The sequence below is a fragment of the Novosphingobium sp. BL-S-33 genome, from assembly GCF_056857025.1.
The window spans coordinates 3193941-3250145 of sequence record NZ_CM166474.1 but is presented as its reverse complement, the minus strand read 5'-3'; the positions used below and the strand labels follow the sequence as shown (position 1 = coordinate 3250145).

At 61.6% G+C, this 56205-nt stretch carries 55 protein-coding genes and 2 pseudogenes (2 of these 57 running past the window's edge); 32 read left to right on the top strand and 25 right to left on the bottom strand.

Features of this window, described 5'->3' with window-relative positions; all coding sequences use genetic code 11:
• The 5 genes and pseudogenes from AC1VVM_RS15130 to AC1VVM_RS15110 form a co-directional block, all read right to left on the bottom strand.
• Positions 1-384: the 5' portion of a GntR family transcriptional regulator gene (locus AC1VVM_RS15130; RefSeq protein ID WP_482955379.1), read on the bottom strand. The gene continues 228 nt to the left of window position 1, outside the view; 384 of the gene's 612 nt are visible here — the first part of the coding sequence; it begins with the start codon at positions 382-384; the stop codon falls past the left edge of the window.
• Positions 381-1256 (bottom strand): phytanoyl-CoA dioxygenase family protein, encoded by an 876-nt coding sequence (locus AC1VVM_RS15125; protein WP_482955378.1) that lies wholly within the window; start codon positions 1254-1256, stop codon positions 381-383. Before AC1VVM_RS15125 ends, AC1VVM_RS15130 begins: the two co-directional genes overlap by 4 nt.
• Positions 1257-1269: 13 nt before the next feature.
• Positions 1270-1785, bottom strand: coding sequence for an acyl-homoserine-lactone synthase (locus AC1VVM_RS15120; RefSeq protein ID WP_482955377.1), 516 nt, complete (start codon positions 1783-1785; stop codon positions 1270-1272).
• A gap of 149 nt (positions 1786-1934) precedes the next feature.
• Positions 1935-2255: a response regulator transcription factor gene (locus tag AC1VVM_RS15115; protein ID WP_482956361.1), complete on the bottom strand. Its 321-nt coding sequence runs from the start codon at positions 2253-2255 to the stop codon at positions 1935-1937.
• A 3-nt stretch (positions 2256-2258) separates the two neighbouring features.
• Positions 2259-2588 (bottom strand): annotated as a pseudogene (locus AC1VVM_RS15110) (autoinducer binding domain-containing protein); the annotation flags it as partial.
• Between the two features lie 353 nt (positions 2589-2941).
• Here AC1VVM_RS15110 and AC1VVM_RS15105 point away from each other — a divergent pair.
• Positions 2942-3187, top strand: a complete 246-nt coding sequence (locus tag AC1VVM_RS15105) for a transcriptional regulator domain-containing protein (protein ID WP_482955376.1) — start codon at positions 2942-2944, stop codon at positions 3185-3187.
• 55 nt (positions 3188-3242) lie between these two features.
• Complete coding sequence (locus tag AC1VVM_RS15100) at positions 3243-3716, top strand: DNA -binding domain-containing protein (protein ID WP_482955375.1); 474 nt, start codon at positions 3243-3245, stop codon at positions 3714-3716.
• A gap of 66 nt (positions 3717-3782) precedes the next feature.
• Here AC1VVM_RS15100 and AC1VVM_RS15095 read toward each other — a convergent pair whose 3' ends face one another.
• The 3 genes from AC1VVM_RS15095 to AC1VVM_RS15085 form a co-directional block, all read right to left on the bottom strand.
• The gene (locus AC1VVM_RS15095; protein ID WP_482955374.1) at positions 3783-3956 is read right to left on the bottom strand and encodes a hypothetical protein; all 174 of its coding nucleotides are present in this window, start codon (positions 3954-3956) and stop codon (positions 3783-3785) included.
• 46 nt (positions 3957-4002) lie between these two features.
• Positions 4003-4374 carry a hypothetical protein gene (locus AC1VVM_RS15090; RefSeq protein ID WP_482955373.1) on the bottom strand — a complete coding sequence of 124 codons (372 nt, stop codon included), beginning with the start codon at positions 4372-4374 and terminating at the stop codon, positions 4003-4005.
• A gap of 311 nt (positions 4375-4685) precedes the next feature.
• Entirely contained in the window at positions 4686-5222 is a 537-nt protein-coding gene (locus tag AC1VVM_RS15085; protein WP_482955372.1) for a Ros/MucR family transcriptional regulator, read from the bottom strand.
• 502 nt (positions 5223-5724) lie between these two features.
• On the opposite strand from AC1VVM_RS15085, the gene AC1VVM_RS15080 reads away from it, so the two are divergent.
• The 3 genes from AC1VVM_RS15080 to AC1VVM_RS15070 all read left to right on the top strand — a co-directional run bounded on the left by AC1VVM_RS15080 (position 5725) and on the right by AC1VVM_RS15070 (position 7623).
• Entirely contained in the window at positions 5725-6360 is a 636-nt protein-coding gene (locus tag AC1VVM_RS15080) for a carboxymuconolactone decarboxylase family protein (protein WP_482905841.1), read from the top strand.
• Between the two features lie 171 nt (positions 6361-6531).
• Positions 6532-7296, top strand: a complete 765-nt coding sequence (locus AC1VVM_RS15075; protein WP_482955371.1) for an SDR family NAD(P)-dependent oxidoreductase — start codon at positions 6532-6534, stop codon at positions 7294-7296.
• Between the two features lie 93 nt (positions 7297-7389).
• Positions 7390-7623 (top strand): hypothetical protein, encoded by a 234-nt coding sequence (locus AC1VVM_RS15070; RefSeq protein WP_482955370.1) that lies wholly within the window; start codon positions 7390-7392, stop codon positions 7621-7623.
• Between the two features lie 63 nt (positions 7624-7686).
• On the opposite strand, the gene AC1VVM_RS15065 is transcribed toward AC1VVM_RS15070, so the two are convergent.
• The 5 genes from AC1VVM_RS15065 to AC1VVM_RS15045 all read right to left on the bottom strand — a co-directional run bounded on the left by AC1VVM_RS15065 (position 7687) and on the right by AC1VVM_RS15045 (position 11941).
• A complete protein-coding gene (locus AC1VVM_RS15065; protein WP_482955369.1) occupies positions 7687-8280 on the bottom strand; it encodes a hypothetical protein in 594 nt (197 codons plus the stop codon).
• A 26-nt stretch (positions 8281-8306) separates the two neighbouring features.
• The gene (locus tag AC1VVM_RS15060) at positions 8307-9203 is read right to left on the bottom strand and encodes a lysozyme inhibitor LprI family protein (RefSeq protein ID WP_482955368.1); all 897 of its coding nucleotides are present in this window, start codon (positions 9201-9203) and stop codon (positions 8307-8309) included.
• Positions 9204-9728: 525 nt separating this feature from the next.
• A complete protein-coding gene (locus AC1VVM_RS15055) occupies positions 9729-11099 on the bottom strand; it encodes a TIR domain-containing protein (protein WP_482955367.1) in 1371 nt (456 codons plus the stop codon).
• Between the two features lie 341 nt (positions 11100-11440).
• Positions 11441-11698 carry a hypothetical protein gene (locus AC1VVM_RS15050; RefSeq protein ID WP_482955366.1) on the bottom strand — a complete coding sequence of 86 codons (258 nt, stop codon included), beginning with the start codon at positions 11696-11698 and terminating at the stop codon, positions 11441-11443.
• 60 nt (positions 11699-11758) lie between these two features.
• Positions 11759-11941 (bottom strand): hypothetical protein, encoded by a 183-nt coding sequence (locus AC1VVM_RS15045; RefSeq protein ID WP_132392689.1) that lies wholly within the window; start codon positions 11939-11941, stop codon positions 11759-11761.
• A 923-nt stretch (positions 11942-12864) separates the two neighbouring features.
• Between AC1VVM_RS15045 and AC1VVM_RS15040 the strand changes: the two are divergent.
• The 4 genes and pseudogenes from AC1VVM_RS15040 to AC1VVM_RS15025 all read left to right on the top strand — a co-directional run.
• Positions 12865-13743, top strand: a pseudogene (locus tag AC1VVM_RS15040) (ArdC family protein); the annotation flags it as partial.
• A gap of 218 nt (positions 13744-13961) precedes the next feature.
• On the top strand, positions 13962-14366 hold the full coding sequence (locus tag AC1VVM_RS15035; protein ID WP_482955365.1) for a DUF2958 domain-containing protein: 405 nt from the start codon (positions 13962-13964) through the stop codon (positions 14364-14366).
• A gap of 118 nt (positions 14367-14484) precedes the next feature.
• Positions 14485-16461, top strand: coding sequence for a ParB/RepB/Spo0J family partition protein (locus tag AC1VVM_RS15030; RefSeq protein ID WP_482955364.1), 1977 nt, complete (start codon positions 14485-14487; stop codon positions 16459-16461).
• 467 nt (positions 16462-16928) lie between these two features.
• Positions 16929-17138: a hypothetical protein gene (locus AC1VVM_RS15025; protein WP_482955363.1), complete on the top strand. Its 210-nt coding sequence runs from the start codon at positions 16929-16931 to the stop codon at positions 17136-17138.
• Between the two features lie 317 nt (positions 17139-17455).
• On the opposite strand, the gene AC1VVM_RS15020 is transcribed toward AC1VVM_RS15025, so the two are convergent.
• Both AC1VVM_RS15020 and AC1VVM_RS15015 read right to left on the bottom strand, forming a co-directional pair.
• Positions 17456-17686 (bottom strand): hypothetical protein, encoded by a 231-nt coding sequence (locus AC1VVM_RS15020; RefSeq protein ID WP_482955362.1) that lies wholly within the window; start codon positions 17684-17686, stop codon positions 17456-17458.
• A 556-nt stretch (positions 17687-18242) separates the two neighbouring features.
• A complete protein-coding gene (locus AC1VVM_RS15015) occupies positions 18243-18470 on the bottom strand; it encodes a hypothetical protein (RefSeq protein ID WP_482955361.1) in 228 nt (75 codons plus the stop codon).
• Between the two features lie 701 nt (positions 18471-19171).
• Between AC1VVM_RS15015 and AC1VVM_RS15010 the strand changes: the two genes are divergently transcribed.
• The 7 genes from AC1VVM_RS15010 to AC1VVM_RS14980 all read left to right on the top strand — a co-directional run bounded on the left by AC1VVM_RS15010 (position 19172) and on the right by AC1VVM_RS14980 (position 24883).
• Positions 19172-19492: a DUF736 domain-containing protein gene (locus AC1VVM_RS15010; protein ID WP_482955360.1), complete on the top strand. Its 321-nt coding sequence runs from the start codon at positions 19172-19174 to the stop codon at positions 19490-19492.
• A 203-nt stretch (positions 19493-19695) separates the two neighbouring features.
• On the top strand, positions 19696-19971 hold the full coding sequence (locus AC1VVM_RS15005) for a helix-turn-helix domain-containing protein (protein WP_482955359.1): 276 nt from the start codon (positions 19696-19698) through the stop codon (positions 19969-19971).
• Positions 19964-20536 carry a S26 family signal peptidase gene (locus AC1VVM_RS15000; protein ID WP_482955358.1) on the top strand — a complete coding sequence of 191 codons (573 nt, stop codon included), beginning with the start codon at positions 19964-19966 and terminating at the stop codon, positions 20534-20536. The genes AC1VVM_RS15005 and AC1VVM_RS15000 overlap by 8 nt, the downstream gene beginning before the upstream one ends.
• Before the next feature lie 101 nt (positions 20537-20637).
• Positions 20638-21309, top strand: coding sequence for a lytic transglycosylase domain-containing protein (locus AC1VVM_RS14995; protein ID WP_482955357.1), 672 nt, complete (start codon positions 20638-20640; stop codon positions 21307-21309).
• A gap of 54 nt (positions 21310-21363) precedes the next feature.
• The gene (locus AC1VVM_RS14990) at positions 21364-22011 is read left to right on the top strand and encodes a hypothetical protein (RefSeq protein ID WP_482955356.1); all 648 of its coding nucleotides are present in this window, start codon (positions 21364-21366) and stop codon (positions 22009-22011) included.
• Positions 22012-22238: 227 nt separating this feature from the next.
• On the top strand, positions 22239-24380 hold the full coding sequence (gene rlxS / locus AC1VVM_RS14985; protein ID WP_482955355.1) for a relaxase/mobilization nuclease RlxS: 2142 nt from the start codon (positions 22239-22241) through the stop codon (positions 24378-24380).
• Between the two features lie 185 nt (positions 24381-24565).
• A complete protein-coding gene (locus AC1VVM_RS14980) occupies positions 24566-24883 on the top strand; it encodes a hypothetical protein (protein WP_482955354.1) in 318 nt (105 codons plus the stop codon).
• A gap of 321 nt (positions 24884-25204) precedes the next feature.
• Here the strand turns inward: AC1VVM_RS14980 and AC1VVM_RS14975 are convergent, their stop codons facing one another.
• Both AC1VVM_RS14975 and AC1VVM_RS14970 read right to left on the bottom strand, forming a co-directional pair.
• Positions 25205-25702, bottom strand: a complete 498-nt coding sequence (locus AC1VVM_RS14975) for a hypothetical protein (RefSeq protein ID WP_482955353.1) — start codon at positions 25700-25702, stop codon at positions 25205-25207.
• 59 nt (positions 25703-25761) lie between these two features.
• The gene (locus AC1VVM_RS14970; RefSeq protein ID WP_482955352.1) at positions 25762-26505 is read right to left on the bottom strand and encodes a DCL family protein; all 744 of its coding nucleotides are present in this window, start codon (positions 26503-26505) and stop codon (positions 25762-25764) included.
• 116 nt (positions 26506-26621) lie between these two features.
• Here AC1VVM_RS14970 and AC1VVM_RS14965 point away from each other — a divergent pair, with 116 nt between their 5' ends.
• The 15 genes from AC1VVM_RS14965 (at position 26622) to AC1VVM_RS14895 (ending at position 43920) form a co-directional block, all read left to right on the top strand.
• Positions 26622-28250, top strand: coding sequence for a HamA C-terminal domain-containing protein (locus tag AC1VVM_RS14965; protein ID WP_482955351.1), 1629 nt, complete (start codon positions 26622-26624; stop codon positions 28248-28250).
• A gap of 50 nt (positions 28251-28300) precedes the next feature.
• Positions 28301-30412 (top strand): DEAD/DEAH box helicase, encoded by a 2112-nt coding sequence (locus tag AC1VVM_RS14960; protein WP_482955350.1) that lies wholly within the window; start codon positions 28301-28303, stop codon positions 30410-30412.
• Positions 30413-31008: 596 nt separating this feature from the next.
• Complete coding sequence (locus tag AC1VVM_RS14955) at positions 31009-31941, top strand: HEPN domain-containing protein (RefSeq protein ID WP_482955349.1); 933 nt, start codon at positions 31009-31011, stop codon at positions 31939-31941.
• 116 nt (positions 31942-32057) lie between these two features.
• Positions 32058-34082, top strand: a complete 2025-nt coding sequence (locus AC1VVM_RS14950; RefSeq protein WP_482955348.1) for a conjugal transfer protein TraG — start codon at positions 32058-32060, stop codon at positions 34080-34082.
• An 8-nt stretch (positions 34083-34090) separates the two neighbouring features.
• Positions 34091-34492, top strand: a complete 402-nt coding sequence (locus tag AC1VVM_RS14945; protein WP_482955347.1) for a CopG family transcriptional regulator — start codon at positions 34091-34093, stop codon at positions 34490-34492.
• Complete coding sequence (trbB, locus tag AC1VVM_RS14940; RefSeq protein WP_482955346.1) at positions 34489-35502, top strand: P-type conjugative transfer ATPase TrbB; 1014 nt, start codon at positions 34489-34491, stop codon at positions 35500-35502. The genes AC1VVM_RS14945 and trbB overlap by 4 nt, the downstream gene beginning before the upstream one ends.
• The gene (locus AC1VVM_RS14935) at positions 35502-35831 is read left to right on the top strand and encodes a TrbC/VirB2 family type IV secretion system protein (protein WP_132391926.1); all 330 of its coding nucleotides are present in this window, start codon (positions 35502-35504) and stop codon (positions 35829-35831) included. The genes trbB and AC1VVM_RS14935 overlap by 1 nt, the downstream gene beginning before the upstream one ends.
• Positions 35832-35887: 56 nt before the next feature.
• Entirely contained in the window at positions 35888-36088 is a 201-nt protein-coding gene (locus tag AC1VVM_RS14930) for a VirB3 family type IV secretion system protein (RefSeq protein WP_231635456.1), read from the top strand.
• On the top strand, positions 36082-38529 hold the full coding sequence (gene trbE / locus AC1VVM_RS14925; protein WP_482955345.1) for a conjugal transfer protein TrbE: 2448 nt from the start codon (positions 36082-36084) through the stop codon (positions 38527-38529). Before AC1VVM_RS14930 ends, trbE begins: the two co-directional genes overlap by 7 nt.
• Positions 38530-38555: 26 nt before the next feature.
• Positions 38556-39305: a P-type conjugative transfer protein TrbJ gene (gene trbJ, locus AC1VVM_RS14920; protein ID WP_482955344.1), complete on the top strand. Its 750-nt coding sequence runs from the start codon at positions 38556-38558 to the stop codon at positions 39303-39305.
• Between the two features lie 166 nt (positions 39306-39471).
• Positions 39472-40785, top strand: a complete 1314-nt coding sequence (trbL, locus tag AC1VVM_RS14915; RefSeq protein WP_482955343.1) for a P-type conjugative transfer protein TrbL — start codon at positions 39472-39474, stop codon at positions 40783-40785.
• Positions 40786-40788: 3 nt separating this feature from the next.
• The gene (trbF, locus tag AC1VVM_RS14910; protein ID WP_482955342.1) at positions 40789-41565 is read left to right on the top strand and encodes a conjugal transfer protein TrbF; all 777 of its coding nucleotides are present in this window, start codon (positions 40789-40791) and stop codon (positions 41563-41565) included.
• A complete protein-coding gene (trbG, locus tag AC1VVM_RS14905; RefSeq protein WP_482955341.1) occupies positions 41562-42419 on the top strand; it encodes a P-type conjugative transfer protein TrbG in 858 nt (285 codons plus the stop codon). The genes trbF and trbG overlap by 4 nt, the downstream gene beginning before the upstream one ends.
• Positions 42416-43714 (top strand): TraB/TrbI/VirB10 family type IV secretion system protein, encoded by a 1299-nt coding sequence (locus AC1VVM_RS14900; RefSeq protein WP_482955340.1) that lies wholly within the window; start codon positions 42416-42418, stop codon positions 43712-43714. The genes trbG and AC1VVM_RS14900 overlap by 4 nt, the downstream gene beginning before the upstream one ends.
• Positions 43711-43920 (top strand): DUF2274 domain-containing protein, encoded by a 210-nt coding sequence (locus AC1VVM_RS14895; protein WP_482955339.1) that lies wholly within the window; start codon positions 43711-43713, stop codon positions 43918-43920. Before AC1VVM_RS14900 ends, AC1VVM_RS14895 begins: the two co-directional genes overlap by 4 nt.
• Positions 43921-44367: 447 nt before the next feature.
• Here the strand turns inward: AC1VVM_RS14895 and AC1VVM_RS14890 are convergent, their stop codons facing one another.
• The 4 genes from AC1VVM_RS14890 to AC1VVM_RS14875 form a co-directional block, all read right to left on the bottom strand.
• Positions 44368-44565: a hypothetical protein gene (locus AC1VVM_RS14890; RefSeq protein ID WP_482955338.1), complete on the bottom strand. Its 198-nt coding sequence runs from the start codon at positions 44563-44565 to the stop codon at positions 44368-44370.
• 290 nt (positions 44566-44855) lie between these two features.
• Positions 44856-45488: a hypothetical protein gene (locus tag AC1VVM_RS14885; RefSeq protein ID WP_482955337.1), complete on the bottom strand. Its 633-nt coding sequence runs from the start codon at positions 45486-45488 to the stop codon at positions 44856-44858.
• A gap of 540 nt (positions 45489-46028) precedes the next feature.
• Entirely contained in the window at positions 46029-47252 is a 1224-nt protein-coding gene (locus AC1VVM_RS14880; RefSeq protein ID WP_482955336.1) for a class I SAM-dependent methyltransferase, read from the bottom strand.
• A gap of 145 nt (positions 47253-47397) precedes the next feature.
• Positions 47398-48954 (bottom strand): arylsulfatase, encoded by a 1557-nt coding sequence (locus AC1VVM_RS14875; RefSeq protein ID WP_482955335.1) that lies wholly within the window; start codon positions 48952-48954, stop codon positions 47398-47400.
• A gap of 292 nt (positions 48955-49246) precedes the next feature.
• Here AC1VVM_RS14875 and AC1VVM_RS14870 point away from each other — a divergent pair, with 292 nt between their 5' ends.
• Positions 49247-49891, top strand: coding sequence for a response regulator (locus tag AC1VVM_RS14870; RefSeq protein WP_482955334.1), 645 nt, complete (start codon positions 49247-49249; stop codon positions 49889-49891).
• A 930-nt stretch (positions 49892-50821) separates the two neighbouring features.
• Here AC1VVM_RS14870 and AC1VVM_RS14865 read toward each other — a convergent pair.
• The 4 genes from AC1VVM_RS14865 to AC1VVM_RS14850 form a co-directional block, all read right to left on the bottom strand.
• Positions 50822-51631: a hypothetical protein gene (locus AC1VVM_RS14865; protein ID WP_482955333.1), complete on the bottom strand. Its 810-nt coding sequence runs from the start codon at positions 51629-51631 to the stop codon at positions 50822-50824.
• A gap of 153 nt (positions 51632-51784) precedes the next feature.
• On the bottom strand, positions 51785-52156 hold the full coding sequence (locus AC1VVM_RS14860; protein WP_482955332.1) for a DUF1622 domain-containing protein: 372 nt from the start codon (positions 52154-52156) through the stop codon (positions 51785-51787).
• Positions 52157-52423: 267 nt separating this feature from the next.
• The gene (locus AC1VVM_RS14855) at positions 52424-55777 is read right to left on the bottom strand and encodes an error-prone DNA polymerase (RefSeq protein WP_482955331.1); all 3354 of its coding nucleotides are present in this window, start codon (positions 55775-55777) and stop codon (positions 52424-52426) included.
• Positions 55774-56205 carry the 3' end of a DUF6504 family protein gene (locus AC1VVM_RS14850; protein WP_482955330.1) on the bottom strand. 1110 nt of this gene lie beyond the right edge of the window, so only the last 432 of its 1542 coding nucleotides appear in the window; the start codon falls outside the window, past its right edge — the gene reads right to left on this strand; its stop codon occupies positions 55774-55776. Before AC1VVM_RS14850 ends, AC1VVM_RS14855 begins: the two co-directional genes overlap by 4 nt.

Genomic DNA, 56205 nt, shown 5'->3' with positions numbered 1-56205 from the left:
CGAGTTGTTCGAACTGTAGACGAGGTCCGTGAGAAGGTTTGCCACGCGATCCGGATAGTCTTCGCCCCGCCCGAGCCTGGCCGGATCGCGTCCCGCGAGGGTTCCGGATCGCAGCGAAAGACCGATGAGCGTGCGCGACCAGGAATAGAGATCGCGCAACGCCGGCTCATCAAGGGTGATAACGAAGAAGCCGCCTGGGACCAATGTTTCCACCATGCCCTCGCCGACAAGGCGATTGAGCGCCTCGCGAACCGGTGTGGCGCTGGCTTCCAGATCCTTGGCGATCGCCTTGGGGTCGAGGCGGAAACCGGGCCGCATATCGCGGCGGGTTATGAGAAACCGGATGTGCTCGTAGATCCGGTCCGATGTCGCGCCTGCGTTCATGACACACCTCCCTGCACGGCGATGCGATTGTCGATCAGCGCTTGCTGATCGGGCCGGAGCGCGTCGATTGCGGCGAGCGGCCGACCGGGATCGTAGTCCTCATCCAGCAGGATCGAGGGACACTGGCCTTCGTAGTTGCCGAGGTTGGGCCGGTGCTGACGGTAGCCCACCAATGCGGCAAGTTCGGGATCGAACCTGCGAGCGATGCCGGGTGGATAGGCAAGCCACTGGGCCTCATAAGGTTTGAGCCAGCCGAGCGAATAGCCAACGACAATACCCCGGCGGACCTCGCCGGTCTTGTTGCTGCCCGCCCCGTGCAGGGTCGAGCCCAGGAACAGCAGCGCGGCGCCGGGCGGGATCTCGACGGCGACCGGTTGCCCGCTCGGCTCCGGCTCGAGCGCGGCTGCGCCGTGGCTTTGGGGCCAGACGAGTGTCGCGCCGTTCTCGGCGGTGAACGGGGTGAGGGGCCACATCACATTGACGAGATATTCGGCGCTGCCCTTGGGCGCGGCCCACATGTCCTGGTCGCGGTGCGGCAATTGTGCGGGGGCGCCCCCATGGACCGCAATTGCCTGCGCGGTGTTGAGCTGGATGCAGTCGCACCAGGGAAGCAGGATTTGTTCGACGATCGCGACGATGAGCGCGTGCCGGACCAGCGTTTCGGCGTGCGGAGAATGCGCGAGCAGGCGGCCGAAACGTTTGGTCGTCGCGCCATAGAACCCGCCCTTGCAGAACGGCGTGCGATGAAAACGGGGGGCGATGTCGTCATCGAGCGCCGCGATCGTTTCCGCCGGGAGGGCGCTTTCGATGATGCAATAGCCGTTTTGCTTGAGCTCGGCGGCGCGCTGCGCGACTTGGGTGAAGAGATCCATCTTCGGTTTCCCTTCAATTAGCGCTGCGGTCAGAGCCGCGGTGGTGGGTGGTGATGCCGGCGGCCGCGAGTTTTTCGGGCGTGTCGCGATCGATTGCGATGTGGATCGCCGCAAGCATTTCGTTGCCGCTGAGACGCGGCGGTCCGAGCGGTCGGCAGTCCCAACCGAATTGCAGAACCTGCCTGAACCAGCCTTCCGAGGCTATCGCTGTATAGGCAGTGATGCCGTTGACGAGGGCGTGATCGACAAGCGCGCAGATCAGCGCGTCGCGCGCTTCGCGCCGGTCGCCCGCGCTGAGGCGGCGATCCAGGCAGAACCGCGTGATCTCCTTGATAGTGGGCCCGCGCGGTACGCCATCCTCGCAAAACTCGGCGTAGAAGCTGTCGAGAATATGCGGCTGTGTGGTCGGGAGGCGAGGATCACGTAGCGGGCGGAGGGATTGTCGAAGTGGTCGAGTTCGTATTTGCCGGCAAGGACCGGCAGATCCCACTTGAGCAGGTCGATGAAAACCGATTTTCGCGCGGCCCACATGGCGCGCAATGCCTCGTCCGGGGCTTCGCGGTTTTCGTAGCTTTGAACATTGAGCATGAGGATGACTCCTTGGCCGTGACGCTGGGCTGTCACGTACCAAGGTTCATCCCGAACACCGCTTCGGCGCCATACCCGGAAAGGGGTATGTTACCGCCGCAGGATATCGGTGAAAGTCAGATTTCCATCGAACAGTGCCCGGATCACCGCCAATGTCCGCTTGTTCACGCCGTACTGCCGGCAAAGGTTCTTGACGTGGAGCTTCACCGTCTCAGGGCTGCGATCGAGGTAGCGTGCTATCTCCCGGTCGTTCATGCCCCAGGCAACCAGTACGAGAATTTCGCGCTGCCGGTCGGTAAGCTTTGCGGCCCCCGATCTGGCGGTGGCGCCCCGGCCGAGCCACAATCCTCGCGCGGCATCGAAGGCAAACTGGGCGACCGACTGCGCGATGGGCAGTACCAATTCGTTCATCGGAACGGATCTCGAATTCACGAAAGAGAGCGACCCGCGGGATTCTCCGGGAACATAGCCCGGGACCGTGAACCCGTGAACGATCCCCTCCTCGCGCGCCTTTCTCATGACCAGCTTGTCGCCATCCGTCATCGGGATCATCGCCGGGATGCGGTCCCAGCGAAATCCGAGATTGGTAACATGGCTTGCCCGGTGAACCGGATCATTAAGCCCGAGGCCATGGCGATCGTAGAATTCGGCCCACTGGTCGGGGTAATTGTGCAGCCGGAAGCGCTGTCCCTCCGGATCGAAGAACCCTCCGTGATGCGAAAGCGCGTATCGCTGGAAGCCCATTTCCTCTGTCGCTTCGCTGAGGGCTTCGGTCAGATCGTCGATATTGCGGACTGTTTCGAAGATGCTCACGAGGTGCATCATCAAAGCCATCATTCTTGTGCCCAAGGTTCGACATTACGATCTTCGGCGGCGTCACTTGTCACCGTTGTTCCGGCGATCGCCCTTCCTGTTCGTTGGGTGCAGGCTAGCGGTTTCTCAGGCCGCCATCCGGCAGGTGTTGTCGCAAAAGCGTCATATCACCCAGCCGGCGCCCTCGGATATTCACCTAAAGGGGCATTATGTCCGTATTTCGATGAAAATTTGTTAATTCAAATCTTTCCTAGAGTGGTTAATTCGTCAAAGAAACTTTCAAAATGAGATCGAAAGGACTCCCTAATGGGGAGGATCCTTCAGACTATCTCTATTTAAAGAATGCCGATCGTACCGGTCTGATGTGGGAATGGCTCCGCAGGGATCCAGAGTACCGCGCCTGGTACGTCCAGGCCTCGGCTGCGACGCGCGGACCGATGCCGAGCGCCTTGAAATGGGGGCTTCACTTTCGCCGAAGCGCCGGACCGGGATTGTCTCTCGGCCCGGATAATCTGGCATGCGAATCGTGATCCTTCGACGCTCTCTGTCGAAGCCGAGCCCGGACCTGCCGACGACCCAGCGTGCTTGCACATCGACCGGATCCAGCCCTGGCTGACCACTGTCGGGGCGGCCTCGGGCACGGAGCATGCCGTCCTTTCCGACGGTTCCCATCACATCCGGCTGGATGTGGTCTCAGGCACACTCAGCGGAGAGGTCGCCGTCCGGTTGCGTTTCTGTTTTGACGGTATGGGGGTGGCGGAGGCAGGCGTCTTGCCTCTGCAGCGGCTGCTTGCACTGCATCGCCACCGGCGGTTCGGGAAGGAACTCTATCCGCGCGATCCGGCGGTCGCGCGTGGCAGTCTGCTGCTGCGCGTGCACGACGCTCTGTCTGGCGGCGTCAGTCAGCGCGAGCTTGCCTGCTTGCTGGTCGGTGCCGACAGCGTCGAGCGCGACTGGAACGATCCGTCCGATTCGCTGCGTTCCCGCATTCGCCGCCTTGCCCGGCAGGCCGGGGCAATGGCGCTCGGCGGATACAAGGAACTCCTGCTTCGCCGTTAGGCACGAAGGGCCGTTTCAGCTGGCGCGGAATGAGGCACAGGGCGCGCGTCCGGCGGTAGGCAGACCTCAGCCGACTTTATCGGCGAGTTCGGCAAGGCGGGCCGCTGCAAGCGCACCGATCATGTAGGGGCCGTCGTCACGTTTGCCCGCGCGGATCTCGCGCAGGAACCTTCGGTTATCGAGGCCGCGGTTCTCAAGCTCGCTGGCAACGGCGTCGCGGATCTGTTTGATGCTGTCCATATGCTCCATCCTTGACGGGAACATATATAGAACATGAGGCGGTGGATCAAGGCCGGCGGGGCGGCCGTCCGCGTCTCTTTGCAGGCGGCATGAGCATCATGTCGAGCAGCTCGATCTTGCGGAGGGTGGGCAGCGGATCATTCGAGATCGTCATTTTCTCACCGCCGCCCAGGAAGATGTCCTCCCAATGGGCCATGCGAGTGATGAATTCTCGCCGCAGCTGTTCGCCGAGCTCACGCCGCGACTCGCTGGTTCCATACTGCGTACTGAGCACGGCGTATTTGGCAGCATAATCGGCAGCGATCTTGATGATGTCGCAGGTCTCGAGGTGAATGCCGTGGTCGCTCAAATCGGTCTGTGCCTTCTCGGCAGCCTGAACGATCTGTTCGCGTGCGAGAGTGTGAGGCGATTTTGCCATGCCGCGATAATCCCACCGATCGGGTCCGTGCATGAGCTGACAAATGACGCTGCCTTTTGGGACTCTCATGTCCTCAATGACCCGGCCGCGCAGGGCCGAGCCATCCTGTCGAAGAGTCGAGGGTCTCAGACTTTGTCCGGGTCTACGGGGGCCCGAATCACATCAGCATCATACTGATTTAATGTGAAAAGATTGCCGGATGAGCTCCGAATAAGGCTCTGTTTACAGCGCAGCACATAGGCACACGCCGGCAATTTTGTTCGCGTACGGGAGCGGGGGATCGAGCGCTCCCGTACGGTGCGGCCGGTTATTTACTCGGCCGCAATCCCAAGCTTCTTGCGCGGGGCCGCTTTCGCCTTTGCCGGCGTCTTCTTCGCGCTTTCCGGTTTGGCCGTTGCTGCGGGAAGGGCGGTGGGGTTCAATCCTTCCGGCTCGGGAGCCATCACGGCTGCAGGTTCAGGGGCGAGTTCTGCGGCCACCGGAGCGACTTTTTGCGCCTTGGCCTTGACGGCGACTTTGCTGCCCTTCTTGCGGCCGAGACCAATCGTCTTGGCAAGCTCGCGGCGCCGCTCGGCATAATCTGCCGCGACTGTCGGGTAGCTGGCCGGCAGGTTCCAGCGGCGGCGGTATTCCTCAACCGTCAGCTGGTGGTCGGTGGTGAGGTGCCGTTTGATCGTCTTGAACTTCGATCCGCATTCCAGGCAGACGATCCCGTCCGGTTTTACCGAAGCGCGGATCGAAACGGCCGGTTCACGCGGCGCTTCCACAGCGGGCTCGGGCGTCTTGCCGAGACTGGCGAGCGATCCGTAGACCGTCTCGATCAATTGCGTGAGCTGATCCGACGGCACAGAATTGTTTCTGACATGTGCGGTGATGATGTCTGCAGCGAGAGAAAGAAGAGATTCGTCTGCCATTGGTTGTACGAGTGCCCGAATATTTTATTGGTTTGGGTACTCTCCTTCATTCCTTGCTCAAGCGCAACATATCGTGCGCGGGGACCATTCAAAATAATGATCCCGTCCTGAAATGGATCGATCGAAATCGCCGCGAACGTCATTGGTTTGCGCTTTCATCTGCAGGTCTCTCACTCCGCCTGCACTTTAAATGAAATGAGTGGCCACCTTGCCGATCGGGTGGCGGGCGTGCCTGTTCACACAGCGGGACGCCGATATTTGCCGCAGGTGTGTGCCCGGCCTGCTTCCTCGGTAGCGATGTGCGGCTTGCTTCATGTCGTTGTTGTCGCAATTCTGGATGGACCCACGGCCGGTTCGGTACGCTTGTCGCCATTCCGGGCGGAAGCGCTTGCCAGTCGCATCTGAGCGGGGTTCCGCCGTTTCAAGAAAGGCCACAATGAACGACTACCGCATTCAATCCGGTCCGACGCATTTCGACATCGATGCACGCGATGCGCAAGTTTCGGGAAATCCCCGCATCGCCCCGTTGGACCCGCACGAGTTTACCGATGAGGCACGGCAGCTGATTGCGGAGACTTTCTCCAAAGTCGAAGCCATCGACACGTCGGACATTCCATCCATCTTCGGCATCATGTTCAAGCATCCCGGGCTATACCGGGCTCAGTTGCAATTGGGCAACGAACTTGGCCGGGGCGGCTGCATCCCTGCGCGCGAACGAGAACTGGCGGTGCTGCGGGTCGCGTGGCTGTCGCGAACGCCCTACGAATGGGGGCAGCACCTCGTATATGGCAAACAGGCCGGACTTTCGGACGTGGAAGTCGAGCGCGTCACCCAAGGGTCGAATGCTGAGGGCTGGGATGACTTCGATCGGGCAATCGTGCGCGCGGTGGAGGAGCTGATGGGTGACTACGCCATTGCCGACGCCACGTGGGAGGTGCTGGCCAGTCGCTGGAGCGAACCGCAACTCATGGAATTACCCGGCCTTGTCGGCCAATATGTCATGGCTGCGATGGTATTTAACACAATGCGCTTCGACCTGCTGGAGGGAAACACCGGATTGCGCAGGCGCTGAGAGCGGGGGCGCGCAGGCTCGATCGATTTCCCAATCATCCCATCGCGGTGGCGCTGAAAAAGCGGGGCCGGTGGCCTGAAGGCGCAGGTGCATACATTGTCGCCTTCGCGGACAGGCACCGGCAGCTTTTGCATCCGGCGAAAAAAAGCGATCATCCCGAGAAGAGAACAGATGAAAATGATCCCCGCACCGCTTAACGGGAAAGTCGCCGTCGTCACCGGCGCTGGCTCGGGCATGGGGCGGTCGATCGCTGAGCGCTTCGCTCGCGACGGCGCCAAAGTGGCGGTATGGGATATCAATGGCGATGCCGCGGCCGAAACCGCCAAGGGCATCACCGATGCTGGCGATGCCGCCATCGCCCTCGGCGTCGATTGCGCCGATGAGGCCGCGATCAAGGCGGCAGCGGATGAGACCCGAGCCGCGCTTGGCCCGATCGACATTCTTGTCAACAATGCCGGTATCGGCCCACATGTCCGGTATTTCGATCAGGACGTCGCCATGTGGGAGGAGATGCTCCGCATCAACCTGACAGGACCGCACTTGTGCATCCGCGAGATGCTGCCCGCGATGCTGGATGCCGGGTGGGGCCGGGTCATCAACATCACATCCTCCTCGACCCAGAGCGGCTCGCCTAGCCAGGCTCACTATGTCGCCAGTAAAGGCGGCTTGCTCGGACTGACCAAGGCGTTGGCCCTCGAATTCGGCAAGAGCGGCGTCACATTCAATATGGTCCCCCCAGGGTCCATCGACACGCCAATGCTGCGCCGTGCGACAACGCTCGATATGGAAGCATTTGGAAAGACCATCCCGGTCGGCCGTCTGGGGGTTGGCGAGGACATCGCTGCCGCCTGCGCCTACCTCGCTTCGCCCGACGCTGGTTACATCACCGGCCAGACCATCAGCGTCAATGGCGGTAGATACATGGGGTCTGCCTGATTGCGCAGACACCTGTCCGGCAGGATAAGTAGGATTACGTTGGCTTTTCCGTCCATTTGGGCCGAGAGGAAGGAAATCCCTCGGCTAGCCCCGATGCCGATGCTCCGCCACGGACGTGCGATCGCCTCAGGTCAGGTGGGAAGCGGAGAAGGCGTATACCGCGATCCGGCGCGCGCAATGCGCCGTCTCGAGGCTTCGTGCAGCATCAATTTGCGAGCGCTCAATATGATCAAGGTGATCTTTGGAACCGTCGATCAGGATATAGTTCGCGAGCGAGGGATGCGCCGGCGGCCGGCGCATCCCGATCAGTTGTCATTCGCGTTCTGAATGCCTGCTTGGCGAAACCACGAACAATCCGAAATTTGGACTGAAATGCGCCGAGGCCCGTTTTCAAAGGCTTGAGTATTTCACTTGTTGGAGAATAGCCAGGCATCGATCGAAGTTCTTAAATTCATAGATGATCGTGATGTAGGCAGAATTCGCGTTTATTGCCCTGATCTCCAGCGCTATCGATGCGATTGCCGGCGGGAGCCGGGTCTCCCCTTCACCGGCAAACCAGAACGATGCCACGGATCGTTCTTTCTTGAACAGCGACCACACCCACTCACTGGGCTTATCCCAGGTCGCGCCATCGACCAGGAAGTCGTACGAGGTGCTGGTCCCGTACTTGACCTCCAGCGCCTTCTTCATCGCATTAAAGTCGGACAGGGTGGCGGCTCCGGTTGGGTCATTGTCATGATCGCGGCCTAAGCCGCTGATCCTGCAAATGCCCGTCTCCGGCGTCGAGATAGCGTTATATAGTTCGAACTCTCCGTTCGGCTGCGGAACGGTAACCGAAAAGTATGTCGGATCGCTCGGATCGACTAGTCGGCCGCCGTATCGTGAAGGCGGCGCGCCCATGGCGACGCCGAAGGCCTGGGCGCTAGCAAGGCCCGGAACGATGGCCGAGGCGCCAAGGGCGAGGGCGGTAAGCGCAAGACGCACGTTCACTCTCCTGGTTTTGCGGCGCATCACTCGTAGCTGACCAGCTGCTGGAGTTCGTTCGCGCGATCGTTGTCCATCCGTGCTTCGCAGTAGAGGCGTGCCGTCTCGCGCTCAGTCGGCTCGACGGAGGTGGACGCCGCCTGGATGCGACACTCGGCGCCCTTGCGCTTGATCCAGGCCCGCTGGATCGGGAGTACCTGCTGGCGGCGATCTTCCGGGATCGAGTTCCACACCGCATTGATCGACTGCTGCGCAAGTTGGCTCGTCGCTTTGGCTTCTTCGTATCCGGCCTTGCGGGAGTCGGCTTGCGCATTCTCTTGATACGCCCGCTCGGCGTCGGCCTGATTCTGCGCATCCTGCATGGCCTGCTCGGTCTTCTTGCGGAACAGGCTCGAGCTCACGATTCCGCTCAGGAATTCGTACGTTTTGTCCGCGCCATCGATCTCGGCATAGACCTTCTTGCCGTCGTCGGTCGGCTGGACCGAGAAATCGAGATCGATCTTGTACGCATTTGCGTTACGCTCGGCGCCGATATCGTCCGCAGCCTTGGTAAGCTCGGGAAGCGATAGCATTTCGAGGACCTTCGATGCATCGTTGAGCATCTGCACCGGGAAGGTCACCTTGAGCTTCGAGGCGCAGAACTTCTTGCTGCTGTTGGGGTCTTCCTTCGACGTGCGCACGTCCTCGAACGCGAACTGCAGCTGCGCGATCGTAGCGCGAACTTTCGACATCGGAACCGGATGATCGTCGTTCTTGCCGATTTTGCTGACGCCCTTCTCGATGTTTTCCTTGACCAGATCGATTGCGGTCCGTTGACCGTCCTCGTTCATGCAATCGACTTTTGTGCTGAACATGTCGGAAATCGCCCCGCAACCCGACAAACTGGCGCTCGCCAGTAAAAGCACTGCCATACGCTTGATCATTCGAACCCCCTGTCAAACTCGAGGGGCGATTAACCAACCGATCGTTACGAAACCGTCACCGTTATGCCCCTGCAGAGGGCATTATAGACTTGGCAGTGCTCGAACATCTTACATTGATCGTCAGTTTCCTGGATTGTAATTTATGGCCGAGACATGCCACTCAGCGTCACGTGCGCCGAGCAGGCGTCCGTATCGGCATAATCGTTCACTTTACTGACTTGCTCCGGTTCCGAAGGGTAGGGACGGCGCCGGCCAGGGGGCGAAAAGGCCGGTCGCCGCTGCCGGGATCGGGTCGCACCTTCCGGCCCCCTTTCCCTTCTGACGAAGGCACCCACTATGAACGCGCTTGGTTTTTGAGCAAGCAGCCAAAATGATTATGCTGCGGAATTTTCGATCAAAAATGGCTCAAGTACGCGCTTGATCATCTAGAGGTAATGATCCCGGAAGGCCGATTGACACGCGCCCCTCGGCCGGACCGTTTCCGACCATCAGCCGGGACAAAGTCGAGATGTCCCGAAAGCAGCCTCACGGCCTCACTGCCAGATGCTTCACATTGGCAAGCGAGCTGACGGGGAGTCCGCCCCTCCGGAACAGCCCGTAGCCGGGTTGATTGCTGTGCAGTTTCGCAAGACTCGCCGTGAAAGCGTGAAGGTCGGGCTCGCCGACCGCGACGAGGACGCGATTGAGGAATTGGTTCGATTCAGCCCGAGCGAAGATTGGAAACGGCGTAAATCGGTTGGTCGCGTAGATGAGCGTTTCCGGGTACCAGCCATTGTATTCGCCGACCGCCATCCCTCTAATGTGGCAAAGGAAGTCTGCCTGCATGACGCTCTCGAACTCGGGCAGGGCGCCGTTGTCGTGCGCCTCCTTCACCAGGTCGGCAAACAGACTCATGCGGCGCAAATCCAACCGTCTGTTGCGGTGTTCAAGCGATTCGATCTGCTGCGCGAATGCCGAGAAATCCGAGGTCGCGCGTTTGTTGACCGCGCCATAGGGGTTACCCACAAGCCAGGCGCGTTTGAGCAGGCGATCGGCGAGGTCAAAGCGCTCTTCATCGAGCGCGATAGCCAAGGTCGAGAGAAACGCGTCGTGTGCGGCCATCTTCACGGCGTCCAACTGCCAGGGGTGCCGGCTGCCGCCGCCCCACGCCGGAACTGTCAGCTGCAAGACCTGCTCCAGAATTCCGAGCAGCCGTTCCCAGGTTTCGGTATCCCTGCTGAACCGGGCAATCGCGCGGGTCAGCTCGGCAAGTTGATGAAGGTAGGGCCGGATCGAGGCGACCGTGGCAAGGATCGTTTCATCGATTTCCTCGCTGTTCTCCAAGATGGGCAGAAGTCCAGCCAGTTCGCCGACCAGCGTTTCACCGAAACCTCTCACGTGCGCGGCCGCTTGCGGCGCGCCGTCCTCGACCGCCCGCATCGCGCGCTGGTGCGCAGAGCGTGTTCCCGTAGCCGCCGGGCGCGTTTCCATGATGTGGTCGGGAAGCTTTCCGAGCTTGGGCTTGACGAACTGCGGCCTGCCGGCAAGCCAGCGCAAGAGCTGCTCGTAACTCTCCTCGTAGCGATCGCCCGATCGAAAATCGAAGAATATGCGGTTGCGGTAGAACACCGGCACATGACCGCTGCCGTCCTCGCCCTGGTCGGTTATCGCGGCGGCGTATTTGTCCTGGCTGGTCTTGCCGTAAAGTTCGGGCGAGATGATCTGGCTTTCGGTGCCGACGCCGCCTGTGCGTTGGTCGGCTTTCGCCGCGTAGGCCTTGTCGCAGATCATCAGGACCTTGGTGACCGTCGGGTCCGTGACCATCGATTCCATGAAGGCATAGGAATCGTGGCCTGCATGCAGATCCCACTTGTCGAGCTTTACATCGATGCCGTCTTCCACCAGCCGTTCCGCCAACTGAAGAACCCAGGCCTCATGCGTCGGCGTGGTCCAGGAGTAGGAGATGAAGACGCAGGGCGGTTGCGGGGCTGAATCGCTCGACATTCCAGAGATATGCGAGACCATTCAAAAGGGTGCAAGCGGCGGAACAAAAAAGGACCCTTGTCCTGTGCGCAACTGCGTTTTCGCACCCGCGGGGGCCGCTGAAGGCGCGTGCCGCAAAGTCAATATTCGCTCTATCCGGCGCGGACGCCGGTGAATGTCCCCAATCGGTCCAGAACTGGGTGGATCCTGAGCGCGGTCAAGCGCAGCGTTGGATGCTGAACGAACTCTCCCTGTCACTTCCGATCAACGAGTTGTCAGCAGGCCGAGCGCGGCTCCGCTGTTCGTTCGGCGATCTTGTGCTGGGTAATGAGCGGGTTTTCCTGCCGACCCATCGTCCAGTTCTTTCCAAGCCGCACAGTCGCATTGGGCGCGCACCAGATCTCACCCGAACCATCGAGCGCGGTGACCCAGATCAGGTTGTGTTCCTGGCCGTAGTCGATGATCCCGATCGCGTAGCCGTCGCCTTTGCCAAGAACGTGCAGGGGAACAGTGGGGTTGAGCTGCGTAAACATGCGGCGAAACTCTCCGGGAATGACCGGGCCGGCGTGACGGGCACGCCGGCCCGTCGTGGCTTATTCGCTCTTGTCGGTACCCGGCTTCGAGGTCTTCGGCGCCTTGCCGTCCTCGACCCGGCCTTCGTTGCGAAGATCGCGACCTTCTTGGGCCTTCTTTTGCGCCTCGGGCGACTTGCCGTGCTCGTTCATCTCTTCCTTGATGTAGCCGGCAGCTTCCTTGGCCTTGCCTTCGATGCTCATGGTTCTCTCCAAAGTACACATCCAACGCTCTTGCGTGGTGTATAATAATTGCACGAGAAACGATTTGGCTCCTGTGAACAAAAGTGACCTTTTCTTCGCGGACTATTCACGGCCTGTGAAGTATTTATTGGAATCTCGGGAACCAATCTGAATTGTGCCAGAGTTGGGCAGCGGGCAGCGGGTAACGTCCAATGGATAACGGGAAATGGCCAAGGGCCTGCGGGAGGTGCGGTCGTGCGGTCATGCGGCGCGTCCGGCGGAAAGGCCGGGATCTACAGGCTCGTCACTGAGGCCGAGCCGATGTGCAGCGATCGGCGGGGCGGATGGGTTTCAGCCTCTTGGACGGCCGTATTAGCGGGCAGAATGGGCAGGGCGCCCCGCGCCTGAGGCGCGAACGCGCTCTATGCTGCGCGCGGACGGGCTGAACGCCCGCCTGGTCCGCACGCACGGCACCGAGCCCCGTCGGGTCTCGTCCTTGCGGCCACGATCGCTGGCGCGGCGAGGGCGCGCCTTCGGCGCCCCCTGATGCAGGCGCGCGCGGGGTGCCGCGCGCGGCGTTGTCCGTGAGCCTGGCCCCGAGCGAATGCGCGGGTGGGCTTGCCGCCCGTCTGGGCCCGCCGGCATCGCCTGCAAGCCGCGCCGAGGCGCGGCTCCTCCACTTAACGTTCCGGCCGCAAGCGGTGCAGGCGCTGCCTGGCGCGGGCCCTGTCGGTCGTCCGGGCCGCCCACCCCCGCCTTCGCCGGGGGAGGCCATGGTGGTTTTGGGCGGGTCTTGGAGATGAGACATGCGCAGCAATCGCAAGGCTCCGTCATGCGCGGGGTCGGAAACTGGAGATATCGGCAGCCACACGCCGTGCAATGGGCAGGGCGAGACTTCGCGCGGGCGCGGTTCCGCAAGCGACAGGGCTTCGCTCTATGACGAGGTGACGAGCCGGATCATTGCCCAGCTTGAGAACGGATGCGTTCCTTGGGTGCAGCCGTGGGGCATCCCGGCGGCAGGCGGCGGAGCCGGAGAGGGTGGGAGCCTTGCGGCTCCCGGTCTTCCCCGCAATGCCCTGACGCGGCGTCCCTATAGCGGGATCAATGTCCTGATCCTGTGGGAAGCAGTGATTGCGGGCGGCTGGCCTTCGCAAGGTTGGCTGACGTTCAAGCAGGCGCTGGAGGCGGGCGGCAATGTGCGCAAAGGCGAGCATGGCACGCAGGTTGTCTATGCCGACCGCTTCACGCCCGAGGCCGAGAAAGAGCGCGCACGCGAGAGCGGCGGGGAGGCGAGGTCCATTGCCTTTCTCAAGCGCTTCACCGTTTTCAACGTGGCGCAGTGCGAGGGGCTGCGGGAGGATCTGCTCCCCGAACAGGTTGCCTTGCCGGAACGGGAAATCGTGCCGGTGGGTGAGGCGGTGATCGCCGCAAGCGGTGTTGATTTTCGTATCGGCGGCGACAAGGCATTCTATGCGCCGGGCGCGGACTTCGTGGCTGTGCCGCCGCAGCAGGCGTTCCGCGATCAGGTGAACTTCTACAGGACGGCTCTGCACGAGCTGACCCACGCGACCGGCCACGCATCGCGACTCGGTAGAAATCTGACGAATGCGTTCGGTTCGAAGGACTACGCCCGCGAGGAATTATTGGCCGAAATGGGCTCGGCTTTCCTTTGCGCCGCGCTCGGCATCGTGCCCACCGTGCGCCATGCCGATTATATCGGAGCATGGCTCGAAGTGCTGCGCGAGGACAACCGCGCGATCTTCCGGGCAGCAAGCATGGCGAGCAAAGCCGCCGACTGGCTGCTCGCTCGCCATGAGGGGGCCAATCTCGAGAAAAGCCTCGAACTGGATGCAGAGGCGGGCCCCTCCGCTTCCCCTGATGTCAGCCTATCTGACGGAAATCTTGCAGGAAAGTGGCGCGGTGGTGCGGGCGGGCCGGATGCGGCGAATGGTGGGGGCGCTGAGGTCGGCGAAGGTGCGGCGCTACCGGATTCGCAAACTGCGCCCTGCGCGGCCTTGCCGGGAAACGGGAGGGCAACGGCATGACCCTCCTGACCCGCTCCATCCGCTCGATGCTCAGTGCCAATTTCGAGCATTGCATGGAAAATCCCAAGTTCGACCCGCTGCCGCTGGTCCGCCTGTTCAATCCCATGGGCCGCGCGGTCTGGCTGGTTTCCGAACTCTACGCCGACGACGACACCCTGTTCGGGCTGGCGGACCTCGGCTTCGGATGCCCGGAGCTTGGCATTTCCTCGCTTCGCGAGATCGAGGCGATTCGCTTGCCGATGGGCCTCACCATCGAGCGCGATATCGCTTTCAGTACCCGGCACAGGCTTTCGGTCTGGACCGAGGCCGCCCGCCTCGCAGGATCGATCCCCGATGCCGCGCTGCTTCTGGACCGTCTGACCCGCGAGGACCCGGCGGCCATCAGGCTTTCGCCCCGCTGAGGGGCGGATGACGCCGGGCAGCCGGGGCAATCGGTTCCGGAAGGCCCAGACCTAAGCCGGTCCACCTTATCCCATCACGAACTCGGTGGACCGGCACTCTCAATCAGGAGTGCTACCCATGAAACTCGAATTCATTGCGCTGGGCAACCTTGCCGTCAGCAAATCGAATATGCGTTACGCCCGCAAGGCCCCCGACGTGTCCGACATCCTGCCGACCATTCGGGCGCGCGGCGTGATCCAACCGATCCTCGTGCGGCCCAATTGCCAAGGGGATGGAGAGCCGGGCCATTTCGAGATCGTTGCCGGGTGCCGCCGCTTTCATGCCGCGCAAATCGTCGCGGCCGAACGGCAGGCCGCCCGCGCCGAGGCGGGCGAGCCGGACCCCGACGCCGCCATGCTCCCTTGCGCGGTTCTGGGCGATACCGACGATGCCAGCGCGGTCGAGGCGTCGCTCATCGAGAACATTGCCCGGCTCGATCCCGACGAGGTTTCGCGCTGGGCCTGCTTCACCCGGCTGGTGAAGGAAGGCCGTACGATTGAGGATATCGCGCAGACTTTCGGCCTGCCCGACCTTGCCGTGAAGCGCATCCTCGCGCTCGGCAACCTGCTTCCGCGCATCCGCGAGATGTACCGCGCCGAGGAAATCGATGCCGCCACCATCCGGCACCTCACCCTCGCATCGAAGTCGCAGCAGAAGGCATGGCTTGCCCTTGCCGACGATCCCGCCAGCTACGCGCCGCGCGGCTATCAGCTGAAATCATGGCTGTTCGGCGGGCAGTCGGTGCCGGTGGGACACGCGCTTTTCGATGCCGAGGCCAGCGGACTTGCGACAGTCGCGGACCTGTTCGGGGAGGATGCCTATTTTGCCGAGACGGACGCTTTCTGGGATTTGCAGAATGCGGCCATCGAGGCGAAGCGGGCATCCTTTCTCGAGGCGGGCTGGGCCGATGCCGTCGTGCTCGGACCCGAAACCCATTTCCATTCGTGGGAGCATGAGAAAACCCCCAAGCGCAAAGGCGGGCGGGTCTATCTCGATGTGCGCGCCAATGGCGAAGTCGTCATCCACGAGGGCTATCTCTCCCGTAAGGAAGCAGCGCGCATGGCCAAGGCATCCGGCGCGGACGGGGGAGCTTCTGGCACTGGCACTGGCACTGGCACTGGCACTGGCATGGGCAAGGCCGACCGACCCGAGCTGACTTCCGTCACGCAGACCTATATCGATCTCCACCGCCACGCTGCCGTGCGCGCCGCGATGCTTGAGCGTCCGGGCATTGCCCTGCGGCTCATGGTTGCCCATGCCATCGCCGGTTCGCCGCTCTGGCGGATTACCCCGGAACCGCAGAGCGCGAAAAGCGACGCGGTGAAGGCGAGCGTGGACGAATGCCCGGCCGAGGCCGTGTTCGACGAGCGGCGGCGCGCGGTGCTGGCGCTGCTCGGCCTTCCCGATGACGACCCGACAGTAATCGGCGGCAATGGCTACGGCATGCGCGGGTCGCACCGTGACCTTTGCCGTCTGTTCGCGCGCCTGATCGAACTTCCCGATACGGCGGTGATGGACGTACTTACGTTGGTCATGGGCGAGGCGCTTGAGGCGGGAAGCGCAGCGGTCGAGGCGCTCGGCACCGAGATCGGCGTGTCGATGTCCGATTGGTGGGAGGCGGACGAGGCCTTCCTCGAGACGCTGCGCGACCGCGAAGTGCTGCTCGCGATGGTGGGAGAAGTGGCCGGATCGCTGGTGGCGTCCGCCAATGCGGGCGAGAAGGCGAAAACCCTGCGCGGCATTATCCGCGATCATCTTGCAGGAGCAGGCGGGCGCCCCAAGCGGGAGGGCTGGGTACCGCGCTGGATGGCCTTCCCGCCCGCCGCCTATACGACGCGCGGCGGGGTGGGCACGGTCGAGGCCCATGCGCGCGTGGCCGCGTCCATGACCGGAGACGGTGAGCATGACGAATGCGCGGACGAGCCCGATCCGGACTTTAATTCCTCAGAGTTCGAGCCCGAAACTGGGCCCGACGCCGGTATCGATCCAGACACCGGCTTTGGCAGCGGCTTCGGTGAAGTTGCCGAGCCCGATGATCCCCCAATGGGTGATTGATGGCGACGACCGGAGGCGGAGCGATCCGCCTCCGGTCGCCTCGCGCGAGTGGCGGCAAGTTTTGTGGGCCGCGCGCCCGCGCCCAAGGGGCTGAGGGCGCGCGGCCATGATCGGTGGTTCAATCCCGGGTGCCCGAATCGGTTGCCGCAGCACGCCACGTCGTCGCAGGCGTAAGGAGCGCCGGGCGTCAGGAGCGCCGGGCATCAGTAGGTTCGAACGTCTTACGCGCTCCGCAGCCGCCCCGGCAGCGGATGCGGCTGGCCGCGCGCGAGAAGATCGGCGGACATCGTTTCTTCACCTGCCCTCGATACCGTTTTGAAGATGGAGAAATTTACGCGGCGGCCCCGCGCCTTGAGGGCGCGGGGCCGCCGCTACCCCCTAATGTTCGTTGCCCCGATCCCTGCCGGGTGGCACGGGCCGAATTCGGGGACGAACATTGAGTTCGGAAAACAGTACGGGGCACGGACATGACAGCACTTCAGGATATCGAAAAGCTTGTCGTCCGGCTCTCACCCGAGCCGGTTTGCGATGATTGCATCGCCCAGACACTGGGCCTCTCGCCGCTGGAACACACGGATCAGACCGCGCGCGAGCTTGCAGGGACAAACGGCTTTGAACGGCGCAAGGACATTTGCAGCCTTTGCGGCGATACCCGCCTCGTCACGCTTCAGCGCTGAAAGGCCAGCGCGCGGATTCGCGGCAGGACCCGCATCGAGATTGGCGCCGCTTGGCAGGTCGCGGGCGGATGTGCGCGCACCGCTGACAGCGACTGGTCAATAAGGGCCAAGGGACCGCAACCTGCGGAAAATCCCGATGCCGCTATCCGGGATCGGGACTATATTCGTTGCTGCCTCCGACTTCGGAAATGCCGGAGTGCACTGGTAGGGGATCGCTCTTCTCCGCAGGAGCGATCCCCCCAGACCATTCTGCTTGAACAGCACCGGTGTGCACTACGAGGCCCGCGGAGTTCTTGCGCGGGAAAGCTGACGCTGCATCAGTGGCGCGGCGCTGCGCTCGCGCCATCGGCGGCGGCTTTCACCGAGACCGCCCAGGCGCGCAAATACTCGCCCCGCACATGGTATTTCTTCTCGGCTTTCAGATGCACCATCGCGGCATGCCCGAGCGACTGGGCGAGCTCCGTCGCCGTGCAAAGGCCCTTTTCCTCGAGAAGACTTCCGATTGCGGCAAGCGCGCTGCCAAAGGCGAATACAGCATCTTCATCCATCGATTCTCTCCCTGAAATGGCGCAGTCGGGGGCCGGTCGCGGTCATGGCTTCCCCTATTCCAACGCCCGTGAACCGATGCGGATGCACCTCGGTTCATCGGAGTATGACCTTGGCGGCGGCAGAATTCGAGGCGCGAATCGGGCGACCCCTTGCGCCCGGCGCTTTGGCATTGGCGATCGGGCGCGCTCTCTGCTCGCTTCGCCGGGCGCAGCGTTGCCCTGCAGGAAGTGGTCCGGGTATGTACATTCTCGCGGCCCGGCGCCCTCGAATAACCCGGGCCGTTCCCTCGCACTCAGGGCCATCCCCTCCAGGGATGGTCCTTCTTTCAGGTACGGATCGAGATGGGTCGATGCGCGAACATCTGTCATCGATGATCGGGCGTCGATGGACCGGGCTCCACCGGTCCATAACCCTGTGGAAAAGCCTGTCCACAAGCTGTTGCCAGCATGTGCGTTACCTGTGGTTTTCCTGAGCAAAACCCGCGCGGCGGCGCTCGGAAATTCGGGGCAATTGGGCCTTTGCGCTAACGGGTTTCGGCCGCGTTGCGGCGGCCGATCATGCGCGCGCCGCGCGCATCGAGAACTCAGCCCCAGGCGAGCGGTGGATCGTGCAAAGCCGGCGGGCCTCATCCCAGAGTTCCGCGCTCCTGCGCGATGCTTTTTCATGAGCGATGACAAGTGCGCCGACGACATCGGCCGCCTGAAACTCGAGTTGCTCCTCGTGATCCTCGGACAAGGCGGCTTCGTCTCCAGCCTTGAGGAACCTCAAAGTGTAGATGTTCATGCGTCTCTCCCGCGCACTGCTCACCATTTCGCGCCCCGTGTTGCAATTACCCGAATGGATACTCTTCCGAGCAGGCAATGGGCCGCATGGACGCAGCTGGGCGGGTTTCAGGGGTGCGGCGGCGGAACCTAGCTGCGCTTTTTGCCGACCGCGGGACGCCCGAATTGCAGGCATGTCGGGCACATTTACGGGCGCGAATTTGGCGGTTGCGGGACCCGCGACGAGCGCTGCCGCGAGGGACCCATGCGCGGTGCCGGAAGGCCACCGGCGGCATCCGTCATTACCGGCGCTGCGGCCACCCGCACAGCTGGTTCGGCACATCGCCGTCCGGCAGTAGGGCGTCACCACGCTGTTCGGATCGAGTGAATCGGAAAGCCGCGTTCTCGCCGCCATGTCGCGCATGTGGACTCGAGCGCCGGCATTTGGTGCTCCGGATCTGGAGTGCCGAAACCCGTTTCCGGATCCAAACGGCATTGACCTGGAAGCGGTCGCAGCCGCACGAAACCATCGCGCGGCGGCTTATTTCCCCGCCCGCCTGAGGCGGGCTCCTCGCGGCCGCTTCGCTGCAAATAAGCCGCCTCGCTCCGGTCCTTCGCTCATGCTCCGGCCCCAAGGGGTTCATGCGTCCTTGCGAGCGCTCCCTCGCGGTCTGCCATCGTCCGGAAAATCGGTTCGCGGGCGACCCATTGAGGAGACGAGAAATGCCAGCAATCGGATATGTCACGCGCGATGGCCGCGGCTTCAAGGGCCAGCTTCGCACCCTCTCGATCCGCACCGAAATCGAGATCACCCCCAACCCTCGCAAGACCAGCGATGCGCAGCCCGACTACCGGGTTACCTCGGGCACCGTCGAGGTCGGCGCAGGATGGCTGCGCCGCAGCGAAAGCTCGGGCAATGATTACGTATCGCTGAGCCTTGCCGCCCCGGAATTCGGGCCCCGCCGGCTCTACGCCAACCTCGGCCGCGCCGCCGGTCAGGACGACGAGGACGCCTTCGCCATAATCTGGAATCCGGCCGACTGACCCGCCCGGGCCGCCCCGCATCGTGCCTGAAACCGGCGCGATGCGGGGCCTCGCTGGGCCGCGAAATCAGGGGCACGTTACGAGCGGGGAAGGGGGGGCGAAAACGCGCCTGTCGATTTTCGCCCCTGCCGCAGGCCGTCTCGAATGGTCATGCCTCGTGCCCGGAAGGTCCAACCCAGACCTGCCGGAAGGGAGCACGAAACATGACAGACAATGCTGCAGGGGGCCTCGCCTCCGGGGGGCGAACGGGCGCCGATGGCTGCACCCAGCAGCGGGCGAAATCCGCCCGCGAAACACATCCGTTTCTCACCTCCAAGCAGGCCGCGTTTCATCTTGGACTGGCAGTCGTCACACTCAAGGGGATGCGCCGGAATGGCACCGGTCCGAGGTGCCGCAAGCACGGGCGCGACTGGCGCTATCACATCGACGATCTCGAGGCCTGGTCGCTCGCCAACGCGGCAGGAGGCGATCATGGGTGACGCCCGGAACCTCCCGCTCTTTGAATGGGGCGAAGCTTTGCGCGCGGCGCGGGCGCGTAGCCGGATGCTGCGCCGCCGCGCTGTCCTTATCGGCGCCGGAATTGCCGCATTAGGCCTGACGCTGGCATTCCCGCCGGTGCCCCGCCTGGTGTGGAACCACAGCGCCAGCGCGCCGATCGGGCTCTACCTTGTCTCGCCCGGCGCGCGCGCCATGCCGGGCGACATGGTGGTCGCCTGGCCGCCCGAAGCGGCGCGAACCCTCGCGGCGCGCCGCCATTACCTGCCCTCGGGCGTGCCGCTGGTGAAACGCGTTGCGGGCGCCGCCGGAGACACGATCTGCGGTCATGGCGATGTCGTGACGATCGATGGAAAACCCGTCGCCCGGCGTCTTTCTGCGGATCGATCCGGCCGGCCGCTGCCACGCTGGGAAGGATGCGTGCGCCTGCGGGAAGGGAGCTATTTCCTGCTGATGACGCTGCGGCCGGACAGCTTCGACGGGCGCTATTTCGGCGTCACGAAAGAGCGGGAAATCCTCGGCAAGGCGCGTCCGCTGTGGCTGCCTTGATGAAGTTGTCGCAAGGCAAGCGGAGCGGCGCACTTCGGCGCCGCTCCCGCACATCTCGCGCGCTCCCTCCGTGTCGCTGCATTATCCTGGCGGCGTCCGCCATGCTTGCCATTGCCGTGCCGACGGTCGGCCTTTGTACTGCGACCCCTGCGCATGCCGGCGAGAGCGACGAGGTCGGCCGCTGGCACGCCGAAATCGCCGAAGCATCCGAGCGGTTCGGGGTACCGGCGGTGTGGATCGAACGCGTCATGCGCGTGGAAAGCCGGGGGCACACGTTGCTTGCAGGTAGGCCCATCGTGTCACCCGCAGGCGCGATGGGGCTCATGCAACTGATGCCGGCGACATGGGGAGAACTCCGCGTAAAGCTCGGCCTCGGAAGCGATCCGCACATGCCGCGCGACAACATCCTGGCCGGTACGGCGTACCTCAGGGAGATGTTCGACCGCTTCGGCTATCCGGGGCTTTTTGCCGCCTACAATGCCGGGCCGGCGCGCTACGCCGCCTCGATCGGCGAGGGGCGACCGCTGCCTCCCGAGACCCGAGCCTATCTCGCCTCGGTCGCGGGATACGGGGCGCCTGCGGGCACTACATTCGCAGGCGGCGTGCCTGCGTCCTCGCATGCTCCGCACGCGGGCACAGGAGGTCACCCATCGATCTTCATTGGCCTCACTCCTGCGCCGTTGCCGCAGGAAAATGGGGACCAAAGTTCCCATGATCGCGGCCATGCGGTTGGTCCTATCGACCCGCTGTTTGCCATTCGCGCAGCACGCTGACACCGGCAATTCCGGAGCTGTCGGATAAGCGTATGGACGCGCTGGATCTCGGCCTTGCGCGAGGACGAGAGGGAGTTTGCCCTCCTCGGATCTGCCGAGCGTGACGGTCTCTGCGGCGGCAGTAAAGGCCGGCGGCCCCTCCAATTTTGCCGCAGCAATAGAGCGCGCGTTCCGCGCGCGAGTTTGTTTGTTTTCCTGGGGCAAAATCGGTTCCTCCGCCGCCGCTTCGCGGCGCACCGGCAAGCCGGCGCGGCCCTGACAGCCACCGCGCCGACCGTCGGGCGACTGGGGTCCTCGAAGAACGGGGACGCTCAAGCGAAGGAGGCTGACATGGTTGCGCAGGTGAACATTGGAATTGCGGCTGAACGGGTCATCACGAAGCTGGTGGCGGGGCTGGAAATCGAGTTCGGGAGCGGTGCAGGACGGGCGCTGGCAGCGCGGTTTCTGGATGCGGAAGAATGCGATTTTGTCTGGGACGCACGGGTCTGTGAGCGTTGGCTGAGCACTTGGGAATGTGGTGCGCAGAGCGAAGACGATGACGCTGTGGAACTGGACCGGGTGGCGGTCGTCGGATGCCTGGATGGAGCATGGTACGCAGCCGTCAGCATTGTCGATGGTGAGGGCAGGGCGCGGGGATTGATGGCGCGGCGCAGCTGCGCGAGCGAAGGCGAAGCGCGCGAAGCATACGCAGCATTGCGATGAGGCGCGAGGGAAGGTCGCGGCCGGGAGGTGGGTGCCGGATGGTGCCTGCGTCCCGGCCTTTTTTTGTGCTCGGCGGGCAGCGAACAGGCGGGCATCGGCAGTGGGGCGAGGTGGGCGGTTGAAGAGGCGAGGGGCAGGTGAGAGGGGAAGGTCGTGCATGGCAAGATAAAGCCATGGCACTGGAACGCCATAACGTGTTGTCTGCACATCGTTTTTAGCGGTCCTGAATGGCACTAGAAGCGATTCGGCAGTGCCATGAGGTTCTTCGCGCCCGTGTTTCTGCGGCCTTGGATGGCACCGGTTTTCATGGGCGAGGGCGCGGGGCATGGTTCGCCTCACAGCACTCATATGGGCGACGCGCCATGGCCGACGACGATGATTTCTTGCCTCGCCTCGGGCGCCAGAATGCGCGCGGAAGCAAAGGCGAAAGGCGGTATATTGGCAAGGTCCTCGCGGCCGCCAATCTTGCGCGCGGAGGTGCAGCAAAAGGGCGCGGAAAATCCAGCTTCACCGGGAGCAGAATCGGACGCGGCGCCGGCGTGGGACGTATGCTGGCCAGCAGGGGCGGTATGGCCGGCTCCCATCGTCGCCGGGTGGTGGTGAAAGCGAGTATCGTCCGGCTGACCGGCAAGGGCGCGGCGGCGGCGGCCGCGCACCTTCGTTATCTCCAGCGCGACGGCACAACCCGCGAGGGCGAACGTGGCTCGCTCTATGGGCGTGATCTCGATGCCGTGGACGGCAAGGCTTTCCTCGAACAAGGAACCGGCGATCGCCACCAGTTCCGTTTCATTGTCTCGCCGGAAGACGGCGACCGTTACGAGGATTTGAAGCCGCTGACCCGGCGCCTCATGGCGCAGATGGAAAAGGACCTTGGAAGCGAGCTGGATTGGGTGGCGGTCGATCACTTCAATACCGCCCATCCCCACACGCATATCGTGGTGCGCGGCAAGGATGCTGCGGGCAAGGATCTGGTGATCGCCCGTGATTATCTGACGAGCGGCATCCGCGAGCGGGCGGCGGATCTCGTCGAGCTCGATCTTGGGCCCCGTTCGGATCGGGAAATTGCGGACACTCTGCGCGCGGAGATCGGCCAGGAGCGGCTTACCTCGATTGACCGCGAACTGCTGTCAGAGGCCGGGCCGGAACGGGAGGTCGCGGCCCGTTCGCCCGACCCGCTGCAGCAATCGGAAAGGGCCGGGCGCCTTGCCCACCTCGCCAGGATGGATCTGGCCGAGCATCTGGGTGGCGATCGCTATCGGCTTGCCGCCGATCTTGAAGATACGCTGCGCAGCATGGGCGAGCGCGGCGATGTGATCCGCACGATGCAGCGCGAATTCACGAGGCTGAAAGTCGAGCGCGCTGCGACCGATCAGGTGATCTACGATCCGTCGCGCAAAGACGCGCGGCCACTGGTGGGCCGGGTTCTATCGCGCGGGTTGGCCGATGAATTCGAGGATCGGCATTACCTCATTGTCGACGCGACCGATGGGCGCAGCCACTATGTGGCGATTGGCAAGGCCGAGCGGGGTGCCTTTGGCGTTGGGGATGATGCTGACGGACCGCTTGCCGGGGCTGTCGTCAGGATCGAACCCCTGCGGCCAACCGTCCGCGAGGTCGATCGGACGATCGCAGCTGTCGCCGAAGCCAACGGCGGCCACTACGATATCGATCTTCACCTGCGCCACGATCCCAATGCCACCCAGACTTATGCCGAAGCCCATGTCCGGCGGCTCGAAGCCATGCGTAGGGAGAGCGGCCTTGTCGTGCGCGAGCCGTCAGGACGCTGGATGATTTCAGCGGACCATTTGGAGCGCGTTGCCACATGGCAACAAGCACGGATCAGGGATCGCCCGGTTGCCGTTGAAGTGATGGCACGTGAGCCGCTCGCCAAGCTGGCGCAATTGGAGGCTGCAACCTGGATCGATCGCGATCTTACCTCGGGCAGCCAGGAGCCGGCGCGCGAGGCCGGCTTTGGGAAGGAATTGGCAGACGTAAGGGGGCGGCGGCGGCAATGGCTGCTGGCTCAGGGATTTGCAGAGGAAAGCCAAGGGCAGACCATGTTCGCGGAAGGCATGATGGATGCCCTGCGACGGCGCGAATTACTGCGGATTTCGGGCGGGCTCGAGGAGGAGATTGGGCGGCCCTACCGCGAGGCCCGACAAGGCGAGCGCATCGAGGGCATCTACCGCCGGTCGGTCGATCTCGTGAGCGGTAAGCATGCATTGATCGAGCGGAGCCGGGATTTCACGCTGGTTCCATGGCGGCAGGCGTTGGAAAAGCAGGTTGGAAAGACGGTGTCCGGCCTGATGCGTACGGACGGAATAAATTGGACAATTGGACGGTCGCGCGGTGGGCCGGGCATCTCTTGAAGACTAGGTCAAATGGCGAGTGATGGAATTGCCGAGCGTTGCACCGATTAAATTCTGGCCTTCCCGCTGAATGAGCGTTTAAAAAAGCATTAAGAGATTTGACGTCTCCAATAAAATGCGATCAAATCCAAGCGCGACGAATAGGGTAGGGCGATTGACGGGCCCGCCGACAAAAAGGCTTGGAGATGAATAAGAGTTTTGTATCTTTAATCGGTGGAATTTTGATGCTCACCGGTTGTGGTCAAAATGGCAGTGAGTTTCTTGGAACCTGGGACAGCACCAAGCAGGCCAAGAGTACCATGACCATCGAACGGAACGGGGATGCTTACATCGTTCGCAGAGAGATCCCTACTTACATTGGTGCTCCCAAGAAGGACTCCTATCCGGCAACGGTCGAAAACGGCATGCTCCATATGAATGTCGGTATCGGGACGATCGATTTCGCAATCGACAAATCGACGGGCCATCTCGTTGGTGGTGGGGCGGATTACCTGAAAAAGTAGCGAGCCTCCTTCGGCGCTAAATTGGGCCGACCGTTGGATAAAGGTGTCGGTTACCGACCCTTCCTGGCCATTCACGACCACTTTTAGTCTTCCCAAAAGCGGACATGGTTTTGGGGCGTGCGGCAGATCGCGCATGTCGGAAAAGTTGGACGTCCGAACTGTCCGCTTATGTCAGGCGCGCGAGGGAAGCAGCCGTTCGTTTAGCTGCAACGCGCATCTGCTTTGGGAGGAGATTGTCGCGGCGCTTTGGTCGGTCGGCTCGGCAAGTCAGTGGCCCTCAGCCGCCATGTGATCTAAATCCTGCCCGAAGGTCGCGTCGGCCTATATCCGGGCAGCCTCGAGTGTGGCGATGGCGCCTGTGATGAGCTGCAACGGGTTGTCGAACTTATCCGCGACGATCGGGATGTTCGCAATGACTCGCCCTTCCTCATTCTTCGCGTTGCTGATGACCTGCTGAAGGCGCCGCGCGCTCGTCCGGCAAGCCTCCTGGACTTCGGCAAAGGCATCGGAGAGTTTGCTGTCAAGCAAGGTGGTGAGATCCACACGATCCGCAATCGCGCTTATGGCCTCAACTTCGTCGCGTAGCCATCCGAATTCGCTCCGCGGAATTTCACGCTTAACGGCACGTGCGCGCAATCGGTTGAGAGTAATCTCCCCGCGCATGGCGATGGATATCAGGGCCGCCTTCTGAGTTTCGAACTGCTGCTGGCGCGCCGCTTTGCGGTCGCGCTTAGGTAGCCAAATCGCCACCCCGATTGCGACGATTGAGAAGATTGCTTGTACCCAAGCGGCCAGCGCCGACCAGTCAATCCTACACATGGATATCTCTCAAGCGGATGGTGAAGACCGCGTTTATCTTTAGTGCTCGCACAGTCGCGTTAAAGTTCGAGATACTTCACCTCCTCGCCGTTCTGCAGTGCATTGTGCCGCCGCCTAACGATCTTCTTGGAGACGACGCGGACACGGGCAGTGGTTCGGTGAAACTCGCGAAACGCGGCCGCATACGACGGGCTTGCAAACGACGTCGTCGTCTGTGCGTCGGCAGGTGCGCTCAGAACGCCTTCCGGGATGCCGTCTTGCCACCCTTGCGCGACAGCGAAATCGCCGACCAGTTCAGAAAATCCCCGCTCGGCATATTCCAGTCCGCAATCGCGCTCGGAAATGCGGTCGCCGGAGACTGCGCACACCACGCTTCCGGATCGATCCGCGTGCATTGCGAAATATGCGATGCGCGCGCTCTGAATCTCAGCCTGAACGACTGTTCGACAGGCATCGACGAGCTGATCAAGGACCCCTTTGGGAGCTTCGTTCACTGCCCGGATGAAGCTGAAGTCCGTTTCGCTACCGTCCAGCCGGACAACCCAGAAGCCGACATTTCTACCCCCGTTGGTGATGTTCAACCGGGTTTCGAACCGGTCCACCCCCACCCCGATCTTGCTTGGACCGTCAAGGCCGCACTTGTCGTAACGCCGGAGCAGCGCCATCAGGTCATCATGATCTGCCGGATCCGACACGGCTGCACCAACCGAATAGCGGTCGCGCAGTTCACGGAAGTAGTCAATTGCCGCTCCCCGGGACGGCCAAGACCTTCCATTACCGAGGCTCACAGGTTTTTTTGCCATTCGTGTCTTACCCTCGCCGAATAAACCGTACGAATGCATAGGCTTCTTGACGTTTAACTCAAAGCACCGGCAGGTTGAGGCATTGCGAAACATCACAAGGTAGAACTAAGACCGCCATGCCGCTCATCAGCCTTATAGATCCCGAAACAGCTTCGGACGCGGGCGGTGTCGCGGGAAGGCGGGGGCAGAAGTTCCAAGACCACGTCGCAGCCAGCCTCGTCATCGACATGCTGGTTGAGCCGACGATCGTGCAGATAGAATGCGAGACAGCGGACGATGTTACCATCCGACGGGTGGTGGACGCGGTGGAAGCCCATGAGTATGTGCAGGTCAAGACGACCGACGGTGACTCCAAATGGAGCATGCAAGAGCTTCTGCAGCGCGCCGACAGTCGGGAAGGCACGTCAATCGCCGAGCGTTCACTCGCCTGCGATGCCCATGACGCCGTTCCCAGCTTCCGCCTCGTCACCGTCCGCGAGCCCAGATCCCCTCTGGTCCATTTCAAGATTCCGAGGGACGAGCGATCCAGCCGGGCGACCCTCATGGCGGCAGCAACCGGCGCATTCGAGAAAAAATTTCCCAAGTTCAAGTCGCCGAACGGACGAACGCTCGCCGACTGGGCGCAGCAACTGCTCTGGCAGGTCGAGCCCGATATGGAGAAGCTCGCGGGTCATAACCGGCTGCGACTGCTCCAACTCGCCGGCAATTATGGAGAAAGGCCCCACATCACCGAAATAGAGACCAGCTACGCCGACCTGCTTGGAATGGTCATCGACGCCGGTGACGCCTCGCGGGTTCACGCTCCTGAGAAAAAGTGCATCTCCCGCGCCACCGCCACCGGATGGTGGAGGAACCAAATCGCATTGTTCGCCGCGGAGACCCGACGAACCATCAAGGTCTACCGGGTCCGGTCCGAGGAGTTCTTCTCCGAATTCCACCGCGGGGCCGGCACATCGGGCAATCGAACGGTTTCCGGCTGGGACGTGGAATTCGACGGCGGCGAATGGAGATACCGCGAACTTGTCGACCACCTGCTCGACTGGATTCCCGAAGTTGTGCTGCCGCCTACGGTCCTCGCCAACCTAGACCAACTCAACGCACGAAGTCTGCTGACACGCGCAGTTGAGGCGTGCGAAGCGCATGGCGGCCTACATGCGAGGGAACTGCTTGCGGAGCTCATGCTGCACGCGTTGCTGAGGCACCATCACTGTTCGGAACCGATCGCCTGCAAGATCTTCCATATGAACAGCGGTCGCCTCGTTTTCGGCAGCGCCCACGTGGTGCTGGACGATGCCGGCGATCAGCTCTGGCTCGGCCAGAGCAGACTGACGACCGTTGCGGATCGGGAGAGTATGCCAGCGGCGGTGGCGGAAGCACTTAGGTCTGGTCTTGACCGCGAGATCCTGCGGCGTGAGCGGAAGGTAATCCTGCAGCTACGGCATCCGGCTCACCTCAGCGAGCACAACCTTGGCCGTTCGATGGCCGCCAACGGCAAGGTAGACGATCTGCTGTCCGTTCTGCACATTCCACTGCTCATCGCGTATGACAGCAACGTGCTCGCGGAAGGATTCACACACGACTATCTCGACGGCCTCAGACAGGAGGCCAATGAGGTGTCCGCCGCCATCGAGGCCGAACTAGGCACTGATCTGCGCGACTTCAGAATCCACATCTTCCTGATTCCGGTCCAATGCGCAGACACGCTTTCCCGCCTGTTTGAAACGACCCTAAAGGATGACCGGTGACCGAGTCGGAGATAAGATCGGCACTATCGTCGCGGACACTTCCTCCGGAAATGGCCTTCGACGCGCTTCAAACCATCAGCGCGCTGGCCAACGACGTCGCCACCCAACCGGCCGCGCGGGAACTTGTGATCCGCATGCTGGCCGCAAAGGACCTGTTGCGGGACGACTTCCACCCGCTGCTGGACGGTCTGATACGTTCCGTCGGCCTGATACCCTATGCCGATCCGGACAATGCCCGGTCCTTGGACGATCACTACCTCATGGAAGCTCACCGGGCGCCGATTCCGGACGAGGACGACTACTTTTTCCACACGCTGCAGTTGCAGATCTACCGCGATCTCGTCGCCGGCAGAAACGTGGTGCTGAGCGCCACGACCAGTGTGGGCAAGAGCATGGTGGTGGACGCGGTCATCGCTTCCGGTCTCTACAATGTAATTGCCATAATCGTCCCTACCATCGCCCTGATCGATGAGACCCGACGCCGGCTGGGTCGCCGCTTTGCGCAGACGCACGAGGTCGTCACACACCCGACGCAGCAGACTGACTTCAGCAGGCCGGTCATATTCGTCCTCACGCAGGAAAGGGCACTCGCGCGCAAGGATCTGGACAAGGTCGAGTTCTTCGTCATCGACGAATTCTACAAGCTGGAGATCGACGAGAAGGAGCCTGAGCGTTCCGTCGACCTCAATCTGGTCTTCGCGCGCCTCGCTGGTCAAGGTGCGAAATTCTACCTCATAGGGCCACATGTCAGCGGAGTGGCGGGCATAGCAGCGCGTTATAATCCGGTGTTCGTCCCCTCGGAATTCTCGACGGTGGCGCTCGACATCGTTCAGTTCGAACTCCCCGAGAAAGGGGATGCGCGCAAGGAAAAGCTCACCGAGCTATGCGGCCAACTCACTTCCCCCACGCTAGTCTATTGCCAGTCCCCTCCCCGCGCGACATCCTTGGCGGAGTATCTGCTTGAGCATGGCGATCTCGGAAAGGTCGCATCCACGCGCGCCGCAGTCGAATGGCTGCGACGCGAGTATCCAGAGGAATGGATCCTCACGAAAGCGCTGGAGCATGGAATCGGGGTACACCATGGCAACGTGCCACGGGCGATCCAACAATACATCATTCGCGCCTTCGACTCTGGCGAGATCAAGATCATCATCTGCACGACCACCCTGATCGAGGGCATCAACACGGTCGCGGAGAATGTCATCATCTACGATCGGCGGGTCGAGAACACAGGCTTCGACGCCTTCACCTTCCGCAACATCGCAGGCCGAGCCGGCCGCATGCGGAAGTATTTCATCGGCAAGGTCTTCGTCCTCGAAGCCGCACCACCGGATGAGACGATGTCCGTGGAGATCGGTGTCGGCCTGCAGAACGAGAACACGCCTGCCGCACTACTGCTGGAGCTAGACGACGAGGACCTCGCGCCGATCTCAAGACAGCGCGTCCTAGACATCGAAAGGGAAAGCCCCCTTTCGATGGAGACCCTTCGATTGAATCGGCATGTACCTCTCGACCGACAATATGCCGTTCATACGCATATCGTCCGCGACCTACTCAATCTGGAGGACGCCCTCGTGTGGTCGGGCATGCCTAAGCCCTTCCAGCTTCTGAAGGTGTGCGAGATGATCCACGATCATTTCGATGGTTACGCCCTGAGCCGCTACGGCGTCACGTCCGGAATGGGGTTGAAGGCCGAACTGGATCGATTGCGGCTTGCGAAGACGTTCAGGTCCTACATAGACCACAGGGTCGCAAACCGTGCCTTCTTCCAATCTGTGAGCGAATCGGTCGAACAGGCCCTCAAATTTATGCGGCGCTACGTCTCCTACACCTTCCCCCGAAGCCTGCTGGCGATCAGTAACATCCAGGCTGAAGTTCTGACGCGGAACGGACGGGAGACGGTTGGCGACTATTCGACATTCGCATCCAGGGCAGCGAGCCTTTTTATGAACTCCAGTCTTTTCGCACTCGACGAATACGGAGTGCCCCCGGAAACCACCAAACGGCTGAGATATGCAGGAGATGGTCCAACGACGCTCAGCGAGGCAGTCGATCTTCTTTTCCTAGCCGCTCAGGATCCGGAATCCGACCTCGATCCGTTCGAACGCTCCATTGTAGAAGACCTGATGACGACGATGCCGCCAAGGCCGATGACCTCCTAGCGGAGGTTACACTATAAAAACTTCTTAGCCAGGGTCTGCTTGCTCTTCAGGCCTCGGTAGGTGAGGCTGTCGTTTTTGTAAAAACCGGATACGAAGAGGTCATGAGCGCCGATGGTGAATCCCGCCGATAGTTCGTGCCATCGTCCCAGGTGCCCCCGCGCTTCGGCATTGCAGTCTCCTGCCGGCCAAAGAATTGCCATCGGTAGGCCCCCAACAGAGAGGAACAAACGTCCGCTATCGGGCAGTCCCATTTCGCAATCGAACGTCCGACGTTAGGTCGGGAACTGATCAATGCTCTGAGACAGGTATGTCCGATATCCGACCAGGAACGCTCCGAAGCGGACCGAGCGCAAAGTCCCAGAGGCGAGCTTTCGGACTTGCAACAGCGGGAGCACCACTGTCGTCGGACTGATCGGGTTTAGGCAGGGAGCAGTAGTGGGCACGACTTCCACCTCCGCGCATTCTTGGGGGACGGCTGAATTCGGCGGCGCACTGGTTTTGAGGCTGCGCGCGACCGGCAATGACACACGAACACCCCGTAGATCGCAAGCCGCGGGGGCTTGCCAACCGATCTCATTCGGGCGAGAATCCAGTTGATGCGTAAGGATATTGATCATCTCCCGGCAGTTCAGCGGGCGGAGCTCGAACGGGCAAAACAGATCCTGATGGCCGAATTCGAGGTTGCGATTTCGCGGGCAACGCAGCCTTGGAAGAAGAATGGCCGTATCCTTAAGATCATTCTTTTCGGGAGCTATGCCCGAAGTGACTGGGTAGATCGGCCGCTCAATGGCTACCAGTCCGACTTCGACTTGCTGATCATCGTGAGCCACCCCAAGCTCACAGATATCGCCGAATATTGGCACGTTGCGGACGACAAGATCGCTAGAGATCCGGCAATCGAGCGCCAGGTCAATTTCATTGTCCACACGATGGACGACGTAAATCAAAGCCTCAACCGCGGCGAATATTTCTGGGTGGACATCGCGCGGGACGGCATCGCTCTCTATGAGCTCCCTGGCAGTACGTTTGTTATGCCAAAGCCCCTCACGCCAACTGACGCATACGAAATGGCATCAGCCTATTTCACATCGTGGATGGGGAAGGTGAACGATGCGATCGAAATCGCAGAGTTCTGCGTTGCAAAGAACAAGCTGAACGACGCAGCCTTTCTTCTCCATCAGGCGACTGAGCGAGCTTATATTTCCTTTCTCCTCGTTCGAACGCATTATTTCCCGCGATCGCACAACATCAAGTTTCTGCGGTCGTTGGCCGAGGGGAAGGACTCTCGTTTGATAGACGCGTGGCCGCGCGAAGCAAAGATTGACCGGCGGCGCTTCGAGCTGCTTAAGCGCGCCTATGTCGAAGCTCGCTATTCCACGAACTATGAAATCGGTGTCGAAGATCTTGAGGCGATAACGGCACGGGTTCACGCCCTTCGAGACCTCGTCGGTCTCGTATGCCAAGAACGACTCGCGTATCTGAGCGAAAAGGCCCGCCACGATATTGGCGGCAATTCGCGCGGGGCGTGATCGGCAATATCCTGCAATATCCAATAAACGCCAATTAGCGCCGTTTAAAATTTTGCCTTCATCACGGATTCTTCCTCCACCCGGGTCGCAACGGACGACCGGGCTGGAGAAACCCCGTGACGCCCACCAAACTCCTCGTCGGTCAGATCCTCGTCGTCTTCGCGATCATGTTCGCGGGCCTCTGGATTTCGACGCAGTCGGCCGCCGCGATGCTGGGCTACCAGTCCGAGCTCGGCGCGGCATCATTCCACCTGTTTGGCGTGCCTTGCTACCAGCCCTGGGCGCTATTCGGATGGTGGTATCATTTCGACGCTTACGCGCCCGAAGTCTTCGACAAGGCGGGCATGCTCGCGGGAGCCAGCGGGTTCCTGGGCTGCGGATCGGCCGTGGCCGGTTCGCTCTGGCGCGCCCGCCAGAAGGGAAGGGTCACAACCTATGGGTCTGCGCGCTGGGCAAGCCACGGCGAGGTAGTCCGCGCCGGCCTGCTCGGCGATGCCGGCCTCATGCTTGGCAAGGTGGGCCGCGAGTACCTTCGCCATAAAGGCCCAGAGCATGTCCTGGCCTTCGCGCCGACCCGATCCGGCAAGGGTGTGGGCCTTGTGGTGCCGACGCTGCTCACTTGGACGGGTTCGGCCGTCATCCACGACATCAAGGGCGAAAACTGGACGCTGACCGCCGGATGGCGGGCGCGTTTCTCGCATTGCCTGCTGTTCAACCCCACCGACGCAGCATCGGCCCACTACAATCCACTGCTCGAGGTGCGCCGCGGCGCCAACGAGGTCCGCGACGTCCAGAACATCGCCGATATCCTCGTTGACCCGGAAGGCGCGCTCGAACGCCGCAATCACTGGGAAAAGACCAGCCATTCGCTGCTTGTCGGTGCGATCCTCCATATCCTCTACGCTGAGGAACAGAAGACGCTCGCCCGCGTCGCCACGTTCCTCTCGGATCCCCAACGCTCGTTTGCCGCCACGCTGCGCGCAATGCTCACCACCAATCACCTTGGCGACGCCGAAGCACCGCGCGTTCATCCGGTGGTCGCGTCAGCTGCGCGGGAGCTTCTCAACAAGAGCGAGAACGAACGCTCGGGCGTGCTTTCGACCGCCATGTCGTTCCTCGGGCTCTACCGCGACCCTACGATAGCGGAGGTTACTTCGCGCTGCGACTGGCGGATCGCCGATCTCGTCGATGCCGAGCAGCCGTGCTCGCTGTATCTTGTCATTCCCCCATCGGACATCAGCCGTACCAAGCCGCTGGTGCGCCTGGTCCTGAACCAGATCGGGCGGCGCCTGACTGAACAGCTCGACGGGCTCGGCGGCGCCGGCCGCAGGCACCAACTCCTGATGATGCTCGACGAGTTCCCCGCGCTTGGCCGCCTGGACTTCTTCGAAACCAGCCTCGCATTCATGGCTGGTTACGGGATCCGGGCCTTCCTGATTGCCCAGAGCCTCAATCAGATCGAAAAGGCTTACGGCGAGAACAACTCGATCCTCGACAACTGCCATGTTCGCGTGGCCTTTGCGGCCAACGATGAGCGGACCGCCAAGCGGATTTCCGATGCCTTGGGCACCGCCACTGAGCAGCGTGCCATGCGCAACTATGCCGGACACCGGCTCGCACCCTGGCTCGCCCACGTCATGGTCAGCCGCCAGGAGACCGCGCGTCAGCTTCTGACCCCTGGCGAAGTCATGCAGCTTTCGCCCGATGAGGAGTTGGTGCTGCTGTCAGGCATGGCGCCCATACGCGCTCGCAAGCTGCGCTATTTTCGCGACCTCAATTTCACCGACCGTCGGCTTCCTGCTCCGACCGTTTTCTCCGGCACCTATGTTGATCGGCCGGCATCGCGCCCCGACGATTGGCAAGGCACTGCACGGGCGCAAGACGCAAGACTGGCCGCGCTGATGACGCAGGCCGACGCCGACGACGAAACCGGACCGCAACAACAACGGGCGCCCGGGCAAGGTGGTGGCCAGCCGATCGCACGCGAAGAGCCCGCAGTCACCGAGCCCGATCTCGCGAACGACGATGACGGCAACACCGTCGCGGACAAGCGGGCGATGGAACAGGCACAGGCCCTGACGCCCGTCGCGCGCGGCTTCGCCTTCGATGACAGCCAGCACACCCGCGACCTCGGACTGTGAGAGAGCCCATGAAAATTCGCCAGAACCTCTACCTCGACCGCGACGTCACCGTGGCGCTTGATCGCCTGGCCGCCGGCATGCGCGGCAACAAGAGCCGCCTCGTCAACGATGCGCTCAAGGCTTGGATCGCTCGCCAAGGCTCGAATGAGATCGACGACCTGCTGCGTCTGCGCTTCGATCGCCTCTCGCGGGAGATCATCGCGAGTCGGCGCGATATCGATGTTGTGCTGGAAAGCCTGGCGCTCTTCATCCGCTACCAGCTTTCGGTGACAGCACCGCTCCCTGAGGCGGACTCGGCCGCCCGCGCGGTTGGCCGCGAGCGCTTCGAGGCGTTCGTTGCTCAGGTCGGGCGCCAGATCGCCACCGGCAAGCGGACGCTTCCCGAGCGCAAGTCGGGAGAGGGCGCATGACGGGTACTCCCGATGCCGTTTCGGCCGAGCGCCGCCGCGCCATGCTGCGGACCGCCATGGGCCCGGCCATTCGAGCGGCGCTCGAAGATCCGCGCATCATCGAGATCATGGTCAACCCGGACGGAGCCCTGCGCGTCGATGTGCTGGGGGAAGGGCGGGTCGATACCGACGTCCGGTTCGAGCCGACCCAGGTCGAACGCATTGTGCGGCTGGTGGCATCGCATATCCGCGCTGAATTCCATGCCGACGCCCCGATCGTCTCAGCCGAACTCCCGGCCCATGGGGCCGGTGCGGGCGAGCGCTTCGAGGGCCTGCTGCCACCGGTTGCCACGGCGCCGTGCTTTTCGATCCGGAAGCCTGCGGCACGGATCCACACGCTTGCCGACTATGTGCGCGATGGGATCATGACAATAGATCAGGCGGGCTTCCTGTCCCGGGCGGTCGTCGCACGCGCTAACATCCTCGTCGCGGGCGGTACGAGCTCGGGCAAGACCACGCTCGCAAACGCGTTGCTCGCGGAAATGGCTAGTCTCGATGAGCGCGTTATCCTGATTGAGGACACACGCGAACTCCAATCGCCGGCGGCCGACACGGTTGCGCTGCGGACCAGAGCGGGCAAGGTGTCGATGAGCGACCTCGTTCGCTCGACGCTGCGACTGCGGCCCGACCGGATCATCGTCGGGGAAGTGCGCGGGCCGGAAGCGCTCGACATGCTGAAGGCCTGGAACACCGGCCATCCCGGCGGCATCGCCACGGTCCACGCCAACAACGCGCGAGCCGCGCTCTATCGGATCGACGGACTGGTACAGGAAGCGGTCACCACCGTTCCGCGCCGGCTGATCGCCGAGGCCATCGACATGATCGTCTTCATCGCAGGTCGCGGTGCTTGCCGCCGCATCGAGACGATCGCCCGCGTCGCCGGGATCGATGAGCGCGGCGAGTACCGCGTCATCGACGCCTTTCGAACGCCCAACACCCCAATTGACCACCAACCTGAAGGAGAATGCTGATGCGTGTCTTCCATATCGCTGGCCGGAAACTGAACGGCCTCGTCGTCTTCGCTTTCGCTTCGGTCCTGGCATCTCCCGTGCTGGCCAGCGGTTCAGGCATGCCCTGGGAAGATCCGCTCGAGAAGGTGCTGGAATCCGTCCAGGGGCCGGTCGCCAAGATCGTGGCGGTGCTGATCATCATCACCACCGGCCTCGCACTGGCGTTTGGTGAGACCGCCGGCGGCTTCCGCAAGCTTATCCAGATCGTCTTCGGGCTCTCGATCGCCTTTGCTGCCTCGTCCTTCTTCCTCTCGTTCTTCAGCTTCGGCGGAGGGGCGCTGGTCTCGTGAGCCATATCGAGGGCTTTGAAACACCGATCCACGCGAGCCTCGTCCAACCCATCCTGATGGGCGGGGCTCCGCGCGGGATCGCGATCGTCAACGGGACGCTCGCCGCTGCGCTTGGGCTCGGCCTCCAGCAGTGGCCGGTCGGGATTGCGCTCTGGGCGATTGGGCACAGCCTCGCGGTCTTCGCCGCCCGGCGCGACCCCGAATTCGCGAATGTCCTGATCCGCCACCTCCGGCAAAAAGGATACCTGGCATGCTGAACCTTGCCGAATATCGCTCCCGCTTCGACCGGCTTGCCGATCACTTGCCCTGGGCCGCGCTGGTCGCACCCGGTGTGGTGCTCAACAAGGACGGAAGCTTCCAGCGCAGCTTCGCCTTTCGCGGCCCCGACCTCGAAAGCTCGACCGAAGCGGAACTGGTCGGCGCCTGCGCCCGAACCAACAATGTCCTGCGCCGGCTCGGGTCGGGCTGGGCGATATTCTTCGAGGCCCATCGCCGCGAGATTTCAAGCTATCCGCAAAGCCAGTTTCCCGATGCGGCATCCTGGCTGATCGACGAAGAACGGCGCGCCGCATTCGAGGCCGAGGGCCATCATTTTGAGAGCGTGTTCACCGGCACGCTGCTCTGGCTGCCGCCTGGGGATTCGAGCGATGCTGCCGGTCGTTCGCTGATCGAGCGGCCGGAGCCCGAAAGCAGCGAGTCTGGAGGGCGCGATTGGCGCTCCGCGCTTGCCGGGTTCATCGCCGAGACCGACCGTGTCCTCGATCTCTTCGCCGGCTTCATGCCCGAAGTTCACGGGCTGTCGAGCGCCGAGACCCTCTCCTACCTCCACGACACGGTTTCGGACCGGCCAGTCCATCTCGCCGTTCCAGAGACGCCGGTCTACCTTGACGCCATTCTCGCCGACACACCGTTCATCGGCGGACTGGAGCCGAAACTGGGACGCCATTACGTCCGCACGCTGACCTTGCCGGGCTTTCCCAATGTGAGCCGGCCCGGCCTGCTCGATGCGCTCAATCATCAAGGCTTCGGTTATCGCTGGATGACCCGCTTCATCGCCATGGACCGGGCGGACGCCACCAAGGTCCTGACCAAGCTGCGGCGTCAGTGGTTCAATAAGCGCAAGTCGATAACTGCGCTGCTACGGGAAGTCTTGTATAACCAGCCGACGCAGCTGGTGGACAGCGACGCCGACAACAAGGTGGTCGATGCCGATACCGCGCTGCAGGCGCTTGGCGGCGATCACGTCTCGTTCGGCTACCTCACCGCGACCATCACCGTCGCCGACGAAGACCGCGCCCGCGTCGAGGAAAAGGTCCGCGCGGTTGAACGCGTGGTCAATGGGCTTGGTTTCACCTGCATCCGCGAAGGCGTGAACGCGGTCGAAGCCTGGCTCTCCTCATTGCCGGGGCAGGTCTACGCCAATGTCCGGCAGCCGCTGGTCCATTCGCTGAACCTCGCGCACCTGATGCCGCTTTCCGCGGTCTGGGCCGGGCAGGAGAGCAACAGGCATCTCGCAGGCCCGCCGCTATTCCATGCCCAGACGCAGGGATCGACCCCGTTCCGCTTTTCCACACACGTCGGCGACGTCGGACACATGCTTGTCGTGGGTCCGACCGGTGCCGGCAAATCGGTGCTGCTGTCGCTGATCGCCTGCCAGTTCCGCCGTTATCGTGGTTCGCGGGTCATTGTCTTCGACATGGGTCTTTCGGCGCGCGCAGCCGTCCTGGCCATGGGCGGAACTCATAATGCTCTGGGGCAGGGCACCGATGCGCTGGACGGGCTGAGTTTCCAGCCACTCAAAGCCATCGACGATCCGGTCGAGCGCAGTTGGGCCGCCGACTGGATCCTCGATCTTCTGACTCACGAATTGCTCGTCACCTCTCCGGAAATGCGTGACCATGTCTGGTCTGCGCTCACCAGCCTCGCCGGCGCTCCGAAAAGCGAGCGGACGCTCACCGGGCTCTCCTTGCTGCTCCAGTCGAACGAGCTGCGCATGGCTCTGGCGCCTTATACGCTCGAGGGCACGTTTGGCGGACTGCTGGATGCCGCCGAGGAGCGCCTCGCGGACGCCGACGTCCAGTGCTTCGAAACCGAGGCGCTAATGGGACGGAAAGGACTGGTCGCCCCGGTCCTGACCTATCTCTTTCACCGCATCGAGCAGCGCTTCGACGGGCGTCCGACTCTGCTGGTGCTCGATGAGGCCTGGAGCCTGCTCGACGATCCGATCTTCGCTGCGCGCATCCGTGAGTGGCTGAAGACGCTTCGGAAAAAGAACGTCTCGGTCCTGTTCGCGACCCAAAGTCTCGCCGACGTGGCGCAGAGCTCGATTGCGCCGGCGATCATCGAAAGCTGCCCGCAGCGGATATTCCTACCGAACGACCGCGCGATCGAGCCCCAGTCTCGCGAAGCCTACGATGCCTTCGGGCTCAACGATCGGCAGATCGAGATCATCGCGCGGGCCACGCCCAAGCATCACTACTACCTCCAGTCGGCGCGCGGAAACCGCCTGTTCGAACTGGGGCTGGGACCTGTTGCGCTGGCGCTCTGTGGCTCCTCCGGGCCGGCCGCGCAGCAGAGGATCGACCGCATCATCGCCGAGCACGGCGCCGAGAACTTCCTGTCCCACTTTCTCGCCGGATCGGACGCCGCGTGGGCGTCCGACCTTGCCGCCTCGTTTCAGGTGCCCGGCACCTTCTGACCCCGCTTCAGCAAAGGAGAAGACCGATGATTGTGAAACAGCGTGCCCGTTCCCCGCTCGCCGCCGCTGGATGCATGGCGTTGGTGGCCGTTGGCGGCACCTTTGCCGCCATGTCGTACCCGTCGGAGCCCGCTAAGGCGCTCATCGTCTACGACCCGACCAACTACAGCCAGAACCTGCTGACGGCGGCGCGCACGCTCCAGCAGGTCAATAACCAGATCAAGTCGCTGCAGAACGAAGCGCAGAGCCTGCTTAATGAGGGCAAGAACCTCACGACGATCGGCTTTCCCGAACTGCAAACACTGACGCAAACCCTCCAGCAGATCGATATGCTGATGAGGCAGGCGCAGGGGATCCAGTTCCAGGTCTCGACGCTGAACCAGCAGTTCCGCCAGCTCTATCCGACCAGCAATGGCTCGCTCTCGCTTAGTAGCCAGGTATCGGCCGCCCGCGCGCGCCTCGATACCGAAATGACGGCCTACCAGCACACGATGACGGTGCAGGCGCAAGTCGTCGAGAATATCCAGAGCGATGCCTCCGCGCTCTCGGCTATGGTGGAGCGAAGCCAGAACGCCGAAGGCGCACTTCAAGCAAGCCAGGCGACCAACCAGCTTTTGGCGCTGACTGCCAAGCAGCAGTTCCAGATCCAGCAGCTCCTCGCCGCGCAATACCGCGCCGACGCGCTTGAGCGCGCCAACCGCGCCCAGGCGACCAGCGACGCGCAAGCCGCGACCGCAAAATTCCTCGGCACCGGGACGGCCTACACGCCGAACTGACCATCCGGACCGGCCGCGGCCGGGTCCGTTTCGAACATCGTTTGCGGTGACGGTCCGCCTCTCCCGTCACCGCGTCGCGGGACGCGGTTTTTCCGCGCCCCTGGCCGCGTCCCGCGACACCCACTGTTTCCAATCCCCTCGGCATTCGGATGGAAAGTGCAGCGCCATGAACGACCTCAATGTCATCGACCGCTTCATGACCAGCTTCATCGCCTACATCGACAGCGGCTTCGGTCTGCTGGGCGGCGACGTCCACTTCCTGACGGCGACGCTGATCGGTATCGACATGACGCTCGCGGGGCTGTTCTGGACGATGGGCGGCGAGGACAACATCCTCGGGCGGTTCATCCGCAAGATCCTCTACGTCGGTGCCTTTGCGTTCATCATCGGCAATTTTTCGGCGCTCGGCGATATCGTCTTCCGCTCGCTGGCACAGGCGGGCCTCACTGCAGGTGGCGGCGGGCTGACCGCAGCCGACCTGCTGAAGCCGGGGCGTCTGGCTGGCACAGGCTTCTCGGCCGCTTGGCCGCTGCTCGATCAGGTAAATAAGCTTCTCGGCTTCACAACCTTCTTCGACAATTTCCTAATGATCGTCGTCCTTTTGCTGGCGTGGCTGCTGGTGATCCTCGCGTTCTTCATCCTCGCGGTGCAGATCTTCGTCACCATTCTCGAGTTCAAGCTCACCAGCCTTGCCGGTTTCATCCTGGTGCCGTTCGCGCTGTGGAACCGCACCGCATTCCTTGCCGAGCGGGTACTCGGCAACGTCGTCAGCTCAGGCATCAAGGTCATGGTGCTCGCCGTCATCGTGGGCATCGGCTCGAACTTCTTCGACGAATTCACCACGGCCTTGCAGGGACAGGAACCTGACATAGGGCAGACTCTGAGCCTAGTGCTCGCTAGCCTCGCGCTGTTCGGCCTCGGCATATTCGGTCCTTCTATCGCTTCGGGTCTTGTCGCCGGTGCGCCGCAGCTGGGTGCAGGCGCTGCGCTTGGTACCGGGGTCGGCGCAGCCGGGATCATTGCCATGGGCGCCGGTGGCGCGGCCGGAGCGGCCAAGCTTGCGGGCGGCACCGCGCTCGGCGCGGTGCGCGCCGGCACCAGTATGGGCGCCGCCGCCTCTACGTCGTGGAGCATGGGTCAATCCGCCGCCGGCTCGCAAAGCGTCGGTGCTGGCCTCAGCGGCATGGCCAAAGCCGCTGGCGGTGCAGCCCGACAGAAGGCCAGTCAGGCCTTCGGGATTGGCGAAGCCGCCGAACGCGGTCGCTCGGCGGCGAGGGCTGCCTTCGAAGGCTCGGAAGGTGCCGGCAGTGCGTCTGAGACCACAGCCAATCCCGCGAACAATTCCGCTCCGAGCTGGGCGCGCGATCTCCGCCGCCAGCAGGACACCCGCCATCACCGACAGATCGCGCTCTCCACCCTGAAGGACGGTGAGCGCGGCGGTGCCGCCGCCAACCCCGACATCAAGGAAAAGGAGGACTGATCGATGATCTTCAAGCGCGCTGTCCAGCGTTACGGACGAACACCGCAGCCCGAAACACCGTTCCAGCGGGCGGGCCAGGTCTGGGATGAGCGCATCGGCTCCGCCCGCGTCCAGGCACGCAACTGGCGGCTGATGGCTTTCGGGACCTTAGGTATGGCCGGAATGATGGGCTCGGCGCTGGTCTGGCAATCGCTTCAGAGCCGTGTGGTGCCCTATGTCGTCGAGGTCGACCAGCTTGGCGAGGCGAGGGCGGTGAACGAGGCCGATGTCTCCATCACGCCCACCGATCCGCAGATCGCCTGGCATCTGGCACGCTTTATAGAGTGCGTGCGCGGCGTATCGCTCGATCCGGTGCTGATGCGCCGCGACTGGCTCTCCGCCTACGATTTTGCCAGCCAGCGCGGGGCGCGTTTCCTCGATGGCTATGCGCGCGAGGCCGACCCGTTCGCCAACCTCGGGCAGCGCAGTGTCTCAGTGCAGGTGACCAGCGTCGTGCGCGCGTCGGACCAGTCGTTCCAGGTGAAGTGGATCGAGACGTCCTATGAGCGCGGCGCGAAGGCCGGAACCAGCCACTGGACCGCAATCCTGACGATACTGACCCGCCCGCCGCGCAGCGCCGACATCCTGCGACGCAATCCGCTCGGGATCTATGTCGACGCGATCGACTGGAGTCGGGAACTTGAACCCGCCGCGTCAACCCAGTCCGCGGCGGCAGCCCCGCCGTCAACCCAACTTCCGCCTGAACCCGCAGCTCAGTCAGCATCGGAGATCCAGCCATGAATGTGCATTCCCACAGGCTCGCCATCATCGCGGGCGTCCTCGCGCTACCTGTGTTGGGCCATCCCGCCCTCGCGGCCCCGGCGCCCAGGTCCCGCGCGGCCGTCGTCGAGCGCGCTAATCGCGCGGCGACGATCGAGCCTCAGGCCAGCGGGTTTATCCAGGCCATCCAGCTGCAAGGGTATTCAGAAGGGGCGATCTACCACGTTTTGACCGCGCCCGACCGGGTCACCGATATCGCGCTTCAGGCGGGCGAGGTGCTGGTCGCGGTCGCCAGCGGCGATACGGCGCGTTGGGTAATCGGCGATACGACGAGCGGACAGGGCGACAGCAAGCGCACCCATATCCTCGTCAAACCCTACTCGCCGGGGCTTTCAACCAACCTTGTCATCACGACCGACCGGCGCAGCTACCATCTGGCGCTCTCCAGCAGCGGCGGCGCGGCAATGTCGGCGCTATCCTGGACCTATCCCGCCGATGAGCTCGTCGCGATCAAGCGGGCAGCGGCCGCGGCGGAAGCTGCACAGCCGATTGCCGCTGGTCTCACCGCCGAAAACCTCAACTTCAACTACGAGATCTCCGGCGACAAGCCGACCTGGCGGCCGCTCCGCGCCTTCGATGATGGCCGGCAGACGTTCATCCAGATGCCCCCAAGTATCGTGCTCGATGAGGCGCCGCCGCTGTTCCTCGTCGATGAAAAGGGGACGGCACAGCTGGTGAACTACCGGCTGTCGGGCCGCTTCTATGTTGTCGACCGCATCTTCACGGCCGCCGAATTGCGGCTGGGGACGAAGAACCAGCAGGTGGTGCGCATCCAGCGCGTGGCCGAGGGTGCAGTTCAGGGGAGGGTGCGATGAGCGAAGAACCCGTAAGCGACGTGGATCAGCGGCAGCCAATTGGAGACCGGCAAATGGTGGGCTCCGGTGACAATGTGGAGAGCGCGCCGGCCGCTGGAGTGCGCCCGCCGGCCAAGGTCGATCCGGAGTCGCTGGCGCTCCGATCGAAACCGCCCCGGGCCATCCGCTTCAAGCGGGAAGTCATCATCGGGATGACGGGAACACTCGCGCTCATCGTGGCGGGAACCGCCTGGTATGCACTCGGGCCGATCAAGCTTCACCTTGCAGGCAACGGCGACAGCGAGGCCAATGCCGCAAAGATCCCTACCGACGCGATCAATGTGCTGCCCGACAGTTATGACAAGGTGCCCAAGCTCGGTCCGCCGCTACCCGGAGATCTGGGGCGCGCCATCGTCGAGAAACAGGGCGCAACGATCGCGCCGATCCCGACCGCGTTGGCAGGATCGGGAGCGACCCGGCCGCAGTCTGCGCCGGATCGGATGGAGGACGAGAGGAGATCGGCACGGCAGTCCGGTCTGTTCTTCGCCAGCGCCAAGGCCGTAGCGTCGGATGTGACCTCGGAACCCGCTGCGCTTCAGGCCGAAAAGCCTGCAGGCGGCGCCGATGGAAAGCTCGCGATCGACTTCAACGCCGATCCCAACGCCCAGCAGCGCAAGGCGGATTTTGTGTCGGCCAAAGACACCGCCGGCGATGTTGAGCCGCATGGGCTAACCTCGGCCGCGTCGGCGAACATGCTTTCTGCCGGCAGCGTGATTGCGGGGAGCCTCATTACCGGGCTGCGTTCGGATCTTCCCGGTCTCGTGATCGCGCAGGTCACCGAGCAGGTCTTCGATAGCGCGACGGGGAGGACCTTGCTCATTCCGCAGGGCGCCAGGCTGATCGGTAGTTACGATAGCCTTGTTGCCTTCGGACAGAAGCGAGCACTCATCGTCTGGCAGCGGATTGTCATGCCCGATGGCAGTTCGATCCGCCTCGACAACGTGCCGGCGGCCGACATGTCAGGGTATGCTGGCCTGGAGGATAATGTCGACGCCCATACCTGGCAGGTCATCAAAGGGGCGGCGATTTCTACGCTTTTCGGAGTTGGATCGGAACTGACCTTCACGGGCGAGAGCGATCTGGTCCAGGCGATCCGGCAGTCGACTCAGCAGAGCGTTTCGCGGGCGGGCGATCAGCTCGTTTCCCGCAGTCTACAAATTCAGCCGACGATCACGATACGGCCCGGAGCGCAGGTTCGCCTCGTGGTCCACCGCGATCTTGTCCTTGAACCGTGGACGAAAGGACCGCCGCAATGACCAGCGTCAGATTGCCCAAACTTCCGGACCGAACGCCCTTGCGGGTTGCAATTCACCTCATGCCGGAACTCCACCGGAAGCTGGAGGACTATGTGGCAGCTTATGAGGCGACTTACGGCCAGAAGGTGTCATTGGCGGACCTCATACCCGCGATGCTCGACGGATATCTCGACAGCGATCGAGCCTTCTCCAGGCGGAAGAAATGAACATGCCAGCCGATCCGCTCAAGCCCTCGGAAGACGCCGACAAATCTGTGCACTGTCACCTCGTTACCGTCGAGGAGTTTGCCAAAATTGCTCGATTGTCTCGCCGCCAGATCGATCGGCTTAGAGCACGGCGTCCCGTTGGTTTTCCAAGGGAGTATGAACTGGGGAGCGCCAGTAGCAAATTTCGGCGCTGCCCACGTTTCAAACGCTCGGATGTAATAGCTTGGATCGAAACGCGAGCATTATGGTGACATTTCCAGTGCCATGTTAGGTGTATGCATCGCTTGATGCTGCAGTCTCACGAGCATTCGTTAACAATGACTGGTTTGTCGGACGTAGCAGACCTTCCGGCTCCAAGTGCTATGCTGCAAAGGATCCGTTTGTTCATTATCCTCAAGATATGGGGCCTTTTTGCTCCCCACGGCCTGGATTGCAGGAGAGCGGACGTCAGACTTGATGGAATGAAACGCCGAAATCATCACCCCCCATGGCGAATGCTGAAAAGCGTCGCTCGGGAAAATCGCGAGCAAGGTTTGCTGCCAGCATTTCGGCCACAATGATAGCTAAGCGTTCGCATTGAGCCTGTTTCAGCGCAAGATCAGTTTGATCTTGCGGAAAAACGCCATCGAGCAAAAAAGCACGCATGCCGGTTTCGATCTCCTACCTAGACAAATCGAGACCGCTTTCCCAACCTCGTAGCCGTTCAACATCAACCGGCACCCGAAGCACATAACCCTTCAAACGCCTCAAATTCCGGCCACAGGAACGAGCAAAAACTTAACGCATGGTCGGCTCGACCTTCGGCGAAAATCCAATCGCCCGGCAAGATGACTGTGCTGTCGTTTCAGACACAAGTTCAGGAATCAAATCAGGGATACCTGTCATGGATCTCAGCTTACCGGTGGATCGTATGGGTTCTACGAAGAGAAATAATATTATACGTCATTGGCTGCGGAAACGTTCCGCCCCTGCAGGTAGCTTAATGCCTTGTCGAGCCAATCGGCTGAAAGGGGGTGTTTCGCTTCGGAAAAACGATTGAACATATCGCGTAGATATTCTGGCGTGACCTCACCCTTGAAAATACCTACCGCACGATCGCCTTCGATTGTGGCAGCAAGATGAGAAACCTTTTCACCGATATCTTGCGGAGCCGGATTGCCTTGGTCATCCACTACGGCTGTTCCGCCATTCATCACCACGAGATTGTAGCCGGTGGCCGCCTTAATCGTGTCTAAATCCGCCTGGGAATAGTAGTTAAATTGACCCGCATGCGGTACGTCACTCGTGCTCTTCGCTGAAAGTTGCATATTTTTTGCAAGCCACTGCTGAGCAGTGAGCGAATTTGAACCGACCTGCTCGACGGGCTCTTCAGCAAGGAGGTTTAGAAGGTTGGTCGCCGTAGAGGGCAGTAGGAGGCTACCGTATCCAGTGGCCTTCGTAGATGCGCCAATGCTTGTTGGCCCCGTCGAAGCCGGCGCGGCGCTGGTCTCGGTAGGCTTTTCCGCCGCGGACGATACCAGTCCCAATGCCCCGGCCGAAGCTCGGGACGTCGAGTTTATCATCATCATGTACCTCCTTCGTGAATCTTCCAGTGGGCCGAAAACGTGGGTTAAGTAGCAATGCTGATTGGTGCCCCCGAATATCCCTTTTATTGATTATAGCAGATTGAAAGCCCCAGAGGCACATTTGGCGGACAAAATCGAAAGCGATCGAGCTGCGGGCGCATACAAAGGTGAAGTCACAACGGAATATTTAACCGATGTATTTGATCGATTTCCCTCAGCAAAGGATTCTCTGCCGACCGAATGGATCAATAAAGCAGTCGACTACTTGCAGGAACCGGGCACATCCTCGACCAACGCTGACTAAGCCGACAGAGCGGTTGTTCCCGGCGTTGAGCGGCCTCCTCCAAACCGGCCTTTCGCTGATGCGTCGAAATTATGGCTGGGTCTGGCCGTGAAGCGACTGACGGCTTTCGGTGACGAAGATGAGAAAGCTGCCATTGAGTAGCGGCTACGCAAATAGAAAAGACGGCAGCCGGCCAAATCCAATGGGCCGTTTCAAATGCGAAGAAGCGTCTATTGTGCAGATCGGGAAGCGATGCCGCGTCAATGCGACGTTGAAGCGTCAAAAATGACCTGATCGTAGGACCACAAGGCGTCAAAGAACACGCGCGCGAGTGGCAATGCGTCCTTGCCCGCCCGATCCACGATTTCAGCGATCGTCCGTTTGCCGTCGATGGCGCCGAGCATAGCCTTCTCTTGCGGACCAATGGGCAGAATGAGGTCGTGAAACTTGTGGGTCCGATTGAAGAGCATGCCTACGGCCCCCGGCGGAAGCCGTTCCTCGACACAGGAGGTCGCAGGAAGACGGATCGGCACGTAGCCCCTCCAGGCGGCTTCCCGAAAATCAATCGCAGCACCCGGGCCATCTTCGTCGCGACCGACAACGATGCTGTGTGTTGCCATTGCCCCGCGCCACAATTCCATCGCCGCATATTGCTCCGGCGCGGCCAGTTTTGCGATCTTCGCGCCATGCGCAGTCTTGGCAATCGCCCCGCATGCCGGAAGGTAGGGCGCCTGCCGATACCACCTGCGGAACGTCAGCCCATTGGCGGCCAAGGCGTCGAACAGTTGCGGCACGCTGTAGGCCCTGTCACGCGGGTTGAGCAGCGCGTCCGCGAGTGCATCGGGGGCGAGGAAATCGCGTGACTGCTGGAGCGCGGGCTGCAGCGGATGCTGCCAGGGTAGCGCTTCCACTGCCTCGACCAATTCGGCGATTGCCTCGGGCGAAGTGCCGATGCCAAGTCGGCGGCAATAGTCCTGCAGGAGGTAGATGCCGGTGCGGCCATACGGGGCATAGACCATGAGGTAGAGCACGCCGCCCGGCTTGAGTACCGAACGAAGGGCCTTGAGGCCCGCTTCGGGATCGGCGAGGTGGTGCAGGACACCGGTGCAGACGACGAGATCGAAGCGGCGCTCAAGCTTGCCCAGATCCTCGATCGCACGTTGTTCGGTTTCGAGATTGGTGAGCTCGTATCGCTGTTTGAGCTTCTCGGTTTCCTGCAGGCTTGTCGAACTGACGTCGATCCCCAACACCGATGCCTGCGGCCAAGATATCGCATGGCGCGCGGCCTGCGATGTGCCGCAACCGGCAACAAGGATGTCGAAATCCGCGCGGTAGGGGCGATGCGGCCAGAATAGGTGAAACTCGCCGCGCGCGCGGTTGGGATCGCTCCACGCTTTGCGTACGCTGTCGAGATCGGGCAGAGGCGGCGGATAAGGGTGGGCGGTGTAGAACGCGCGGATCGGATCTTCTGCTGTTCGGTTCAAAGAAACGTTCTCCGCCAGGGCAAACATAGCTGTGCCTCATTTCTATGGGTCAATTTTGTGCCCATCAAGCTGCTGCAGCGAAAAGGGAATGGGCCGGCGTTTCAGCACCGGCCCATTCCTTGTTCAATGGCCAAATGGCGACAAGCTAGTTGCTACTTGCGCTGGCATTCTGAAGCTTCGCCATCGCCTTTTCGAGAGTTGCATGCACGCTGAGCGAGTCCGCCCCTTGGCGCGGCGGATAGTCCATGATGCTCTTCATTTGCGCCGCGATGTAAGGGGATGCCGCGTTCGGCGCCCACAGCTTCGTAGCTACGAACTTGCGGCCGATATAGCCCCACTCGGCATCTTCGGGATCCATCTTTTCGAGCGGATCCATCCGCAAGTTGAAGATGTAGGGCACTGAAGGATAGTACTTTTCATTCCACCAACTGTTTTCCTTCTTCACGCCGATGTGCATTTTCCAATTACCGACGCGTACGGCCATGAGGTCGGTTTCGTCGTAGTAGAAATAGGCGTCACGGGCCGACTTGGTCGTCTTGCCGGTCCACAGATCAAGCTGATTGAAGCCATCGAGATGAACCTTGTAGGTGATCTCGCTTTTGCCGAGCTTGGTACCCTTCAGCAGCCTTTCCTTGATGTCGGTAAGCCCGGCCGCGGCGGCGAGCGTGACATAGGCGTCTTCATGGCTCTGCAAGGCATTGGACTTGCTGCCGGCCTCGATCTGTCCCGGCCAGCGCACCATCATCGGAACGCGTACGCCGCCTTCCCATGTTGTCCCCTTTTCGGCGCGGAACGGCGCATAGCCGCCGTCGGGCCAGAACATCAGTTCGTTGCCGTTGTCGGTCGAGTAGATAACGATCGTGTCCTCGGTGAGGCCGTTATCATCGAGCCACTTCAGCAGCGCGCCGACATGTTCGTCATGTTCGATCATACGAGCACGGACGACGTCTTCCTCGGCGCGCCCCTCGTCGACAGCCATTTGCACGTACTTCGGCGCAGGGTGGGAGAAGATATGGATCGCGGTGGTATTGAACCAGCAGAAGAACGGACCCTCCTTGTTGCGATCCAGCCAATCGATCGTCTTGTCGAGAACTTCCTTGTCGAAGGTCTCCATCCGCTTGCGGGTCAGCAAGCCGGTGTTTTCGATCTTCTGCTTGCCGCGCCGGCCGAAGACGCCGTCTTCCGTGTCGTCATCTTCTTCCGTCGCCCAGGCGTGCAGCACCCCACGCGGACCAAACTTCTTGAGGTATTCGGGATCCCTCTGGCCGGGATAGTCGAGCTGTTCCGGCTCCTCCTCGGCATTGAGGTGATAGAGGTTGCCGAACCATTCGTCGAAACCATGCACGGTCGGCAGAAAGTCGTTGCGGTCGCCAAGGTGGTTCTTGCCGAACTGGCCGGTCTTGTAACCGGCTTCCTTGAGCACTTCTGCCAGCGTCGGGTCTTCCTTCTGCAGGCCAAGCGCCGATCCGGGGATACCGATCGTGGTCATGCCGCTGCGAAGCGGTATCTGGCCTGTAATAAAGGCGGCGCGACCGGCCGTGCAGCTGGGCTGGCCGTAATGATCGGTGAAGATCATGCCCTCCTTGGCAATGCGATCGATGTTGGGCGTGTCGCCCATCATACCGTGGGTATAGGCACCCACGTTCCACATTCCGATGTCGTCACCCCAAATGACGAGGATATTGGGCTTTCCATTGGGCATCACGCAACTCCGGATCGGCTTTCTGGGACGCTTTGGTTAGCAAGCAGCCGTGGTCACCGGGATCGGGTGAAACCCCGACTCTCAGGCAGGGTGGCACTGAGAGGGCGTATCGTGGGGACTGCCCCCTGTTGAGTGATGAAGCGGCTCGCTCCACTCTGACCACCGCGAAACCCTGTCAGGGTTTCTACCTATGGAGCCCCCCTACTCCAATCCCCTAGGTAGTAATCCTACGAGAATCGGGTCGCCGCAATCGTCCGAAGATATTGCAATTGGCAATTATTCAAGGTGGTTCATGGCTCAACGTCTGGCAAGAATTCTCATCGCGGATCCTTACGAAGTTCTTCGTCTGGGGATCCGCGACATACTATCCGCCCACCATGGATTCGACGTCGTCGCCGAGGCCTCCGATGGCCTGGAGGCAATCGAAGTGTCGCAGGACTTGATACCCGATATTGTCATAGTTGAACACGCCATGCGCTCTCTAAATGGACTTGAACTTACGCGCAGGCTAAAGAGTGAGCTTCCCGGAATTAAACTCATTGTTTATACGTCGTGCTTCTCCGATGAATTGATAGTTGATTACATCAGGTCAGGGGCTCGTGGTGTCGTGCTTAAAGTCGATGATCGCGAAGAGCTCCTCACGGCAGCTAAAAAGGTCCAACTTGGGTATCCATATTTCTCGTCTTCCATCTCCGATGTGCTGGTGGAAAAGCTAACTCGCCCGAGGGAAAGCGAACCATCCGCGTTAACGCCCCGCGAAAGGCAGATTGTTCAATTGATTTCTGAAGGTAAATTGAACAAACAAATGGCCTTTGATTTAGGAATCAGCATCAAAACCGTGGAAAGCCACCGATCTGCGGTAATGGCAAAATTACAATTTGTTTCCGTTTGCCAATTGGTGCGATATGCTATTCGCAATAATATTGTTTCAATATAACAAGCATATTGTAACTCATTATAAATAGCATCTACCTTTCACCCTGTAGACTTCTGGGCGCACTATATTAAGCCCGATTTAGCGGATTTCGAGCCAAAGCGCTGGCAGTGCTGCTGATCGAAGCAATGTAGCAGCACGATAGAAGCCAGGCCTTTGCGCAGCGACGAGTTGGAAAGAGCTCCGGCCGTACACCTCCCAAAGGAGATCGGATAGGTGAGACAGCATGATTGCGGCTCCGACAAACGCTACGCGCCAGTTCCAAAAATGGAAGAGGGCGAGCATCATGCCTACACACATTGCGAGCCCGATCCACATGATCCAGTACTGCTTCGCACGATCGCGCTGAGCGTGCTGAGCCAGTGCCGCGGGGCTTGCACGCGCAATGCATTGTAACGCCTTGAGTGACGTCAGGCAGCGCACGAAAATGCCGGCCAACGTTGAGCAAACCCAACCGAATCCGATCCACGCCGCGAGAGTTATGACAAGCTGAACAATCATCGGTCGTCCTCATCATTTTGCGCCGGCATTGAAGATGGTCGAGAGCTTCTCGACTGCTCCTGAAGTACGTCGCGTCGGCGTTTGGGTCGCCGATGATGAATGATTTCATTGCCACTGCATGTTAAAATGCTGAAGCTCACTAACAGTCGATGCGCCGCGACGTGATATTCGTCACGTTTTCATAACAAAAATGAGATATTGTGCAGATGCGACCCGAGGGCGACTCGATTTGAGTTAAGCCTGACACTGACCCGGCAGTCTCGACTGCCGGGTTATTTTTTTGCTCCTTGCCCTCAGATTGCGCTTCGCATCCTCACTCGGCGTCCCCAGCAGGGCATTGCAGAGATCAGCACCTTGGAGCCGGCTTTCGAATATGTCGCTGGTCAATATTCGGCATAATAGACCGAGCCAAACGTTTGGGAAGCGAGTGGGTCAAGGCCCGGAACGGCGCTCAATAATTTCGTGATCAAGCGTCTTTGCCTGGCGGGCTCCTTCTTTCTTCTGCATCAGGCCGTTACGCTGCCGAAGGTCAAAAAGGACGTACGGCTTATCATTGGGAGCTGAAGACGGTCCTGTTTCAGCTGCTCCAATAAGCTTCAGGATCTGCCTTTTCTTGTCCACCTCAAAGGCCTTTAGGAGGGAGCGACTGGCTTTGTTCGTCCACGTGAAACGGTCGAGCGGATCAGGATACCAAGTTCGAATTGCGAACGTTGGATAAAGCTGATTTTGACCGTCACGCGCATATTCGACGGACCCCACCAAACGGCCATTTCGAAATGGAACAGCAAAACCCAGATGGGCCTCGTCAAAATTGGAATTAGTAAAGACTTGCAAGAACGCGGGATTAAGGAGGCTTTCTGCAACAATTTCAGGCGGTTGAATAGCCCTTTCAAATAAGCGTGCCAAAGCGTGCTTTTGAATAATGATCCCTTGCATGTCGCGATGATAGCCAAAGCTGCATGAAGTAAAGTAAGGGGTAAAGCCGGTGAGAGCGATTGTTCTATAAGCGATGTCGCTTTCATCTTCGGCAAGCAGAGCGCCACGCCATCCAATCAGCATTCCGCGCCTTCTGGCGACGATCCTGCGGTCTTTGATTGCCAGAACTGCGCGCTTGAAGTTCCGAGCAGCAGTGCCACCCTGAAATTCGTCCGCTACACGTTTTATCGCGCCTTCTGCATCGAAGGTAATTAAGGAGAAAACGCGACTGGCATTCCGCTGAGCCCAAAATGGAGGCGATGGCACCCGTTGCTCTCCTCGCATTACATTGTGTCAATCTAATCCTTCGACATTGAACCGGCGATATTAGATGCAATTCATATCCGAAGCCCGCCTACTCTGGACATTTCTTTGCATCCACGGCCGCCTTCAAAGCATTTGAGCGCGGGCGTCAGGCATCTAGGCTGTAGAGACCCGGTCCGCTTCCTTTTCCTTGGCTTCTCTCTCCCTCAAACCATCAAGATCGCGGTCCAGGAAGAAATTCAGAAATGTCCGGAGCACGGCAATGGCGGCCAACTTGCCGATATCATCCCAGGTCGGCGCAATAGTCGTTTCCACTATATCGGCGGCGAGCTGGAAGGTGAGGCCCGCAACAAGCCATCTCGCAAGAGACAGCCACACGGGCCTCAGTTGATCTTCGCTGGCGTGAAAAATCAGCAATCTAGAAAGTCCGATCGCCCCTTGCAGAGCGCCGATGGCGATCGCCAGCATCGCAAACAGATTGACTGCTGCTGCAATGTATTCGGCTATCGTGTGTAAAGCTTCTTCCATCGCCCGATTTCCTATCACTCAGCGGCAGAATACTGCTTGATGACAGTCGCGTTGCACATCGGGGAAATCCCGCGCATTTCCATTGATCACTTTCCATCGTGGTTTGGCCCACCGACGGCTCTCCCCAACATCTCTGCCATAATCGTGTGCTCTAGGACTTCCCGATAGCAACCCATCGTTCAGGCAATTTTCTTCACGCGGCGCAGCAACGCAGACCGACCGCTCTCGGGATTGTCAAAGTGGATACCGAATGACTGAATTCGGGCGCTAGCGGAAATCTCGTGGCTTAATTTTGATCCCCTCAGTCGGCCCGCCAGGAATGATTCCAGAGCCGAGCCTCAAGTCGGGATCAAAAAGGTCACGGGAATTTCGTCGCAGATGGTGGGTTTCGGGTTCGCGCGGGTCAGGCGCCATTGCGCTTTTGACGATGTCGGCTCGGCTAACCTGATAGACATTGGCTACGTCCTTGCGTTGTCCCACACTGGCGAGCAACCCGGAGAGATCGTTCAGTTGCTGGGCGATGACGTGGATGACATCACCTTCCTTCTGGACCTGTCCTCGCACGCCCATCATCGAGGCTCCGAGCACTGTGCGCCGGTGCTTCTCAAAGACTTTGGTCCAGACGACGAGGTTTGCCACATCGGTCTCATCCTCGAGGGTAACGAACATGACGCCTTTGGCGGATCCGGGCCGTTGCCGAAGCAGAACCAGTCCGGCGAGATTGATCCAACGGCCATCCTTGATGTTACGAAGATCAGCGCAGGTGATCATTTTTCGAGAGATCAACTCGTCGCGCAGGAAGCTGAGGGGATGTGCGCGTAAGGACAGGCCAACGGAGCGATAGTCCTCGACGACTTCCTCGCCGTCTCCCATTTGGGGCAAGGCGACTTCCGCCTCGACCGCCTCGGGCCGGAGCTTGCCAGCGCGTTCGTCGGCGGCCGCAAACAAAGGGAGGGCTGCGGCGCCAAGGCCCTTTACCTCCCATAATCCCTCCCGGCGTGACAGCTTCAGTGAGCCGAAGCCGCCGGCTTGGCCGATCCGGTCCAGTGCGCGTCCGCTGACCCCGGCGCGCCACTGAATTTCCTCGACGCTGTCGTAGGGTTCGTTGCCTCGGGCCAGGACAATCGCAGCACCGTCCTCATTTCGCAGTTCCCGGGCATAACGAAGGCCCATGCGCACTGCGAGATACCGGCCGCCAGTCTGTTCAAGAGAGCAGTCCCAGCGACTGTGGTTCACATCGATCGGACGTACCTCGACGCCGTGCTTGCGGGCATCACCCACAATCTGGGCAGGGGCGTAGAATCCCATGGGCTGCGCGTTGAGCAATGCGGCACAGAATACATCGGGATGATGGCATTTCATCCACGACGAGGCGTACGCGATGAGGGCGAACGAAGCCGCATGGCTCTCTGGAAAGCCGTAGCTTCCGAAGCCTTCGATTTGCTTGAAGGTTTGCTCGGCGAAGTCGCGCTGGTAGCCGCGCGCGATCATCCCGTCGATCAGCTTGTCGCGAAAATGCGAGACGCCGCCTGTTAGCTTGAAAGTCGCCATCGCACGGCGCAGCAGGTCGGCCTCCGAGGCCGTAAAGCCGGCACACTCGATCGCGACCCGCATGGCCTGTTCCTGGAATAGGGGCACGCCCAGCGTCTTTTCCAGCACGCGCTTGAGCTCGACGGTCGGGAAAGTGATGGGCTCCTTGCCTTCGCGGCGTCGCAAATAGGGATGGACCATGTCGCCCTGAATGGGACCGGGCCGCACAATCGCAACTTGGACCACGAGGTCGTAAAACTTCCTGGGCTTGATGCGCGGCAGCATCGCCATCTGCGCGCGGGATTCGATCTGGAACACGCCGAGCGTGTCGGCCTTGCGGATCATCGCGAACGTCGCCGGATCGTCGTGGGGAATGCCGGCGAGGTCCATGGTGATGCCCTTGTCCTCTTCCAGCAGGGCAAAGGCCCGGCGCATGCAGCCCAGCATACCAAGTCCCAGGACATCGACCTTCATGAAGCCGAGGGCATCGATGTCGTCTTTGTCCCATTCGATGATCTGCCGATTGGCCATGGCGGCCGGCTCGATCGGAACCAGCTCGTCGAGGCGGCCGAGCGTGAGGACGAATCCTCCGGGATGCTGCGACGTGTGGCGAGGCGTATTGATGAGTATGCGCGCCAGTTCCAGGGTCAGCGTCAGGCGGCGGTCAGTCATGTCGAGGTTGAGTTCCTCGGCATGGCGGTCCTCGACACCCTCGCGGCTCCAACCCCAGACTTGCCCGGCAAGACCCGAGACCACGTCCTCGGTGAGACCTAGCGCCTTGCCGACCTCTCGCACGGCGCCACGCGCGCGGAAGCGCGAGACAACAGCGGTGAGCGCCGACCGCTCACGCCCGTACGTCTCGTAAATCCACTGGATCACTTCCTCACGGCGTTCGTGTTCGAAATCGACGTCGATGTCGGGTGGTTCACGCCGCTCTGCAGAAACGAAGCGCTCGAACAGCAGTTCGGATTTCACGGGATCGATCGAAGTGATGCCGAGCACGAAACAAACGGCCGAGTTCGCCGCGCTTCCGCGCCCCTGACAGAGGATACCCTTGGAGCGCGCGAAGGCGACGATCGAGTGCACGGTCAGGAAATAGGGCGCATAGGCCAGTTCGCCGATGAGGCGGAGTTCGTGCTCCAGCTGCCGGCGAACATTGTCCGGCGTGCCGTCGGGGTAGCGCTCGGGAGCCTTGGCCCAAGTCAGCCGCTCCAGTTCTTGCTGCGGTGTGAGGCCGCTTTCGCCGATCTCGTCGGGATAGGTGTAGGTCAGCTGCCCGAGGTCGAAGGTACAAGCGCGGGCGATCTCGACGCTGCGCGCAACAGGGGCGATATCTCCGAGGTAGCGAGCGAACAGCCGCTCCATCTCAGCGGCATCCTTGAGATGCCGATCGGCAAATCGCTCGCGCCTGCGGCCCAGTGTATCGACCGTGCACTTCTCCCGGATGCAGCTCACGACATCCTGCAGCATGCGCCGATCGGGCGTGTGGTAGAGCACGTCCCCGGTGGCCACTGTGGGAACGTCTGCGGCGACTGCCATGGCCGCAAGGTCGCGCAGTCGAATGGCGTCGCGAGGCCGGCGCCGGATCGAGAGGGCCAGATAAGAGCGTGAGCCAAACACGCGGGTGAGCCGGACCAGCGCTTCCTCGGTCGCGGCGTCCGCGCGGTCGGGGACAAGGATCGCAATCAGACCTTCGGACCAGTCCTCAAGATCCGACCAATAGAGATGGCATCCGCCCTTGCCGGCACGGCCTTTGCCTATGCTGAGCAGGCGGCACAGCCGGGAATAGGCGTCGCGGTCGGTCGGGTACACCAGCAGCGAGGTGCCACAGACAAGATCCAGCCGGCAGCCAATGATGGACCGAACGCCTGTAAGCTTTTGCCCGTCCCATGCGCGCACGGCGCCGCCCAGTGTATTGCGGTCGGCGATGCCGAGTGCGGGCAGGGCCAGCAAACTCGCGCCAGAGAAGAGTTCCTCGGGGCTCGACGCACCGCGCAGGAACGAAAAATGGGTTGTGACCTGCAGCTCGACATACCGGGCATGTTCGAGGGGATCGTCATCTCCGCCAGCAGAATGGCCATGCTGGTTCATGCGAAGGCGCCATGAATGAACCAGCGCATCGGGCCGGTGGCACTGCGCTCGCCATCGCCCAATCGAAATATCCAGTAGCGTCCGCCTGTCGCTGTCTCGACTTGGAAGTAGTCGCGCACCGTGTAGGGCGTGTCCGCTTCATGCCCGCCTTCACGCCACCATTCGCCGTGCAGCCGTTCCGGGCCATCGGCCTGGGCAACCCGGTGCCGCTTCCCGCGCCAGATGAACATGGCCGGGGGATGGTCGGGCAGCATTGCCATGACTTCGACTGGCTCTGGCGGGATGATCATCCGCGAGGGCCGCGGCAAATCGTCGTCCCAGCTGGTGCCTTGGGTTGCGGAGAGCGCCGGCACATCCTCGACCTCGCGCTCGGGCATGGCGCTCTCACGGGGCTGCGTACGGAACAGGCGTCGACGGCCAAATCTGTT

Coding starts and splice junctions, on each gene's coding strand:
- AC1VVM_RS15125 (WP_482955378.1), bottom strand. CDS start 1,256: ATGGATCTCTTCACCCAAGTCGCGCAGCGCGCCGCCGAGCTCAAGCAA.
- AC1VVM_RS15115 (WP_482956361.1), bottom strand. CDS start 2,255: ATGAACGAATTGGTACTGCCCATCGCGCAGTCGGTCGCCCAGTTTGCC.
- AC1VVM_RS15105 (WP_482955376.1), top strand. CDS start 2,942: ATGAGATCGAAAGGACTCCCTAATGGGGAGGATCCTTCAGACTATCTC.
- AC1VVM_RS15095 (WP_482955374.1), bottom strand. CDS start 3,956: ATGGACAGCATCAAACAGATCCGCGACGCCGTTGCCAGCGAGCTTGAG.
- AC1VVM_RS15090 (WP_482955373.1), bottom strand. CDS start 4,374: ATGGCAAAATCGCCTCACACTCTCGCACGCGAACAGATCGTTCAGGCT.
- AC1VVM_RS15080 (WP_482905841.1), top strand. CDS start 5,725: ATGAACGACTACCGCATTCAATCCGGTCCGACGCATTTCGACATCGAT.
- AC1VVM_RS15075 (WP_482955371.1), top strand. CDS start 6,532: ATGAAAATGATCCCCGCACCGCTTAACGGGAAAGTCGCCGTCGTCACC.
- AC1VVM_RS15070 (WP_482955370.1), top strand. CDS start 7,390: ATGCCGATGCTCCGCCACGGACGTGCGATCGCCTCAGGTCAGGTGGGA.
- AC1VVM_RS15060 (WP_482955368.1), bottom strand. CDS start 9,203: ATGATCAAGCGTATGGCAGTGCTTTTACTGGCGAGCGCCAGTTTGTCG.
- AC1VVM_RS15050 (WP_482955366.1), bottom strand. CDS start 11,698: ATGTTTACGCAGCTCAACCCCACTGTTCCCCTGCACGTTCTTGGCAAA.
- AC1VVM_RS15045 (WP_132392689.1), bottom strand. CDS start 11,941: ATGAGCATCGAAGGCAAGGCCAAGGAAGCTGCCGGCTACATCAAGGAA.
- AC1VVM_RS15035 (WP_482955365.1), top strand. CDS start 13,962: ATGACCCTCCTGACCCGCTCCATCCGCTCGATGCTCAGTGCCAATTTC.
- AC1VVM_RS15030 (WP_482955364.1), top strand. CDS start 14,485: ATGAAACTCGAATTCATTGCGCTGGGCAACCTTGCCGTCAGCAAATCG.
- AC1VVM_RS15025 (WP_482955363.1), top strand. CDS start 16,929: ATGACAGCACTTCAGGATATCGAAAAGCTTGTCGTCCGGCTCTCACCC.
- AC1VVM_RS15020 (WP_482955362.1), bottom strand. CDS start 17,686: ATGGATGAAGATGCTGTATTCGCCTTTGGCAGCGCGCTTGCCGCAATC.
- AC1VVM_RS15015 (WP_482955361.1), bottom strand. CDS start 18,470: ATGAACATCTACACTTTGAGGTTCCTCAAGGCTGGAGACGAAGCCGCC.
- AC1VVM_RS15010 (WP_482955360.1), top strand. CDS start 19,172: ATGCCAGCAATCGGATATGTCACGCGCGATGGCCGCGGCTTCAAGGGC.
- AC1VVM_RS15005 (WP_482955359.1), top strand. CDS start 19,696: ATGACAGACAATGCTGCAGGGGGCCTCGCCTCCGGGGGGCGAACGGGC.
- AC1VVM_RS15000 (WP_482955358.1), top strand. CDS start 19,964: ATGGGTGACGCCCGGAACCTCCCGCTCTTTGAATGGGGCGAAGCTTTG.
- AC1VVM_RS14995 (WP_482955357.1), top strand. CDS start 20,638: ATGCTTGCCATTGCCGTGCCGACGGTCGGCCTTTGTACTGCGACCCCT.
- rlxS (WP_482955355.1), top strand. CDS start 22,239: ATGGCACTAGAAGCGATTCGGCAGTGCCATGAGGTTCTTCGCGCCCGT.
- AC1VVM_RS14980 (WP_482955354.1), top strand. CDS start 24,566: ATGAATAAGAGTTTTGTATCTTTAATCGGTGGAATTTTGATGCTCACC.
- AC1VVM_RS14975 (WP_482955353.1), bottom strand. CDS start 25,702: ATGTGTAGGATTGACTGGTCGGCGCTGGCCGCTTGGGTACAAGCAATC.
- AC1VVM_RS14970 (WP_482955352.1), bottom strand. CDS start 26,505: ATGGCAAAAAAACCTGTGAGCCTCGGTAATGGAAGGTCTTGGCCGTCC.
- AC1VVM_RS14965 (WP_482955351.1), top strand. CDS start 26,622: ATGCCGCTCATCAGCCTTATAGATCCCGAAACAGCTTCGGACGCGGGC.
- AC1VVM_RS14960 (WP_482955350.1), top strand. CDS start 28,301: ATGGCCTTCGACGCGCTTCAAACCATCAGCGCGCTGGCCAACGACGTC.
- AC1VVM_RS14955 (WP_482955349.1), top strand. CDS start 31,009: ATGCGTAAGGATATTGATCATCTCCCGGCAGTTCAGCGGGCGGAGCTC.
- AC1VVM_RS14945 (WP_482955347.1), top strand. CDS start 34,091: ATGAAAATTCGCCAGAACCTCTACCTCGACCGCGACGTCACCGTGGCG.
- trbB (WP_482955346.1), top strand. CDS start 34,489: ATGACGGGTACTCCCGATGCCGTTTCGGCCGAGCGCCGCCGCGCCATG.
- AC1VVM_RS14935 (WP_132391926.1), top strand. CDS start 35,502: ATGCGTGTCTTCCATATCGCTGGCCGGAAACTGAACGGCCTCGTCGTC.
- AC1VVM_RS14930 (WP_231635456.1), top strand. CDS start 35,888: ATGGGCGGGGCTCCGCGCGGGATCGCGATCGTCAACGGGACGCTCGCC.
- trbE (WP_482955345.1), top strand. CDS start 36,082: ATGCTGAACCTTGCCGAATATCGCTCCCGCTTCGACCGGCTTGCCGAT.
- trbJ (WP_482955344.1), top strand. CDS start 38,556: ATGATTGTGAAACAGCGTGCCCGTTCCCCGCTCGCCGCCGCTGGATGC.
- trbL (WP_482955343.1), top strand. CDS start 39,472: ATGAACGACCTCAATGTCATCGACCGCTTCATGACCAGCTTCATCGCC.
- trbF (WP_482955342.1), top strand. CDS start 40,789: ATGATCTTCAAGCGCGCTGTCCAGCGTTACGGACGAACACCGCAGCCC.
- trbG (WP_482955341.1), top strand. CDS start 41,562: ATGAATGTGCATTCCCACAGGCTCGCCATCATCGCGGGCGTCCTCGCG.
- AC1VVM_RS14900 (WP_482955340.1), top strand. CDS start 42,416: ATGAGCGAAGAACCCGTAAGCGACGTGGATCAGCGGCAGCCAATTGGA.
- AC1VVM_RS14895 (WP_482955339.1), top strand. CDS start 43,711: ATGACCAGCGTCAGATTGCCCAAACTTCCGGACCGAACGCCCTTGCGG.
- AC1VVM_RS14890 (WP_482955338.1), bottom strand. CDS start 44,565: ATGCGTGCTTTTTTGCTCGATGGCGTTTTTCCGCAAGATCAAACTGAT.
- AC1VVM_RS14885 (WP_482955337.1), bottom strand. CDS start 45,488: ATGATGATGATAAACTCGACGTCCCGAGCTTCGGCCGGGGCATTGGGA.
- AC1VVM_RS14875 (WP_482955335.1), bottom strand. CDS start 48,954: ATGCCCAATGGAAAGCCCAATATCCTCGTCATTTGGGGTGACGACATC.
- AC1VVM_RS14870 (WP_482955334.1), top strand. CDS start 49,247: ATGGCTCAACGTCTGGCAAGAATTCTCATCGCGGATCCTTACGAAGTT.
- AC1VVM_RS14860 (WP_482955332.1), bottom strand. CDS start 52,156: ATGGAAGAAGCTTTACACACGATAGCCGAATACATTGCAGCAGCAGTC.
- AC1VVM_RS14855 (WP_482955331.1), bottom strand. CDS start 55,777: ATGAACCAGCATGGCCATTCTGCTGGCGGAGATGACGATCCCCTCGAA.